The sequence below is a fragment of the Nitratireductor sp. L15S-10 genome, assembly GCF_045011005.1.
Classification (GTDB): Bacteria; Pseudomonadota; Alphaproteobacteria; order Rhizobiales; family Rhizobiaceae; genus Nitratireductor.
The window spans coordinates 732231-789901 of sequence record NZ_CP120674.1 but is presented as its reverse complement, the minus strand read 5'-3'; the positions used below and the strand labels follow the sequence as shown (position 1 = coordinate 789901).

Annotated in this window: 48 protein-coding genes, 1 riboswitch and 1 other annotated feature (1 of these 50 only partly in view); of the genes, 17 read left to right on the top strand and 31 right to left on the bottom strand. The window is 60.5% G+C overall.

Going from position 1 to position 57671, the window contains the following annotated elements:
• Window positions 1–390: the 5' portion of a thiamine diphosphokinase gene (locus tag P2W41_RS03800; RefSeq protein WP_404934352.1), read on the bottom strand. It extends 258 nt beyond the left edge of the window; only the first 390 of its 648 coding nucleotides appear in the window; it begins with the start codon at window positions 388–390; its stop codon lies off the left edge, out of view.
• Between the two features lie 92 nt (window positions 391–482).
• Window positions 483–596, top strand: a riboswitch (TPP riboswitch).
• A gap of 37 nt (window positions 597–633) precedes the next feature.
• Here P2W41_RS03800 and thiB point away from each other — a divergent pair.
• The 4 genes from thiB to P2W41_RS03780 all read left to right on the top strand — a co-directional run bounded on the left by thiB (window position 634) and on the right by P2W41_RS03780 (window position 5659).
• Window positions 634–1638 (top strand): thiamine ABC transporter substrate binding subunit, encoded by a 1005-nt coding sequence (thiB, locus tag P2W41_RS03795; protein ID WP_404934351.1) that lies wholly within the window; start codon window positions 634–636, stop codon window positions 1636–1638.
• A 20-nt stretch (window positions 1639–1658) separates the two neighbouring features.
• Window positions 1659–3257, top strand: coding sequence for a thiamine/thiamine pyrophosphate ABC transporter permease (gene thiP / locus P2W41_RS03790; RefSeq protein ID WP_404934350.1), 1599 nt, complete (start codon window positions 1659–1661; stop codon window positions 3255–3257).
• Window positions 3254–4000, top strand: coding sequence for a thiamine ABC transporter ATP-binding protein (thiQ, locus tag P2W41_RS03785; protein WP_404934349.1), 747 nt, complete (start codon window positions 3254–3256; stop codon window positions 3998–4000). Before thiP ends, thiQ begins: the two co-directional genes overlap by 4 nt.
• A 171-nt stretch (window positions 4001–4171) precedes the next feature.
• Entirely contained in the window at window positions 4172–5659 is a 1488-nt protein-coding gene (locus tag P2W41_RS03780; RefSeq protein WP_404934916.1) for a M48 family metalloprotease, read from the top strand.
• Window positions 5660–5697: 38 nt separating this feature from the next.
• Here P2W41_RS03780 and P2W41_RS03775 read toward each other — a convergent pair whose 3' ends face one another.
• From P2W41_RS03775 to P2W41_RS03745, 7 genes are all read right to left on the bottom strand, one after another.
• Window positions 5698–6555 carry an RNA polymerase factor sigma-32 gene (locus P2W41_RS03775; RefSeq protein ID WP_404934915.1) on the bottom strand — a complete coding sequence of 286 codons (858 nt, stop codon included), beginning with the start codon at window positions 6553–6555 and terminating at the stop codon, window positions 5698–5700.
• A 339-nt stretch (window positions 6556–6894) separates the two neighbouring features.
• Window positions 6895–7467 carry a CarD family transcriptional regulator gene (locus P2W41_RS03770; protein ID WP_229449828.1) on the bottom strand — a complete coding sequence of 191 codons (573 nt, stop codon included), beginning with the start codon at window positions 7465–7467 and terminating at the stop codon, window positions 6895–6897.
• A 380-nt stretch (window positions 7468–7847) separates the two neighbouring features.
• On the bottom strand, window positions 7848–8186 hold the full coding sequence (gene fdxA, locus P2W41_RS03765; protein WP_007007554.1) for a ferredoxin FdxA: 339 nt from the start codon (window positions 8184–8186) through the stop codon (window positions 7848–7850).
• Window positions 8187–8323: 137 nt separating this feature from the next.
• On the bottom strand, window positions 8324–8713 hold the full coding sequence (locus tag P2W41_RS03760) for an RNA-binding S4 domain-containing protein (protein WP_292897740.1): 390 nt from the start codon (window positions 8711–8713) through the stop codon (window positions 8324–8326).
• A 9-nt stretch (window positions 8714–8722) separates the two neighbouring features.
• A complete protein-coding gene (locus P2W41_RS03755; RefSeq protein WP_404934348.1) occupies window positions 8723–11782 on the bottom strand; it encodes a helicase-related protein in 3060 nt (1019 codons plus the stop codon).
• Window positions 11783–12447: 665 nt separating this feature from the next.
• On the bottom strand, window positions 12448–13167 hold the full coding sequence (gene phbB, locus P2W41_RS03750) for an acetoacetyl-CoA reductase (protein ID WP_292897744.1): 720 nt from the start codon (window positions 13165–13167) through the stop codon (window positions 12448–12450).
• A 107-nt stretch (window positions 13168–13274) separates the two neighbouring features.
• Entirely contained in the window at window positions 13275–14459 is a 1185-nt protein-coding gene (locus P2W41_RS03745) for an acetyl-CoA C-acetyltransferase (RefSeq protein ID WP_292897745.1), read from the bottom strand.
• Window positions 14460–14761: 302 nt separating this feature from the next.
• Here P2W41_RS03745 and phaR point away from each other — a divergent pair, with 302 nt between their 5' ends.
• Together phaR and P2W41_RS03735 are read left to right on the top strand one after the other, a co-directional pair.
• Window positions 14762–15373 carry a polyhydroxyalkanoate synthesis repressor PhaR gene (gene phaR / locus P2W41_RS03740; protein WP_404934347.1) on the top strand — a complete coding sequence of 204 codons (612 nt, stop codon included), beginning with the start codon at window positions 14762–14764 and terminating at the stop codon, window positions 15371–15373.
• 45 nt (window positions 15374–15418) lie between these two features.
• On the top strand, window positions 15419–15844 hold the full coding sequence (locus tag P2W41_RS03735; RefSeq protein ID WP_292897749.1) for an ACT domain-containing protein: 426 nt from the start codon (window positions 15419–15421) through the stop codon (window positions 15842–15844).
• A 60-nt stretch (window positions 15845–15904) separates the two neighbouring features.
• Here P2W41_RS03735 and rpmF read toward each other — a convergent pair whose 3' ends face one another.
• Together rpmF and mtgA are read right to left on the bottom strand one after the other, a co-directional pair.
• Entirely contained in the window at window positions 15905–16087 is a 183-nt protein-coding gene (rpmF, locus tag P2W41_RS03730) for a 50S ribosomal protein L32 (RefSeq protein ID WP_007007560.1), read from the bottom strand.
• 151 nt (window positions 16088–16238) lie between these two features.
• Window positions 16239–17015: a monofunctional biosynthetic peptidoglycan transglycosylase gene (gene mtgA, locus P2W41_RS03725; protein ID WP_366931274.1), complete on the bottom strand. Its 777-nt coding sequence runs from the start codon at window positions 17013–17015 to the stop codon at window positions 16239–16241.
• A gap of 123 nt (window positions 17016–17138) precedes the next feature.
• Here mtgA and P2W41_RS03720 point away from each other — a divergent pair, with 123 nt between their 5' ends.
• Together P2W41_RS03720 and P2W41_RS03715 are read left to right on the top strand one after the other, a co-directional pair.
• Complete coding sequence (locus P2W41_RS03720) at window positions 17139–18059, top strand: polyprenyl synthetase family protein (RefSeq protein WP_404934914.1); 921 nt, start codon at window positions 17139–17141, stop codon at window positions 18057–18059.
• A 221-nt stretch (window positions 18060–18280) separates the two neighbouring features.
• Entirely contained in the window at window positions 18281–20713 is a 2433-nt protein-coding gene (locus P2W41_RS03715; RefSeq protein ID WP_404934346.1) for a response regulator, read from the top strand.
• Between the two features lie 47 nt (window positions 20714–20760).
• On the opposite strand, the gene P2W41_RS03710 is transcribed toward P2W41_RS03715, so the two are convergent.
• Complete coding sequence (locus P2W41_RS03710; protein WP_292897755.1) at window positions 20761–21096, bottom strand: cupin domain-containing protein; 336 nt, start codon at window positions 21094–21096, stop codon at window positions 20761–20763.
• Window positions 21097–21234: 138 nt separating this feature from the next.
• On the opposite strand from P2W41_RS03710, the gene P2W41_RS03705 reads away from it, so the two are divergent.
• On the top strand, window positions 21235–21810 hold the full coding sequence (locus P2W41_RS03705) for a MarR family winged helix-turn-helix transcriptional regulator (protein WP_404934345.1): 576 nt from the start codon (window positions 21235–21237) through the stop codon (window positions 21808–21810).
• Here the strand turns inward: P2W41_RS03705 and ispG are convergent.
• Window positions 21768–23045, bottom strand: a complete 1278-nt coding sequence (gene ispG, locus P2W41_RS03700) for a flavodoxin-dependent (E)-4-hydroxy-3-methylbut-2-enyl-diphosphate synthase (RefSeq protein ID WP_404934344.1) — start codon at window positions 23043–23045, stop codon at window positions 21768–21770. The genes P2W41_RS03705 and ispG overlap by 43 nt on opposite strands.
• 174 nt (window positions 23046–23219) lie before the next feature.
• On the opposite strand from ispG, the gene P2W41_RS03695 reads away from it, so the two are divergent.
• On the top strand, window positions 23220–24017 hold the full coding sequence (locus P2W41_RS03695; RefSeq protein WP_404934343.1) for a 3-hydroxybutyrate dehydrogenase: 798 nt from the start codon (window positions 23220–23222) through the stop codon (window positions 24015–24017).
• Window positions 24018–24049: 32 nt separating this feature from the next.
• On the opposite strand, the gene P2W41_RS03690 is transcribed toward P2W41_RS03695, so the two are convergent.
• Complete coding sequence (locus P2W41_RS03690; protein ID WP_292897759.1) at window positions 24050–24664, bottom strand: TetR/AcrR family transcriptional regulator; 615 nt, start codon at window positions 24662–24664, stop codon at window positions 24050–24052.
• Window positions 24665–24995: 331 nt separating this feature from the next.
• Here P2W41_RS03690 and P2W41_RS03685 point away from each other — a divergent pair, with 331 nt between their 5' ends.
• From P2W41_RS03685 to P2W41_RS03675, 3 genes are all read left to right on the top strand, one after another.
• On the top strand, window positions 24996–26135 hold the full coding sequence (locus P2W41_RS03685) for an efflux RND transporter periplasmic adaptor subunit (protein WP_292897760.1): 1140 nt from the start codon (window positions 24996–24998) through the stop codon (window positions 26133–26135).
• Window positions 26136–26255: 120 nt separating this feature from the next.
• Window positions 26256–29417: an efflux RND transporter permease subunit gene (locus P2W41_RS03680; protein WP_404934342.1), complete on the top strand. Its 3162-nt coding sequence runs from the start codon at window positions 26256–26258 to the stop codon at window positions 29415–29417.
• A gap of 130 nt (window positions 29418–29547) precedes the next feature.
• A complete protein-coding gene (locus P2W41_RS03675) occupies window positions 29548–29706 on the top strand; it encodes a DUF3309 domain-containing protein (protein ID WP_292897762.1) in 159 nt (52 codons plus the stop codon).
• A 12-nt stretch (window positions 29707–29718) separates the two neighbouring features.
• Here P2W41_RS03675 and P2W41_RS03670 read toward each other — a convergent pair whose 3' ends face one another.
• The 9 genes from P2W41_RS03670 to P2W41_RS03630 form a co-directional block, all read right to left on the bottom strand.
• Complete coding sequence (locus P2W41_RS03670; RefSeq protein ID WP_404934341.1) at window positions 29719–30897, bottom strand: MFS transporter; 1179 nt, start codon at window positions 30895–30897, stop codon at window positions 29719–29721.
• Between the two features lie 90 nt (window positions 30898–30987).
• Window positions 30988–34455, bottom strand: a complete 3468-nt coding sequence (gene pyc / locus P2W41_RS03665; protein ID WP_404934340.1) for a pyruvate carboxylase — start codon at window positions 34453–34455, stop codon at window positions 30988–30990.
• Between the two features lie 1007 nt (window positions 34456–35462).
• Complete coding sequence (locus P2W41_RS03660; protein ID WP_292897768.1) at window positions 35463–36563, bottom strand: branched-chain amino acid ABC transporter substrate-binding protein; 1101 nt, start codon at window positions 36561–36563, stop codon at window positions 35463–35465.
• 160 nt (window positions 36564–36723) lie between these two features.
• Complete coding sequence (locus tag P2W41_RS03655; protein ID WP_229449808.1) at window positions 36724–37077, bottom strand: DUF6867 family protein; 354 nt, start codon at window positions 37075–37077, stop codon at window positions 36724–36726.
• Window positions 37077–37811, bottom strand: coding sequence for an ABC transporter ATP-binding protein (locus tag P2W41_RS03650; RefSeq protein ID WP_292897771.1), 735 nt, complete (start codon window positions 37809–37811; stop codon window positions 37077–37079). The genes P2W41_RS03655 and P2W41_RS03650 overlap by 1 nt, the downstream gene beginning before the upstream one ends.
• Window positions 37808–39496 carry an ATP-binding cassette domain-containing protein gene (locus tag P2W41_RS03645; protein ID WP_404934339.1) on the bottom strand — a complete coding sequence of 563 codons (1689 nt, stop codon included), beginning with the start codon at window positions 39494–39496 and terminating at the stop codon, window positions 37808–37810. The genes P2W41_RS03650 and P2W41_RS03645 overlap by 4 nt, the downstream gene beginning before the upstream one ends.
• Window positions 39496–40887, bottom strand: a complete 1392-nt coding sequence (livM, locus tag P2W41_RS03640) for a high-affinity branched-chain amino acid ABC transporter permease LivM (protein WP_292897774.1) — start codon at window positions 40885–40887, stop codon at window positions 39496–39498. Before livM ends, P2W41_RS03645 begins: the two co-directional genes overlap by 1 nt.
• On the bottom strand, window positions 40887–41810 hold the full coding sequence (locus P2W41_RS03635) for an ABC transporter permease subunit (RefSeq protein ID WP_292897776.1): 924 nt from the start codon (window positions 41808–41810) through the stop codon (window positions 40887–40889). Before P2W41_RS03635 ends, livM begins: the two co-directional genes overlap by 1 nt.
• A 371-nt stretch (window positions 41811–42181) precedes the next feature.
• Entirely contained in the window at window positions 42182–43678 is a 1497-nt protein-coding gene (locus P2W41_RS03630; protein ID WP_404934338.1) for a CoA-acylating methylmalonate-semialdehyde dehydrogenase, read from the bottom strand.
• A 145-nt stretch (window positions 43679–43823) separates the two neighbouring features.
• Between P2W41_RS03630 and P2W41_RS03625 the strand changes: the two genes are divergently transcribed.
• From P2W41_RS03625 to P2W41_RS03610, 4 genes are all read left to right on the top strand, one after another.
• Window positions 43824–44705: a LysR family transcriptional regulator gene (locus tag P2W41_RS03625; protein ID WP_292897780.1), complete on the top strand. Its 882-nt coding sequence runs from the start codon at window positions 43824–43826 to the stop codon at window positions 44703–44705.
• A gap of 75 nt (window positions 44706–44780) precedes the next feature.
• Window positions 44781–46343 carry a serine hydrolase gene (locus P2W41_RS03620; protein ID WP_404934337.1) on the top strand — a complete coding sequence of 521 codons (1563 nt, stop codon included), beginning with the start codon at window positions 44781–44783 and terminating at the stop codon, window positions 46341–46343.
• A 65-nt stretch (window positions 46344–46408) separates the two neighbouring features.
• On the top strand, window positions 46409–46711 hold the full coding sequence (locus P2W41_RS03615; RefSeq protein WP_404934336.1) for an alkylphosphonate utilization protein: 303 nt from the start codon (window positions 46409–46411) through the stop codon (window positions 46709–46711).
• Between the two features lie 150 nt (window positions 46712–46861).
• A complete protein-coding gene (locus P2W41_RS03610) occupies window positions 46862–47311 on the top strand; it encodes a DUF305 domain-containing protein (protein ID WP_404934335.1) in 450 nt (149 codons plus the stop codon).
• Between the two features lie 18 nt (window positions 47312–47329).
• Here the strand turns inward: P2W41_RS03610 and P2W41_RS03605 are convergent, their stop codons facing one another.
• The 9 genes from P2W41_RS03605 to P2W41_RS03565 all read right to left on the bottom strand — a co-directional run bounded on the left by P2W41_RS03605 (window position 47330) and on the right by P2W41_RS03565 (window position 56902).
• A complete protein-coding gene (locus tag P2W41_RS03605) occupies window positions 47330–48496 on the bottom strand; it encodes a diphosphate--fructose-6-phosphate 1-phosphotransferase (protein WP_292897784.1) in 1167 nt (388 codons plus the stop codon).
• Between the two features lie 89 nt (window positions 48497–48585).
• Window positions 48586–49440 (bottom strand): universal stress protein, encoded by an 855-nt coding sequence (locus P2W41_RS03600; RefSeq protein ID WP_404934334.1) that lies wholly within the window; start codon window positions 49438–49440, stop codon window positions 48586–48588.
• A 10-nt stretch (window positions 49441–49450) separates the two neighbouring features.
• A complete protein-coding gene (locus P2W41_RS03595) occupies window positions 49451–50935 on the bottom strand; it encodes a SulP family inorganic anion transporter (protein WP_404934333.1) in 1485 nt (494 codons plus the stop codon).
• Window positions 50936–51007: 72 nt separating this feature from the next.
• Window positions 51008–51063 (bottom strand) — a sequence feature (sul1 is cis-regulatory element that is thought to sense ions involved in sulfur or methionine metabolism; They are found in Alphaproteobacteria).
• A 69-nt stretch (window positions 51064–51132) separates the two neighbouring features.
• Window positions 51133–52935, bottom strand: coding sequence for a DEAD/DEAH box helicase (locus P2W41_RS03590; RefSeq protein WP_404934332.1), 1803 nt, complete (start codon window positions 52933–52935; stop codon window positions 51133–51135).
• A 159-nt stretch (window positions 52936–53094) separates the two neighbouring features.
• Complete coding sequence (locus P2W41_RS03585) at window positions 53095–54489, bottom strand: DHA2 family efflux MFS transporter permease subunit (RefSeq protein ID WP_404934331.1); 1395 nt, start codon at window positions 54487–54489, stop codon at window positions 53095–53097.
• A 59-nt stretch (window positions 54490–54548) separates the two neighbouring features.
• Complete coding sequence (gene arsC / locus P2W41_RS03580; protein ID WP_292897789.1) at window positions 54549–54947, bottom strand: arsenate reductase (glutaredoxin); 399 nt, start codon at window positions 54945–54947, stop codon at window positions 54549–54551.
• 11 nt (window positions 54948–54958) lie between these two features.
• Window positions 54959–56038 carry an ACR3 family arsenite efflux transporter gene (arsB, locus tag P2W41_RS03575; RefSeq protein ID WP_404934330.1) on the bottom strand — a complete coding sequence of 360 codons (1080 nt, stop codon included), beginning with the start codon at window positions 56036–56038 and terminating at the stop codon, window positions 54959–54961.
• Between the two features lie 9 nt (window positions 56039–56047).
• The gene (locus tag P2W41_RS03570; RefSeq protein WP_292897793.1) at window positions 56048–56557 is read right to left on the bottom strand and encodes an arsenate reductase ArsC; all 510 of its coding nucleotides are present in this window, start codon (window positions 56555–56557) and stop codon (window positions 56048–56050) included.
• Between the two features lie 12 nt (window positions 56558–56569).
• Window positions 56570–56902, bottom strand: coding sequence for an ArsR/SmtB family transcription factor (locus P2W41_RS03565; protein WP_404934329.1), 333 nt, complete (start codon window positions 56900–56902; stop codon window positions 56570–56572).
• Between the last annotated feature and the right edge of the window lie 769 nt (window positions 56903–57671).

Here is a 57671-nt window from a genome sequence, read left to right as displayed (position 1 = left end):
CCCGCTCGTCAGCTTCGCGGCAATGCCGCGCTCGGAGAGCTGCAATGCCTGAGCGAAATGCAGGAACATGTGGTCGGCCCGTTCGCCACCAAAGGCGCCGGCCAGCAGAAGGCTTGTCGCCCCGGCCTCCAGAGCTGCCGCAATCGCGATCTCGCCGTCGGTCTTGTCCTTCTCGGAGGGGAAGGTGCGGCGCGCCACATCGACATAGGAGTCCTCGAACCCATCGGGCACGGAATCGAAATCCCCAACCCAAAGCTCGGGTTTGACGCCGAGAAGTGCTGCGTGGCGTATGCCCGAATCCGCCGCGATAATGCGGCTGTCGGCGATTTCGGCATCGAGGGCCGGTGTCCGGGTGAGGTCTCCACCTAGGAGAAGGGTAAATCGGCTCATGGGCTGGCCCATATCATGCCGGCGAGCCAGCGCCAACGGCGTTTGCACCATTCCTGCCCCTTGCAGAATATCGCTCTGCGCCCTAATTTCCGGTTGCTCTAACGGGGTGCCGGCGCGTTGCCGGCTGAGAGGCCTGGGACAAACCAGGCCAACCCGCGGAACCTGATCCGGTTCATACCGGCGGAGGGATTAGACGCTCTTGGAACAGCGCCTCATTCCCCAACCAGAAACGAGGAGGCGCAGATGCGCACCATCACCCTGATTTCCACGCTGTCGATTGGCACCTTTATCCTGACGGGGCTGGCGGCAGCGCAGGATAAACTCACCATTTACACCTACGAAAGCTTTACCTCGGATTGGGGCCCCGGCCCACAAGTGGAAAAGGCGTTCGAAGCCGAATGCGGCTGCGACGTGGAGTTCATTTCGGTGGCCGATGGGGTGGCGCTTCTGAACAGGGTGAAGCTGGAAGGCCAATCCACAAAGGCCGACATCGTGCTCGGCCTCGACAACAATCTGCTTCATGAGGCGCGGGAAACCGGCCTCTTCGCACCCCATGGAACAGACATGGCCAGGGTGAAGGTGCCGGGCGGTTTCGAGAACGACATTTTCGTACCCTTCGACTATGGCTATTTCGCTTTCGTCTACGACACCGAGGCCATCGAGACACCACCGGCCAGCCTGAAGGAACTGGTGGAAAGCGATGGCGATTTGAAGATCGCAATACAGGACCCGCGCACCTCCACACCGGGGCTTGGTCTGCTGCTCTGGGTCAAGGCCGTTTACGGCGAGGAGGCTGCCGCCGCGTGGAGCAGCCTTCAGAACAAGGTGCTGACGGTGACACCCGGCTGGAGCGAAGCCTACGGGCTGTTTACCAGCGGCGAGGTCCCCATGGTGCTGTCCTACACCACCTCACCCGCCTACCACCGGATAGCCGAGGATACGGAGCGCTACAAGGCTGCCGGATTTGCCGAGGGCCATTACCTGCAGGTGGAAGTGGCAGCGCAAACGGTCAACGGCGCGAAGAATCCGCTGGCGCAGAAGTTCCTCGCTTTCATGACCGGTCCCGGCTTTCAGGATGCCATCCCCGAAACCAACTGGATGTTCCCGGCCGGAGAAACCTCCAGCCCTTTGAATCCGGTATTCGAAGATCTGGTGAAACCTGAAAAGACACTCGAATTCACACCCGAAGAGGTGGCTGAGAACCGGAAGGCGTGGGTTGATGAGTGGCTTTCGGTGATGAGCCACTGACTATCCCCCGGGTCCCCGCCATGGACAGACGCATAACAGCGGGACGCATCGCGCTTGCCGCCGTTGGCCTGCTTGTCGGCGGAGCCTTTGCCGGCCTCGCGGTGGAGGCGGCGCGCCAGGGTTCTGACGTGCTGGATGCGTTCGATGCATGGCTTCTGCGCATTGCCCGTTTCACGCTCTGGCAGGCGCTGCTTTCCACGCTGCTCTCGGTGATCCCGGCGACCCTCTTGGCGCGCGCTCTTGCACGACATCCGGTGTTTCCGGGCCGCGCCTTCATCCTGCGCCTGTTCGCCGTGCCGCTTGCATTACCGGCTATCGTGGCAGCCCTCGGCGTGCTCGCGCTCTATGGCCGCGCTGGGTTCTTTGCTCCCTATCTTTCGCTTGCTCTCAACGAACACTGGCCTGGCATCTATGGCCTTTCAGGAATTCTGGTCGCCCATGTCTTCTTCAACCTGCCGCTTGCGACACGGCTGTTTCTGAACGCGCTTGAAAGTGTGCCAGCAGACCAATGGCGTCTTGCAGCCCAGCTTGGCATGGGCGCGCGCGCCTCGTTCCGGTTTCTCGAATGGCCGGCCATGCGCGCTGCCCTGCCCGGCATTGCCGGGCTCGTCTTCATGCTGTGTGTCACTTCCTTCACCATTGTGTTGCTGCTTGGTGGGGGCCCGCGCGCGACCACGCTGGAAGTTGCGATCTATCAGGCATTGCGCTTCGATTTTGACCCCGCCCGCGCTCTGGTGCTCACCCTCATCCAGGTGACGCTGGCAGGCAGCATCGTGTTGGCGATGAGCCGCCTCGGCGCGTCCTTCAGCGGCGACGCAAACCTGCCCGTCGCACCCCGCCGGATCGTCTGGCACACACCCGCAGAGACCGGTTTCAACGCAGCCCTTATTCTTATCGCCCTCTTCTTTGTTGCAGGGCCGATGGCAGCAACGGTATTTACCGGCCTGAAAGCCGACCTCGGGCGTCTTGCCACCGAAAGCGCGGTCTTTGCAGCCACGGCCACCAGCCTTGTTTTCGCAAGCCTGTCGGCCCTCCTGTGCCTCATCCTGTCGCTGGCACTGGTCGCAGCCCGGCGAGCGCTCGAAATGAAGCGGGGTGCATTACCGGCAGCCCTGCTCGAACGCGCCACCGACAGCGGGGCCGCCATGGTTCTCATCGTCCCGCCGCTGGTCATCGGTGCGGGCTGGTTCATTCTCCTGCGTCATGTGGGCAATGTCTTCGTCTTCGCGCCGGTCATGGTCGTCACGGTCAATGCAGTGATGGCCATGCCCTTTTCCATCCGCGCCATTCGCCCGGCCTATGATGCCGCAAGCGCCCGTCATGAAAAACTGTGCCTGTCGCTCGGCATCACCGGCTGGACCCGGCTGCGTCTTGTCGACTGGCCGGCGCTCAAACGCCCCGCCGCCACCGCGCTCGCCTTTGCCGCAGCGCTTTCGCTGGGAGACCTTGGCGTCATTGCCTTGTTCGGATCAGATCAGGTGCAGACCCTGCCCTATCTGCTTCTGCAGCGCATGGGCAGCTATCGCACGGCAGATGCCGCCGGCCTCGCTCTTTTCCTGGGCCTTCTTTGCCTGGCATTGATGTTCATCGCCGATCGACTCGGCAGGGAGAAGACATGAACAGAACCGCCACCGGACCTGGAGCACGCATCGCTTTGGAAGCGCTACAATTCGCTTACCCTGGCGGGAGCCCAATGACGTTCGACACAACAATCGCGCCAGCCGATATCGTTGCCGTGATGGGCCCGAGCGGTTCGGGAAAATCGACGCTGCTCAGCCTGATCGCCGGCTTCGAAAGACCCACCTCGGGCCGTGTTCTCATAAACGGCGAAGATGTCTCCCGGCTCAATCCTCACCGCAGGCCTGTTTCGATGGTGTTTCAGGAAAACAATCTCTTCGCGCATCTCACCGTCGCCCAGAATGTGGGGCTTGGCCGCTCGGCTTCCCTGAGATTGACCGACGAAGACCGGGCAGCAGTCTCGGATGCTCTTGCCCGAACCGGTCTTGCGGGCAAGGAAGACCGGTTGCCTCAAGCGCTCTCGGGCGGAGAGCGCCAGCGTGTGGCACTTGCCCGCGTGTTGATTCGCAGACGCCCCGTTCTTCTGATGGACGAGCCGTTCGCTTCGCTCGGACCGGCCCTGCGCGACGAAATGCTCGATCTCATTGTCGGCCTGCACAGCGCGCAGGAGATGACAATCCTGATGGCGACGCATGATCCGCGCGATGCTGAGCGGCTTTGCAAAACCATGATCTTCGTGGAAGAAGGACAGATCTCCGCCACCGGCACAACCGATGCGTTCATCTCCGGCAGAGCGTCTGAAGCCTTCAACCGCTATATAGGCGCGCGCCGCGAAATCATTTAAGCTCCAAGAAATGGATTCCCCTGTTGCAGCTTATGCGCTAGACGATGCCCCGGATGGGACATGATGAAATGCTGAGGGAACCAAAAGCGCGACTGGCATGTTAAGGCTGGTCATGCTTTGGACAAGATCAACCGGAAGGACATTCACTTGTCCAATCGAGCGCCCGCTACCATGAACTTCCTGCCGCCCGCACGGTCATCGTCGCGCAAAACTGTCCTGGCCCTGACGCTCACCGCGCTCCTGTCCGGCTGCCAGATGATCCCGACCGACACGGGCAGTTTCATGCCCTCTTCCAACCCGGTCACGGTGGACACGGTGACGCGTGGCGATCGTCTGGCGCGCCTTGCCCGTCAGCAGCATCCGCGCATCCTGCAGACCTACGGCGGCGAATACTCCGACGCGAAGCTCGAACGAATGGTAGCCAAGGTCGTCGGCTCGCTGACGCTGGACGAGCAAAACACCGGCGCGGCCTATCGGATCACGATACTCAACTCACCGAACGTGAACGCGTTTGCCCTGCCCGGCGGCTATCTCTATGTCACGCGCGGGCTCTTGGCGCTTGCCAATGATTCGGCGGAGCTTGCTGCCGTCCTTGCACATGAAATGGCACACGTGACCGCCAATCATGGCATTGAGAGGCAGAAACTAGAGGCGGAAGAAAAATTCGCTTCCCAAGTGGTCAATGAAGTGGTGGGCGGGCGCGATCAGGCGGCTCAGGCCGCACTGGTCCGCGGCAAACTGCGGCTTGCCCAGTTCTCCCGCAACCAGGAGCTTGAAGCCGACCGAATTGGCATTCGCACCACCTCCCACGCTGGCTACGACGCATTCGCCGCAGCTCGTTTCCTTCAGGCGATGGACGCCTATCAGGGCTTTCGCAGTGTCAGTGGTGCGACCGACGCCAGCCTCGACTTTCTCGCCAGTCACCCAAATGCGCCGCGCCGCATCGAGCTCGCGCAACGCCACGCCCGTGAATTGCAACAGCCGAACGCGGCAGGCAAACGTGACCGCGAATCCTTCCTCGCCGGTATTGACGGCATGATCTACGGCGATTCACCGGAAGAGGGTTTTGTGCGCGGACGCGACTTTCTTCATCCGGGGCTTGGCGTCGCCTTCCGCGTCCCCCAGGGGTTCATTATCGACAATTCAGCAAAGGCGGTTACCGCCGTTGGACCTGACGACATCGCTGTCCGTTTCGATGGAGCAACCGTGCCACAGGGTACATCCCTGACGGATTATCTGATGAGTGGCTGGGTTGCCGGGCTTGAGCCCGAAACAATCCGGACCCTGACCATCAATGGCTATCCGGCTGCCAAAGGTCGCGCCAGCGCCGATGGCTGGCAGTTCGATGTGACGGTGATCCGTTCGGGCGGGCAGGTTTATCGCCTGCTGACTGCCGCCCCGGCAACGAGCGGCGATCTTGAGAAGGTTGCCGATTCTGTTGGTCAGAGCTTCCGTGTGCTGAACCAGGCGGAGCGTGCTGCGCTCACACCCCTGCGTATCCGCGTGATCACGGTCCAGCCCGGCGAAACACTTGCTTCGCTTGCCGCACGCATGCGTGGCGTCGATCGGAAAGTGGAGCTCTTCCGGCTGTTGAATGCTCTCGGCCCCGGCGCATCACCTTCAGCGGGAACCAGGGTGAAGATCGTCACCGATCAATAACGGTAATCGTGCACCTTCACCGGAGCGCCCACAAACGCTCAGGCTGCACCCCCTGGGAGCGCAGGATGCTCGCGGAGAAGCACGCCGCGCAACTTCTCGATCGCCCTGCTTTCGATCTGGCGAACACGTTCCTTTGATATTCCGAGCGCGGTGCCGAGCGCCTCGAGTGTCGCCCCGTCGTCTGACAGCCGGCGCTCGCGTATGATCTTCAGTTCGCGCCGATCCAGAACATCGAGCGCCTTGGCAAGCCAGAGCGCACGACGTTCACCGTCGATCATATGTTCTACAGTCTCATCCACCGGCTCATCATCGGAAGGGATAAATTCCATTCGCTCCGCGGAGGCCTCGCCTTCATCGCGCATCGGCGCGTTAAGGGAGAGGTCAGGTCCGGACAGCCTCGCATCCATCATCGCCACATCGGCTGGTGAAACACCGAGGAGCTTGGCTGCCTCTTCATGGATCTCACCAGAGGTTCCCATACTTTTCTGCAGCTTTGCCCGCAGACGACGAAACTTGAAGAAAAGCGCCTTCTGGGCTGAGCTCGTTCCGCCACGCACGATCGACCAGTTGCGAAGGACATAGTCCTGCATCGAGGCGCGTATCCACCATGTCGCATATGTTGAAAAACGCACACCGCGTTCGGGGTCAAACCGGGCTGCCGCCTCCAGAAGCCCGATATGGCCTTCCTGTATGAGATCAGCCATTGGCAGCCCGAAATTTCGAAACCGGGCGGCCATCGCGATGACCAGCCGCATGTGAGCCACGGTCAGTTGATGCAGCGCCTGCTGATCATTAGTTCTTGACCAGCGTTTCGCCAGGTCCTGCTCTTCTTCCAGCGCCAGATACGGCGCCTTCATCGCCTTTTCGATCAGTTTGCGTTCCGCCCGGTCTTGCATCATGCACTCCCGCGTTACCGGCCCGCCACCTTCGACAGAAGGATCGCGAGCCACCAAGCCCACACGCATTGGCCTCGCCCATGCGCTGTTCGATCATTCAGAGCATTCTCGACGCCCCGATCGAACATACGCGGCCGCGCCAAAGGCGGACGTCTCGCGAACTCTGCAAAGCCACTTTAAGGAACGTCGCAAACGGGGCTCCTCAGCCCCAACAACGAGACATCACTTAAAGTAACGAGTCGGAAACAGAAAAAGTTCCAACGGGGAACGGGATGAAGCCGGACAACAAAAAACCCGGCTGAAAAGCCGGGCTCTTTGAAAACAGTCCGAGAGAGGCGTTTATGCCGCCTCGTCCTTCTCGGCTTCCTCATTGTCGGCCTTCGCGCCCCGGCGCGGGCCTTTGTTGAGGTTTGTCTCGATCAGGCGCACAGCCTCTGTCTCCGACATACGGTTGACGGCCGCGATCTCGCGCGCCATGCGGTCGAGCGCGGCTTCATAAAGCTGACGCTCCGAATAGGACTGCTCCGGCTGATTGTCGGCACGATAAAGATCACGCACGACTTCCGAAATAGAGATCAGGTCACCCGAATTGATCTTTGCATCATATTCCTGGGCGCGGCGCGACCACATGGTGCGCTTGACGCGGGCACGGCCCTGAACAACCTTGAGCGCACGATCGACATAATCAGTCTCGGAAAGCTTGCGCATGCCAATTGACGTCGCCTTGGCCACCGGCACCTTGAGGCGCATCTTGTCCTTTTGAAAATCGATGACGAACAATTCCAGCTTGTGACCGGCGACTTCCTGCTCTTCGATCGTAACGATCTGCCCGACGCCGTGCGCCGGATACACGATATACTCGCCAGTCTTGAAGCCCTGACGCTGCGCCGATTTCTTCTGCTGGGTGGTCATCCGCCTAACACTCCTGTTCTAGTGGGGCATGCAGATACCGCCTCGCCTCGACGATACCCCGTGCCCATACGCCTGCCGGCTTCTCGGACGCATGACAGATTTCAAGCTCTGGGAAATGGTGACAGCCCCTGTACCGCAGGCCCGCCACGCAAACCAATACACCCTGACCCAGATAGCCCCGGTCCGGATTTTGAGCCCCACCTTTCAGTGATTAGTCTGTGTGCGCCATCAAAAGACGTGTTGTCACCGGCATGATTTTACGAAGCTACCACAAAAAGCCGAAAGAATCAAGAATTTGACGCATGTGCGAAGATGTCGCGGCAGAATCCTGCGCGACCGCCCCGTCTTTCAGCGTTATGCCCCACGGACGAAAAGTGGGCTCAATCTCCTTCGCCAGGCTCCGGCGAAAAGTACTGCTCCAGCTTGTTTTCGACACCGTCGAATTCCTTGGCGTCTGCCGGAGGTTCTTTCTTGGCAGTGATATTGGGCCATTTTTCGGCATACTCGGAATTGAGCTGAAGCCAGCTATCCAGACCCGGCTCAGTGTCGGGCTTGATCGCCTCTGCCGGGCACTCCGGCTCACAGACGCCGCAATCGATGCACTCATCCGGGTGAATGACGAGCATGTTCTCGCCCTCATAGAAACAGTCCACCGGACAGACTTCTATACAGTCCATGTACTTGCACTTGATGCAATTGTCGGTGACGATATAGGTCATTGGTGCTCTCGGCTGACAGCTTCTTCGAATGTCGAGAGGTGAGGTATCGCCTTTGAAGGGCCGTTGCAAGGCCCGTTATTGCGCGGCAATCGTCGCAGGCGAAATCCCATTCCAGCTTCGCAGAACTCGTTCGGGCCTCATCCGTCGTCACGCCAGCGATCCAGCGCGCGACGCTCCTTCTTCGTCGGGCGACCGGCTCCGGTGTCGCGCTTTGGCGGCAGCGTCGCGGCCACGATCTCTTTCGGCGGAGCGGGCGGTGTCATATCCTCGTAGAGCATACGCGCCTCTTCCGCAGGACCACGGCGCGTACCAGGCGCCAGAACCCGGTAGACAAGGATGCGGCGGTCAAGAGAGATCGTGAGCACATCACCCACCTTGATCTGGTAAGCAGCCTGCTCGATCTTGTTACGATTGACCCGGACGCGTCCCGCCTGTGCGAGCTTGGCGGCGAGTGAGCGTGATTTCACCACCCGCGCAAAGAACAGCCACTTGTCGATGCGCTGCCGTTCTAAAGCCGTCCCGATCATTGCATGGCGCTACTTTTTCAACTGGTCCTTCAGGGCAGCGAGCTTGGCAAAGGGCGAATCCGGATCGATCCGGGCCGGCCGCTCCTCGCGCGGACGGTGAGGCGCGCCCTTGCGCTTGAAGCCTGGCTTGTCACCGTCCTTGCGTGGGGGCTTGCCGCGCTTCTGCGCACCGTCACGTTCCTGACGCCCACGCCCCTGCTGACGCGGATTTCCCTTGCCCGCACCATGACGTTTGCGCCCGTCAAAACGCGCCTGCCGCCAGATGATGACAGGTTTGGGCTCTTCTTCCTCGCCGGCTGCACCGGATGCACCTGCATCCGGGGCTTCTGAAGCAGGTTCTTCATCCTTCCCGGCGTTTTCTGCATCCGGCTCGGCGTTTTCTGCATCCGGCTTGCTGGGATCTGCGGCCGGTGCCGCGTTTTCCACCGGGGCCTCCACCGCGTCTGCTGCGGCTGCGCCATCCACATCCGGTTCGGCAGTCTCTTTGTGCGCAGCTGTGTCGGAGCCTTCGGCGACTGGTTCGACGGCACCATCGCTCTGGGCTTTCTGCGCCGTTTCGGTCTGCGAAGCCGTCTCGTCCAGAGCCTTCAGATGCGCAGCCACCTCATCCGCGGGCTTTGGCTCTCCCCGATAACCCAGCCCCTTGAGGATCGCTTCCATATCATCAGCGGTCGCGCCAAGAATCGACATCATCGCCGGTGTGACCACAAAGGCACCCCCGTCATAGCCGCCTTCAGGGCGCGCGCCTGCTCCCGGCTTCCAGGAAAGCGCGGGACGAATCAGATCCGCGAGGCGTTCGAGAATGTCGACACGCACCGCGCGGCGCCCAAGATTGCGATAGCCCGCGAGCCCGTAGAAGGCTTTCTCAAAAGTCGGATCGGTAACGATGGAGGTGCGTCCCGCGGCGAGCGCATTCACGACATCTCCATAGCCCGGCTTGTCCTTGGCATCGTTTATAAGCGCCCACAGAAGCGTCAGAAGGCCGGCAGGTGCGGGTTTGATCAGCGCAGGAACAAAGATGTGGTAGGCGCCAAAGCGGACACCGAGGCGGCGCAGCGAAGCGCGCGCATCCTGATCAAGAGCACGGACATCTTCGGCCACGTTGCGTCGATTGAGCACGCCGAAGTTCTCTGCAAGCTGGAAGGCGATGCCGCGTGCCATTCCCGAGAGACTTTCAGTGTTTCGAAGGTCCACCAGAGGCTTGAGAAGCGACTCGATCTGATATGACACAAAGCGCTCGGCGCGCGCAGCAACCTTGTCGCGTGCCGGCCCGGTAAGCTGCTCGTCTGCCAGAAGCACAACACGCGGTTTCAAAGCATCGTCGCCAGCCACGAGCGTACCGACAGGCTGCCCGAGCCAGCGCAGCAGGCCATCGGAATCGAGCGCCAGATCTCCATTGCCTGACGAAGCAAAACGCTCGGCCCGGGTTTCAAACTCGGCTGCGAGCGCTTTTTGCGCGGCTGCCTTGACGGCTCGCGCGTCTTCGCCTTCCGCCGAACGGTCGGCAGTAAAGCGGAACCCTAGCATCTCACCAACATGGTGCCCCTCGACAAGGACTTCGCCAACGGGGCTGATTTCTGCTTCCGGCATTGCATTCTCTCTCAGGCGCTTCATGAGCACGGAAGTCCTGCGGTCCACAAAGCGTTTCGTCAATCGCTCATGCAGCGCATCGGACAAACTGTCCTCAATCTCTCGTGTTTTTTCTTGCCAGTGTGTCGCGTTGGCCAACCATCCGGGCCGATGCGAAACAAATGTCCATGTACGGATCTGCGCGATCCGCTGCGATAAAGTATCGATGTCCCCCTCGGTGGACGAGGCGCGTTTGACCTGTTCAGCCATATAGTCTTCATCGACATGGCCCATTCGCGCCAGATCAGAAAAGACTGCACCAACAATTTCTGCGTGCTGGGCCGGTGCAATGCGCCGGTAATCGGGGAGCACGCAGGCTTCCCACAGAAGGCCGACACGTTCGCGCCCGTTCGCCAGCTTGCGAATGTCCTCATCTCGCGACAGGAATTCGAGCACTTTGGCATCCGCGGCAGGCAGCGCGCGGGTGAGCCCCTCGACCGGAGGCGGCATATCAAGTGAGGCTCTGAGCGCGTCGATGCTTGAAAAGTCGAACGCTGCAGTACGCCATTGCAGCACCTTGACCGGATCGAATTCATGCGCCTCGATGCGATGGACGAGTTCATCGGCAAGCGGATCCACCTGGCCTGTCACACCAAACGTGCCGTCGCGCAAATGTCGGCCTGCACGACCGGCGATCTGGCCGAGCTCTGCCGGATTGAGGTCGCGATACTGGAAACCATCGAACTTGCGGTTCTGCGCAAACGCTACGTGGTCGACATCGAGGTTGAGCCCCATGCCGATCGCATCCGTGGCGACAAGGTAATCGACGTCGCCAGACTGGTAGAGTGCCACCTGAGCATTTCGTGTGCGCGGGCTCAACGCGCCAAGCACCACGGCGACACCGCCACGCTGACGACGGATCAACTCGCCGATCGCGTAAACCTCGTCTGAGGAGAACGCGACAATGGCCGAGCGGCGCGGTAGCCGCGTGATCTTGCGCGAACCGGAATAGGTAAGCACCGACATGCGCGGCCGCGTGATGACGGAAAGGCCCGGCAGAAGCTTTTCCAGGATGCCGCGCATCGTGCCGGCACCCAGCAGCAGCGTTTCCTCGCGTCCGCGCAGATGCAGGATACGGTCGGTAAAGATATGCCCACGCTCGAGATCAGCGGCAAGCTGCACTTCGTCGATGGCGACAAAGGCCACATCCGCCTCGCGCGGCATGGCCTCCACCGTGCACACGGAAAAGCGCGCTCCAGGTGGCGATATTTTTTCCTCGCCGGTAATCAGCGCCACATGCTGCTCGCCCACCTTGGCAACAACCCGCGTGTAAACCTCGCGTGCCAAAAGGCGCAGCGGCAGACCGATGATACCGCTCGAGTGCGCCACCATGCGCTCGATGGCGAGATGCGTCTTGCCCGTATTGGTAGGGCCGAGGATGGCTGTGACGTTGCGCCCCGATAGTGACCGGGGACTGGCGTTCTGATTCTGGAAATTCATAGGCCCGAAAAGCCGTCTACCTCAGCGAGAAAAGGCGGAAACACCGGTTAGCACGCTTTACCTCTCCATTCCAAGGCAAGACTGCCACTCCGCCGACAAAGCCTGCCAAAACAACCTGAAGATCAATGTGTCCGTTAAGGTTTGGAACGAGTCTGGAACGAATCAGCGACGAATCACTGACTTTGAACGTTTCCTGTTTTGTTCACCCCCACATGCTGTACATCCCAGAGCGTACGGACCTAGATGCTGAATCAGCGTACCACCGAATGAACATGAATCGGGCAGCGAGCGTTAACTTTTGAACGCACGTCACAAAACCGCTCTTCTCAACTTCGACCAACCATAAGATTTTGTTAGAGAAATTTGCTGATCCGTTAACCGGGGCTCGACGCATTAATGAGCGGCGAGTTAACACTTCGACCAAACCCGGAACGAATCGGCGACGAATCAGTGATATCGGAATGTTCCCGATACGTTCACCACTACATCTGGTGTTTTCCACACCCTGTCGACAGATAACAAACAGCTTATCCACAGGCCGGATCCAACAGGATGAAAGCCTCGTTAACCAAATTGCTTCAAATTGATACAGAATCGATCAAAGCGCGACGCCGCTTTTTCTCCACAGCACCCGGGAAGCCAGGCGCACGTCGCGCTTTTTTTCTTCAGACGAAGTATTGTCCGCCATTGACGGTCAATGTCGATCCGGTCACGAAGCCGGCATCGTCCGAGGCCAGAAACAGCACAGACCGTGCGATCTCTGACGCTTCGCCCAGCCGCCCCACCGGGATCTGGGCGATGATTTTCTCGCGCACCGCTTCCGGCACAGCCATCACCATGTCCGTGGCGATATATCCCGGGCAGATAGCATTTACCGTCACGTTGAAACGCGCCCCCTCCTGGGCGAGCGCCTTGGTGAAGCCGATTTCGCCTGCTTTTGCGGCCGAGTAATTGGCCTGCCCCATCTGGCCCTTCTGACCGTTGATGGAAGATATGTTGATGATCCGGCCGAACCCGCGCGAACGCATGCCAGCAAAAACCTGATGCGTCATGTTGAAGACGCCATTGAGATTGACATCGACAACCGCGCGCCAGTCTTCCACCGTCATCTTGTGAAACATCACGTCGCGGGTGATCCCGGCATTGTTTATCAGAATATCCACCGGCCCGAGATCGGCCTCGATCTTAGCAACACCCTCGGCACAGGCGTCATAGTCGGCAATCGACCACTTATAGGCAGCAATGCCGGTATCCCCGGTGAACCGTGCCGCCGCCTCGTCATTGCCCGCATAATTTGCCGCGACCCGGTAGCCCGCATCCTTCAGGGCTGTTGCTATTGCCGCGCCGATGCCACGGGTTCCACCGGTAACAAGTGCCGTTTTCATGCAGGTCGCCTCCCTGAAAATGAACTGTCCCCGCCGCCTTCGCCCATTGTGCCTGAGCGATAAGCCGGCTGACGCGCGGCGTCTCCCGCCGCGTGCCGGCAAAGAACCTACAGCGCTTCCACACACATGGCGACGCCCATTCCACCGCCGATGCAAAGCGTGGCAAGGCCCTTCCTGGCGCCACGACGCCGCATCTCGAAAGCAAGCGTGTTGAAAATGCGGGTTCCTGAAGCCCCGATCGGATGACCGATGGCAATCGCCCCGCCATTCACGTTCACGATCTCCGGGTTCCATCCCATATCCTTGTTGACGGCACAGGCCTGTGCGGCAAAAGCCTCATTGGCTTCGACCAGGTCGAGGTCTTCCGCCTTCCAGCCGGCCTTTTCCAGCGCGCGACGCGACGCGGGGATCGGCCCTGTGCCCATGATCGCCGGATCGACCCCTGCCGTTGCCCAGGAGGCGATACGCGCCAGCGGTGTCAGGCCACGGCGCTCCGCCTCGCTTTCGCGCATCAGAACGACCGCGGCGGCACCGTCATTGATGCCTGATGCATTGGCCGCCGTCACGGTGCCCTCCTTGTCAAAGGCCGGACGCAGCTTCTGCATACCCTCAAGGGTCGCGCCATGACGGATATATTCATCCTCGGAAACGACCGTCTCGCCCTTGCGGCTCTTCACCGTCACCGGCACGATCTCGTCCTTGAAACGGCCAGCCTTCTGAGCGGCCTCCGCCTTGTTCTGAGATGCCAGCGCGAACGCGTCCTGCTCGTCACGCGTGATCTGAAACTGCCGCGCCACATTCTCCGCCGTGATGCCCATATGATAGCCGTTGAAGGCATCCCAGAGACCGTCGCGGATCATCGTGTCGATCATGGCATAATCGCCCATCTTCACACCGGCGCGCAGATAGGCGCAATGGGGCGAGAGCGTCATGGATTCCTGCCCGCCGGCAACAATGATGTCGGCATCGCCGGTGGCGATCTGCTGCATGCCGATGGCGATGGTGCGCAGGCCCGAACCGCAGACCTGGTTGAGCACCCAGGCGGTCGTCTCCTTCGGTAGGCCAGCGGCGATCGACGCCTGGCGCGCGGGGTTCTGGCCCTGTCCCGCCGTCAACACCTGACCGAGTATCACCTCGTTCACCTCTTCCGGCGCCACTCCGGCGCGCGAAAGCGCTTCACGAATGGCCGTGGCACCCAATTCGTGGGCCGGAACGGTGGCAAACGATCCGTTGAAGGAACCGACCGGTGTCCGAGCGGCGCTGGCGACGACGATGGCTTCAGCTGTCGACATGAAGGTTTCTCCCTTGAAAAGGCGATACGTATAAATGCGCAGTCCCTGCAACGGACTGACCTTATCCGCATTTGTCGCGGCTAATAAGTGCCGAGTCAAACGGTTGTGTGCAGCGCAACAACTCTTGCGCGTCGCCGAAGATAAGCGGCTGCGTCTTCGCCACTGCGAAAACCGCTTTCATTCGACCGGATTTTGCGCATATCCTGCCCCTGGTCCTTGAATCCAGGGCATCGTTATTCCAGGTCGACGGAAGAGACGACCGGACGCGACGCCATAGACACCGTGCTACGGGGAGGTCAGTAATGCCAGCCAAGGACGACCCGATCGTCATCAAGAAATACGCCAATCGCCGTCTCTACAATACCGGCACCAGCACCTATGTGACGCTGGAAGATCTCGCCGAAATGGTGAAGCGCGATGAAAATTTCGTCGTCCAGGACGCCAAGTCCGGCGACGACATCACCCATTCGGTTCTGACGCAGATCATTTTTGAACTGGAAAATGACCGCAACGGACAGAACATGCTGCCCGTATCCTTTTTGCGCCAGCTCATCGCGTTTTATGGCGATCAGATGCAGATGGTTGTTCCAAGCTTCCTGGAACAATCCATGATGGCCTTCTCGAAAGAGCAGGAGCGCATGCGCGAGCAGATGAACAAGGCTTTTGGGACGTCGTCCATGGACATGATGGGCATGTCCGCTCCGATGAAAATGGTGGAAGAGCAGACGCGCCGCAACATCGAGATGTTTCAGAACGCGATGCGCATGTTCACACCGGTGCCCGGAGCTTCCGAGCAGCCCGCGGCAACAGACAGGGAAGCGGGCAATGACACACACCGCTCCGACGACCTGAAAGACTTACGGGAGCAGATCGCGGCGATGCAGCGCAAGATCGATTCAATGGGTGATTCCTGATCCAGAACACCTCCGCAGACCACCCCCCACTCTGGAATGCACGAAATGTCTGATCCCGTTCGCAACCGGCAGGCCATGCTTGAAGGCATGTCGCCGGTGCTGAGTGAGGGCGTCTATGTCTTCTGCAGCGTTAGACCGGATACCGCCGAGAAACTCCTCAAGGACGCCGTCGGAGCTTTCAAAGAGGAGGAGGGAACGACACTCGTCCTGAGCCTGGAACGTGCCGAAGCGCTTGGTTTCGATACAGACATGCCGATGCGCCGGATCGTCCTTAGCGTCTATTCGGCGCTAGACGGTGTGGGGCTAACCGCTTCCGTGGCCACGGCACTGGCAGAGGAAGACATTCCCTGCAATGTGATCGCCGCTTTTCATCACGACCATATCTTCGTGCCCGAGAAGCAGGCGGAAAAGGCCTTCTCGGTCCTTCTCAACGTTCAACAGCGCGCTGAGGCGAATGCGGTGAATGGGTAGCCCAAACAAAAAAGGCCAGTCAAAGACCGGCCTTTTTCGCAATCCACTGGAGAAAGTCGCTTATGCGTCCTTCGGCTCCAGAACCTGGCGACCGCGATACATGCCAGTCTTCAGGTCGATGTGGTGCGGACGACGCAGCTCGCCCGAGTTCTTGTCTTCGACATAGGTCGGTGCCTTGATGGCATCGGCCGAGCGGCGCATGCCGCGCTTCGAAGGCGTCGTTTTCCTTTTTGGTACAGCCATTGTCCTGCTCCGCTAATCGGTCAAAGGCCGTTGCGGCCCCTTGATCCAGGGCCCAGCATCTCGGCCGGGAATTGGAAGTCGGCGTGCCTATACACCTCAAAACGGCCTTTGGCCAGTGGGTCGCAGCGCATTTTTTGGAGAATTGCCGCAATCAGGGTTTCAGACACCCCACATAACCGCCTGCCTTGCGCGCCCGCTGCTCGATATTTGCAGCGAGCCTGTTGAGACCGCCGGACGGCTTTGCCGGATTGCGCTCCAGCGGATTGGGCAACGTCACCGCCAGCAGCGCGGCCTGACGACGAGTAAGCTCGGAAGCCCGCCGCCCGAAGTAATGCTGCGCCGCAGCCTCCGCGCCGTAAATGTTTGGGCCCCATTCGACAATGTTCAGATAAATTTCGAGGATACGTCGCTTGGAAAGGACAAGATCGAGATAAACCGCCAGCGGAAGCTCCAGACCTTTGCGCAGGAAGGAGCGACCCTGCCAGAGATAGAGGTTCTTCACGGTCTGCATCGGTATGGTGGAGGCTCCACGCGCCTTTTCGCCCGACAGCGCATCATTGATGACGAGGTTCAACGCGGCCCAGTCGATCCCGTCATGCGCACAGAACTGCCCGTCCTCCGACATGACAACAGAATACTGGATCAGCGTTCCCATTTTATCGAGTGAGGTCCAGCGGCGGTCATATCCTTCAAGCGTTGCCAGATCGCGCATCATCAAAGTGGAAAGAGGGTGAACAAACGGGACCTTGTAAAGAAGCGTCAGTCCCGCCGGTATCAAGGCCAGAACGACGACGATGGTCACGACATGGCGCAAAAACCATCTTCTCCAGCCACGCGCGGGTCCCGGCCGCGTTTTACCGCTGCGGCCACGACGCCGACTGCCCATGGTCGACGACTTTTTTTCCGGATCGACTGTCGGGCCGCTCAATCCTGTTTCCCCGTATCAGAGACGCCATAAAACTGCTTTTCGCATAACGCTCCAATGCCTGCGGCGCAATGGCACCTACAAACGGACTTGACCCCGGCGCCCATTAACGGCATCGCTCCGGACATGGAAGAGACACCCACCCTCCCCTTCGAGGTTAAACTGGCCGCCGGCGCGAACCTGGTGGAGAAGACCCTGCGCGACCTGCTCGGCACCCGGCCGCTCGAAGGCGAATTACATCGACCCGAACGGCTGCTGATGGCCATGCGCCATGGTGTTTTGAATGGCGGCAAACGCTTGCGGCCTTTCCTCGTACTCGAGACTGCCGCGCTGTTCGATGCGAGCAACCAGAGTGCTGCACTTCGCGTGGCGGCAGCGCTGGAATGCGTGCACTGTTACTCTCTCGTCCATGACGACCTGCCCGCAATGGACGATGACGACCTGCGCCGGGGCCAGCCGACGGTGCATCGCGCTTTCGACGAAGCAGCCGCAATCCTGGCCGGCGACAGTCTTCTGACATTCGCTTTCGACATCATCAGCGCCGCGGAGACGGAACTATCCACCGAGGCAAAGCTCACGCTTGTCAATCGGCTGGCACGCGCCGCTGGCATGGGTGGCATGGCCGGAGGGCAGGCGCTGGATCTGGCTGCCGAAGGCTCGAGCCTCAGCGAAGAAGAAATACTCCTCCTCCAGTCCATGAAGACTGGCGCCCTCATCCGCTTTGCCTGCGAGGCCGGCGGCGTGGTGGGTGGCGCTCAACCCGCGGAGACAGAACGTCTCGGTGAGTTTGGATCCGCCATCGGCCTGGCTTTTCAGTTGGCCGACGATCTTCTCGACCTCACATCGAACAGCGAAACAATGGGCAAGGCGACCGGCAAAGACGCTGCTGCTGGCAAGGCCACTTTGGCAAGTCTGCATGGAGTCGAGTGGACACGTCGTCAACTCAATGGTCTTGTCGCCCAGGCCGAGGATATTCTGGACCCGTTCGGCGAACGTGCCGAGACCCTGCGGCAGGCAGCCCGTTTCGTGGCTGACCGGCAGAAATAACACTGAAGCCGCCCAGTTTTTGCTTAGAGACACGCGGCAGCACAAGCCGTTTTGCTGTTCTGTTCTTCAAACGTGACCGCGCATTCATATTCGCAGGTCACGAGGGCATGTAAAAGCTCATTCTTTTAGCGTTAATCACGCATTAATCAGGATGCTCAATTCTTACGGGAAATGGGGACGTCTTGGGAATAGCAATGCCTACCCTGGGGACACAACAATATATGCGCGGACGCCTGTTCGTGCTCCTGGCCGGTTTTGTCATCGCTGTTGCCATGGGAACCGGATTCTTGCTGTGGCAAACGCAGACCACCAAGAACCAGGTACGTTTCGGCGCATTCATCAGTCACATGGCGGACGCCACCAATGATGTAATTCATAACGCGCTGCGGCTTGAGCAGGCCGAGCTTCTTACCAGCGGCGATGCGGCTGAGACCGAAGCGAGCCACAACGAGCTCGAGATGGCGCTGACGCGATTGAACGCCGCCTATCAGGCGCTCGAATTCGCAATAAGCGGTGAAGTGACCACGCTCGAAAGCCAGCGCCTGACCAATCTTCAGGGTGGCCTGGAATCAGATGCACCCGTCCCGCAGGCGATGCCGGTCGCCACGGACATCACGGGCCATGCCGTCCCGGCTTCTGTGCGGCGTATCTGGCTTGGGCAGAATGAAGAGGCCGCGCTCCGCACGCAGATTCGCGACATCATCTCACTCGCCAACAGGCTTGAGGTGTTTACCGACTATGACAACGCCACGGCACGTCGCGTTTTCAAACAGCTTCAGACACTTGCCAACACCCAGGTGCGCCCGGAACTAAAACGCATTTCCGACCTTCTCAACGCGGGGATGATTGAAAGCCATGGCACGCTCCAATGGGGTCTATTTGGCGTCGCCGTGGCCATGGTGACAGCGAGCCTCATCCTCGCGCTCCGGATTTTTGAGCCTATGATCCGTCGGATATCGAAGGCCCATCAGGATCTGCACAGCGCGAATATCTCGCTTGCAGCCGAAAAGATAAAGGCGCAGTCGGCCGATCGCACGAAATCGGAATTCCTGGCTAACATGAGCCATGAAATCCGCACGCCAATGAACGGTGTCATGGGCATGGCAGAACTGCTGGCGCGCACCAATCTCGACCAGCGACAGGCGATGTTCGTCGACGTGATTGTCAAATCGGGCACCGCTCTTTTGACCATCATCAACGACATTCTCGATTTCTCGAAGATCGATGCCGGCCAGTTGAAGCTGGACGAAGCGCCGTTCAGGCTTGGCGAGGCAATTGAAGATGTGGCGGCTCTTGTTTCCTCGCGCGTGGCCGAAAAAGACCTGGAGCTCATTGTTCGTGTCGATCCGGAGCTCCCTGCCTCATTCATCGGCGATGTGGGCCGGTTCCGTCAGATCGCCACAAACCTGGTCGGCAACGCCGTGAAATTCACCGAGCGCGGTCATGTCCTGATCGATGTTTCGGGAAAATCGGACGGGGAAACCACCCAGGTCACGGTTCGGGTGGAAGATACCGGCATCGGCATTCCTCAAGAAAAGTTGAACGTGGTCTTCGACAAGTTCGCTCAGGTCGATTCATCGTCCACCCGCCGCCATGAAGGGACAGGACTGGGTCTGGCCATCGCCGTAAAGCTGGCCGAACTGATGGGAGGCTCGATCGAAGCGACGAGCGAGGTGGGCAAAGGTTCCACATTTACCTTCACTGTGCCGTTTGCTGTGGACACGGCCAATGCCGTCCAGGCAACCGCGCCGGTGGATGTTTCGGGAGCACGCGTGTTTGTCATCGATGACAATCCGATCAACCGCGAGATTTTGCTGGAGCAACTGAACAGCTGGGGCTTTGAGTGCGCGGCGGCGGAAAGCGGCGCCGTCGGCCTCGCCTTCCTTCAGCGCTCCGCTCAACTTGATGCACGAGTGGATTGTGTCATCCTCGACTACCAGATGCCGGAAATGAATGGCGCTGATGTCGCCAGGAAAATCAAGGCCGACCCGGCGCTCACCGGCATTCCGCTCGTTCTACTCACATCAGTCGACCAGACCGATACGGCGCGCCTCATGAGCGAATGCGGGATCGCCGCTCATCTGAACAAGCCCACACGCGCCTCCATGCTTCTGGAAACGCTGGTTTCTGTGATGCAGGTGAGCCGCGCTCTTCCTGCACGGGACAACGCCGAAACTCCGAACCAGGCCAAACCGATTCAGATCCATGCTTCAACCCCCCTGGAGCGGGGTCTCTCTGGATCGCGCGGCATCAACGGGCCGCTCGATGTTCTGGTAGCCGAGGACAACGAAGTGAACCAGCTTGTTTTCAGTCAGATTCTCGATGGGATGGGTCTGAAATACAGGATTGCGGCCAATGGCAAGACGGCAGTCGAAATGCTGCGCACACTGAAACCCGGACTGGTTCTCATGGACGTCTCGATGCCGGAGATGAACGGCTATGAGGCGACGGCTGCGATCCGGGAACTGGAAGCCGCCAACGGCACGCACACGCCGATCATCGGCATCACCGCACATGCCTTGAGGGGCGACAGGGAGAAGTGTCTGGGTGCCGGCATGGACGATTACCTGCCCAAGCCGATTTCCCCCCAGAAACTCGCCGACAAGATCACTCACTGGCGAAACAGCGCTCAGCGACTTTCGGAGAGCGCCTGACATAGGCCCGCAGAGACCCGCAGAGGCTGACTTCAGGGTTCTGGCCTTCAAAGGTTTTCCTGCTGGATACGCCCTGACGCGTGGATGCAAACGATATCGAGGCGCTCAGACCCCACATTGGCGAAGCTGTGCGGTGTATCGGCCGGAACCACAACGATATCTCCCGCATGCGCCCTCACCGTTTCGCCGTTCACCGTGAACTCGGCTTCGCCCGAATGCAGAACCCAGGTTTCCGAATAGGGATGCTTGTGCAGACCGGTTGCATGGCCGGGCGGGCTGTTCATGACGAACATGGAAACCTGCCCGCCATATGGCTCCCCCTCAAAGGTCACCGTGCCCTTGGGGCTCGGCTTCTGCTCAGAACGGCGAATGATCTCGAACATTGCGGTTGCTCCCTTCTTCCTCAAAATACCCTTCGCGACACCGGGCGCTGAATATCTTTGCGCAAAGATAGTTGCAATATATCTTAACGTCAAGATATATAATGGACCCTTGATACCCGCAGACGATCAGGAGCCTTCATGAGCATAGAAAAAACCGGGGCGGATCATGTCGATCGCCTGCGAGCGCAATGGGCACGCGAGCTTCCCGATCTGGACACGAGCCCCATGAGCATTCTCGGCCGCATCTACCGGCTATCAATACTCGTTCGACCCGGTATCGAGGAAACCTTCGCCGCCTTTGGCCTTGATCGGGGCGAGTTCGACGTTATTGCCACACTGCGCCGCGCCGGAGCGCCCTACCGCCTGACGCCAACCGAACTCTACAGATCCCTAATGATCACTTCGGGTGGCCTGACACACAGGTTGAAACGGCTCGAAAAGGCAGGTTTGGTCAAGCGCGCGCCCTCCCCTGAAGACGGGCGCAGCATGATGGTTGAGCTGACATCCGCAGGCAAAACCCGCGCCGAGGAGGCGTTCAGGGCCGACATGGCCAGCGAGCTTGCACTTTTTGCCGCGATGCCCCAGGCGCGCCGCGAGCTACTTGAGGAGCTGCTGCGAGAACTGACCCATACGGTGATGTCATCCCTGGCTGATCGGCAAAAAGTGACGTGCTATTCCGCTGTCTCGCGAGGACCGAAACGCTTTTCGATGTAGTCTGCGACCATTTTTTCAAACTCTGCCGCGATGTTCTCGCCCCGCAGCGTTGCTGCCTTCTTGCCATCCACAAACACCGGGGCAGCCGGCGTTTCTCCTGTACCGGGCAATGAGATACCGATGTCGGCATGCTTGGATTCACCGGGCCCATTGACGATACACCCCATTACCGCAACCTTGAGGCTCTCCACACCGGGGTATTTCTTGCGCCATACCGGCATGTTCTTGCGCAGATCGCCCTCGATCTTCTGGGCGAGCTCCTGAAAGACGGTCGATGTCGTCCGGCCGCAGCCGGGGCACGCCGCAACAACCGGCAGGAACTGGCGGAATCCCATCGTCTGCAGAAGCTCCTGCGCCACCTGTACTTCACGGGTGCGGTCGCCGCCTGGCTCCGGCGTCAGGGAAATGCGGATCGTATCGCCAATACCCTGCTGCAGCAGGATGCCCATCGCGGCTGATGAGGCGACGATGCCCTTCGTGCCCATCCCGGCTTCGGTCAGCCCCAGATGCAGCGAATGATTGGAGCGTCGTGCAAGCTCGGTATAGACGGCGATCAGGTCCTGCACCTGGCTGACCTTGGCCGAGAGAATGATGCGATCGCGGCCGAGCCCGATTTCCTCCGCAAGCTCGGCCGACAGAAGCGCCGACTGCACAATGGCTTCGCGCGTCACTTCCTGAGCGGTCATGGGCGAGCCGTTGTTCTGGTTCTCGTCCATCAGGCGCGTCAACAACTCCTGATCGAGAGAGCCCCAGTTGACGCCAATACGCACCGGCTTGTCATACTTGATCGCCGTTTCGATGATTGCCGCGAACTGACGGTCCTTCTTGTCCTTGAAACCGACATTGCCCGGGTTGATGCGGTATTTGGCCAAAGCCTCGGCGCATGCGGGATGATCGGCCAGAAGCTTGTGGCCGATGTAATGAAAATCCCCCACGAGTGGCACAAAAATACCCACCCGCTCCAGCCGCTCACGAATACGTGGCACGGCAGCGGCCGCCTCATCGCGGTCAACGGTAACACGCACCAGTTCAGAACCGGCGCGATGAAGAGCGGCAATCTGCGCGACCGTGCGGTCCACATCCGCCGTGTCCGTGTTTGTCATGGACTGGACGACCACGGGTGCGTCCCCACCGACAATCACATTGCCCACGGCAACACCCACGGCCTCGCGCCGCGGAAATGGTGAAGAGAAATAGCCGCTCACAGATTTGCTGGCCGTGAATGTTCCGGTCATGGGGGAACTGTCCCGTTTTCAGCCGTATCGGGCTTGAGGTGGCCGAGACAGGCCGGAATGTCAATGGCGCAGAAGTGCATTTGCGCAGATCGCCTCGCTTGACAGCGTCTCCATCCATCGCTTTGCTGCAATGCAACAACACTCCTTTTTCCAGCTTCAACAAAAGGCCATGCCATGCAGGAAGAACCGGGCAAGCAAAATCGGACGGCTGTTATCACCGGTTCAACCTCGGGCATCGGCCTCGGGGCCGCCAAAGCACTGGCAGCCAACGGCTGCAACGTCGTGCTAAACTCGTTTACAGACAGCCCCGAGGACCATGCTGTTGCGAAAAAGCTTGCCGATGATCACGGCGTGGAAGCAGCCTATGTGAGCGCCGACATGTCCGACCCGAATGCCTGCCGCATGCTGATCGATGAGGCGGCGCAACGCTTCGGACGCCTCGACATACTCGTCAACAATGCCGGCATCCAGCATGTCGCCGCTGTCGAAGATTTTCCAGTCGAGAAATGGGATGCCATCCTGGCGATCAATCTTTCGTCATCCTTTCATACCACCGCAGCTGCGATCCCTCATATGAGGAAGGCAGGCTGCGGCCGCATCATAAACATCGCCTCGGCGCACGGCCTGCGCGCCTCGCCGTTCAAATCTGCCTATGTCGCCGCCAAGCATGGCGTGGTGGGCCTGACCAAGACAGTGGCTCTCGAACTCGCAGAGACCGGCATCACCTGCAACGCCATCTGCCCCGGTTACGTCCTGACACCTTTGGTGGAGGCGCAGATTCCCGACCAGATGAAGGTGCACGATATGGATCGTGAAACGGTGGTGCGCGAAGTGATGCTTGCCAGGCAGCCCACGCGGGAGTTTGTCACTGTCGAGGAACTGGGTGGTCTGGTCGTCTTTCTGTGTTCCGATCACGCATCGCAGATGACTGGCACGGCCCTGCCGATGGATGGCGGCTGGACGGCGCAATAGGACAAACGCAGATTTTAAGATACGACCCCGGCTCAACCGCGCCTGGGTTGCGCTGCGGCCATGGAAATCTCCAGAACCCGCACCAGTCGCCGCGCGCCGTCTATCGCCGGCTTGCCGCACAAACCGCGCATGCGCATGCCTTCAAGACCATCCAGCAGAATTTCCGCCAGCCCCCGGGCCGAAAGCCCCTGCCCCTCAAGGTCGGCATTTGTCCGCGATGCCTCATCCGCCACCGCTGCCTCGACAATGGCTGTCAGCCCATCGCGCCACTCGGCGATGATATCGGCGGCGATCTTGTTTTCCATGTCGAGAATTTCCTGTCCATGAGCCGACTGATCGATGGTCTCGATCAGCCCGAACAGGGCCCGGTCGAGTGCCGTCATCATTCGCTCGCCAAAGGTCCCCTCTTCGGCAAGCCCCTGCCGAGCTCCTTCCAGCGATTGCTCAAGAACGCATGCGCCGATGGCACGAAAAATATCTGCCTTGTTCCGAAACTGCAGGTAGAGCGCCGGCCGCGAAACATCTGCGGATCTGGCAATGTCATCCATTGTCGTTCGAGCGAAGCCATAGGCAAGAAACACCTTCATGGCGCCATCAAGGATGCGCTCCCGTTTGGGGTCATCGGTACATCGGGCAATCAAATTCATGGGTTGCACTTTCTTTCAACGACTATTGACAAAATAACGAATTTTGTCAATATGTCCCAACCTTCGCGCATCCAGCGCGCAAAGGGCGTTTTTATCTGCTCGCACTCTGGCACCGGGCCAACGTCCGTTGATGTCAGGAGTATTGGCCGTTCGGCTTTTGTAAAGCGTGCGTGTGCGATATATGAGCGTTCTTTTGCCGCAAGATACCGCGTCTTGCCCTTGCGGTTTGGCGTCTTGCCCTTGTGCTTGGCGAATTGAACTCTGCGCGGGCAGTCCCCATATCGGGTCGGTCCTTAGTCGACAGGCCGGCTCTATCGCATCGGAAAACGACATGCCGAAGATTAGGTTGCACAAACTTGCCGCGATTGCCGTGCTTGTCGCGACAGCCGCCTGGATCGCCACCGGGGAGTTTTCCTCTGTCGGTAGCGCCAGCGAAGAACCACAGACTGTGGCGCAAAGACCCGAAAACAAGCCGGCTGAAGCGCAGACGGTAACTGTTGCCACGCCACCGCGTATCGATCATTCAAGAACAATCCGCGTTTCGGGCAAGACCGCCGCTGACAAACGTTCGGCTCTGGCCCTGCGCGCTGGCGGCGTAGTCTCGGAGCTGCCGGTCTCCAAGGGCGACAGGGTATCCGCGGGCGACCTGATCCTGAGGCTCGAAACCGAAGGCAAAGAGGCTGCGGTGGAGACCGCGCGTCAGGTTTTGGCCCAGAGAGAGGCCGAGTCCGAAGCTGCTGCCCGCCTTGCCAAGTCCGGCAATCTTGCCCGCCTGCAGTTGGACAGCGCTCGCTCGGCGCTTGCCACCGCCCGTTCCCAGCTCGAGGCTGCTGAAGCCGATCTCGCACGCATTACCGTGCGCGCGCCCTTCGATGGCATTATTGACAAGGTCGACGTGGAGCTCGGCTCCTCTGCCATGCAGGGTCAGGAAGTTGCCACACTGATCAAGCTCGACCCAGTGATTGCCGTGGGCGAGGTCAGCGAACATGATCTTGGGTCTGTAGATGTCGGTGACAAGGCGGATGTTCGGTTGGTCGACGGCACGAAAGTCAGTGGTGAAGTCCGCTTCGTCAGCCGCGAGGCTTCGGAGCAGACCCGTACATTCCGCATCGAGGTAGCGATCCCCAATCAGGACGGCGATATTCCCGCCGGCATGACCGCGGAGATCAACATTCACGCCGAGCCGGTGGAGGCTGTCGCCTTACCGCGTTCTGTGGTCACCTTGAACGAGGATGGCGAGCTTGGCGTTCGCGCCGTCAATGAAGACAGCAAGGTTGTGTTCTATCCCATCGATCTGGTCGACGACACGCCTCGGGCTCTCTTCCTTGCCGGAATCCCGGCCGATGCTCAGGTGATCGTCGCCGGCCAGGATCTCGTGACCGAGGGTGATACGGTGAAGACAGAAATCGCCGATCAGAAGCTGATACGGGAACTGGCAGGCGTCCTCGCCTCCGAAATGACCGCCCGTTAAGACAGCCCACGGCGGCGGAGACCGGTTTTCGCCCAAAGGCTGCACAACAATGAAACAGAGCGCCTTCGGTATCAGGAGAAATACTGAAGCGCGCTGACGGGACAAGACAGGACCTGCCCGATGGACGTCGTCCGTATTGCAATTCAGAATGCCAGACTGACTTTATCCATCCTGCTCTTCTTCGTGGTTGCCGGATCACTGGCCTATATCAGTATCCCCAAGGAAGCCGAGCCGGATGTACCGATCCCGATCATCTATGTGAGTCTGACCTATCAGGGCATCTCACCAGAGGATTCGGAGCGGCTCTTGCTGCGGCCGATCGAGACCCGGCTCAAAAGCCTTGAGGGCGTCAAGGAAATGCGCTCCTCCGCATATCAGGGGGGCGGCTTTGTTCTCGTCGAGTTCCAGGCCGGCTACGACTTCTCCAATGCCATCGAGGACGTGCGCGCCAAGGTCGCCGACGCACGGCGCGAGCTGCCACAGGGGGCTGATGAGCCCTCGGTGCATGAAGTCAACATTTCAGAATTTCCCATTCTCGTCGTAACGCTTGCCGGCAATGTGCCCGAACGTGTTCTTTCCGCCGCAGCACGGGAGCTCCGAGACCGGATCGAAGAAATTCCTGGCGTGCTCGAAGGCACACTGCAGGGCTCGCGCGACGAACTGGTCGAGATTCTCATCGATCCGATGAAACTCTCTTCCTACGGCTTGCAACTCGACCAGATGATCAATGGCGTTAATGCCTCAAACAGTCTTGTCGCAGCCGGGTCGCTGGAAGGCGAGGCCGGACGCTATGCGGTCAAGGTGCCTTCGTTGATCGAGACTGTGGAAGATGTGGCCAATCTACCGATCGTTTCCAGCCCCGATGCCGTGGTGCGCGCGCGGGATCTGGCGGAAATCCGCTCCACTTTCAAGGATGCTGAAACGATCACCCGCCTGAACGGCAGAAACGCTATCGCCATCGAGGTCAAGAAGCGGGTAGGCGCAAATCTGGTTGATACGGTGGATGCTGTGAAGGCCGCCGCAACTGAATTCGAGAAAGTTACGGATGGCAACATCACCGTGTCCTACAGTCAGGACAAGTCGGTGATGATCCGTGACATGCTCAACGACCTGCAGAACCATGTCCTGATCGCGGTGATTCTGGTTTTCATCGTTGTCCTCTACACCCTCTCCGGGCGCGCTTCCCTGCTGATCGGCCTCGCCGTTCCCGCTTCCTTCCTGATGGGCATCTATGCTCTTTCGCTTGGAGGTTTCACCGTCAATATGGTCGTGCTGTTCAGCCTCATCCTGGCTGTCGGCATGCTGGTCGATGACGCCATCATCGTAACGGAGTTCGCCGAACGGCGCATGACCGAGGGCATGGACAAGGCGCAGGCCTTCGAGCTGGCAGCAAAACGCATGGCCGGCCCCGTCATTGCCGCCACCATGACCCGTATCGCTGCCTTCTCGCCCCTGCTTTTCTGGCCGGGCATTGTCGGCGAGTTCATGAAGTACCTGCCGATCACACTGATCGTGACGCTAAGCGCTTCGATGATCTATGCGTTGATATTCACCCCAACACTGGGTGCAATCTTCGCCAAGGCGCATGTACAGGAGGAGCAGAAGCCAGACGGGTGGTATATGGGGCTTGTAAAACAGGCCGTCCGCTTTCCCATAACGGTTCTGCTGCTCACGGTCGGCCTCCTGGGCGGCATCATCTATTCCTACTCGCAATACGGTGCCGGCGTTGAGTTCTTCCCCGATGTCGAGCCGGAATACGGTCTGATGTATGTGCACGCCCGTGGCAATCTTTCGCTTGAGGAGATGGACCGGCTGACAAAACCTGCCGAGGATAAGCTGCTCAACTGGCCAGGCATAGAGTCCGTCTATACACGCGTCGGCAAGACCCGTGGCGGCGGGCAGGACATTGACGAAGATGTCATCGGTGTCATCCAATACGAATTTATTGACTGGCGGGAGCGCGAGCCTGCAAGCAAGATCCTTGATGATCTGCGGCGTGAGCTTGCCGGCACCCCTGGTGTCGAAATCGAGGTCCGCGTACCCGAAGGCGGTCCTCCGACCGGTCAGCCGATCCAGGTTCGCCTTTCAGCTGCGGACCCGACAGACCTGAACAGCCATGCCGCGGAGGTCGCGCGGGCGATCGGAAACGTGCCGGGCGTGATCGACATATCTGACGGCCTCCCGCCACCCGGCATCGACTGGGCGATCAAGGTGGATCGCGCCAAGGCAGCGCAATACGGGATCAGCCCGGTGTCTGTCGGCACGGTGGTCCAGCTTGTGACCAACGGGTTGAAACTGTCAGAATACCGGCCCGCCGGTGTCGACGACGCTGTCGATATTCGCCTGCGCCTGCCCGAGGACCGGCGCACCCTCTCTGCCCTGGATCAGCTGCGGGTCCAGACATCACAGGGTCCGGTCCCAATCTCCAACTTCGTGTCACGCGAACCGGAACGCTCGACCGGCATTTTGAACCGCATCGACGGACAGCGCACCATCGTCGTCACAGCCAATGTCGCCAGCGGCTATCAGGTCTCGGCCGTCCAGGCCGAAGTCACGCAGACGCTTGGCGACATGGACCTTGGCGCCACACGCTGGAAACTCGCTGGGTCGAACGAAGAAAGCGAGGAAGCGAGCGCCTTCCTGTCGAAAGCATTCGGTGCTGCAATCTTTCTGATTTTCGTGGTGCTTCTTGCCCAGTTCAACAAGTTCACCAGTGTGTTTCTGGTGCTGATGACCGTGGTGATGGCCACAATCGGCGTGTTCCTCGGGCTGCTCATAACCGGACAGCCCTTCGGTATTGTCATGTCCGGCATTGGTGTCATCGCACTCGCCGGCGTGGTGGTGAACAACAACATCGTGCTGATCGACACCTATGACCGGCTGCGGCGCGAAGGCTGGAAAAAGCAGGAAGCCATCCTTCAGACCTGTCGCGAACGCGCGCGCCCGGTCATGTTGACCGCCATTTCCGCTGTACTTGGTGTGGCGCCGATCGCGTTCGGTCTTGGCCTCGAACTGTTCCATCAGGAAGTTACCATCGGAGCGCCGTCGACCCAATGGTGGATTTCGCTGTCGGGAGCCATCGTCTACGGCCTGACCTTTGCCACAGCTCTGACGCTGATCGTCACGCCTTCCGCTCTGATGGTGTTCACGCGCGAAACATTGCCGGCCGGCCAGAAACGGCGCGGTCTGCTGGCTCGCCTGTTCCGGCGCGGCCAAAAAGACAAAGCTCCGGTGAAGACTTCCGACGTTCCGGAAGACCCCTTCCCCAATCCAGCGGAGTAATAGGCTGATCAGATCAGCACTGCGGGCCGGCACGTCTCCCGCGACGTGCCGGCTTCTTTGCATTTTGAGGGAACCTGGGCGCGCCTGACACGTTGAAATGCAAAGCTTTCAACAAAGCGAGGAGAACGCGATGTCGCTCGGCACAATCCTCATCATCATTCTGATCCTGATCCTGCTTGGCGCCATACCCGCCTGGCCGCATTCACGCGGATGGGGTTACGGACCATCGGGTATCCTTGGCCTGATTCTTGTTATTGTCCTGATACTGATGCTGATGGGAAGCATCTAGCTCAGGGTAAGATCAGGCACCACCCGCGGGCTCGACGGCGATCGTATCAGCGGATCTGACAAGATTGGCCAGCATCAGAACGCAGGCAAGCAGGATGGAAAATGCCAGGAAAATCGGTGCAAATCCGGTGCGCTCGGCGATGAAGCCCACAAGCGATGGGGCGACGAGCATGCCGGAGTAGCCGATCGTGGTGGCAACGCTCATGCCAGCCCCCGGGGAAATCCCCGGTTGGTTGCCTGCCGCGGAAAAGACAATCGGCACCATGTTGGCTATTCCCATACCACTGAGTGCGAAGGCAATCGTCGCCAGCATAGGTGACGTAGCAAAGCCTGCTCCAAGCATGCCGATCGTGGCCACGATGCCCGAATAGCGCAAGGTACGCACTGCACCGAAACGATTGCGCAACCGGTCGCCGGCAAAGCGCATGATCGCCATGGCGCCGGAAAACGCGGTAAAAGCAAGGCTCGCCTCGGCTATCCCCGCGTCCATTTCCTGCCGCAGATAGAGCGCTGCCCAATCGAGCACCGCTCCTTCCGGCAACATGCAGAAAAGTGCAACAAGGCCTGTCACATAGACCATCGGATTGCGCGGCAGTCCACTGCGCCCATGGCCGTTCTCTCCGGCCACGGGCCGGGCTTCTACAATGAGGAACGGAAGGGTGATCACCACAAGCGCAAAGGCAAATGCCACTACCATTCCGGCATGCGCCATGTAGCCAAAACGCTCCAGCAACAGGCCGCCGGCACCCGCACCAAAAAACCCACCAAGACTCCAGAACCCATGTGATGAGGACATCACCGCTCGCCCGAGCCAACGCTCCACCGCCACGGCATTGGCGTTCATGGAGATATCCATCGCACCCAGAAATGCGCCGAAGAAGATGAGAGCTGCAACCATTTGCCAGATCTGTGCGGCTCCAACGAGCCCACCAAAAGACAAGGCGCAAACAACAGCGGCAACCCGCAGCACAATGCGGGAACCAAACCGGCCAATCAGATAACCGCAAAGCGGCATGACCGCTACGGCACCGCAGCCGAAAACCAGAATGAGCAAACCGAGTGCCGTTTCACTCAGCTCAAATCGTGAGGCGACAACCGGAATCTGCGGCGCCCAACTGCCGACCATGAAACCATTGACAAAAAAGCAGGCCGCTACGGCCCAGCGCCCGATGGACACATTGCGGGAGGACATGACCGGCTCCAGGAACAACGGCGCGAGCTGGATATTCCCAGCTCGCGCCGCATTTAAATCGGTTTAATCGGGCTCGTCAATCCGTTCTCGTCAATCACCGCTCGCGAACACGACAAGGAGGTCCTTGGCATCGATCTGATCGCCCGCGCCCACAAGAACCTCCGCGATCGTGCCATCGCGCTCGGCATGAAGCGCTGTTTCCATCTTCATGGCCTCGATGGACAGGAGCACATCGCCTGACTGCACGTTCTGCCCCGGCTTGACGGCAAGCGTCGACACCACACCCGGCATCGGCGCCCCCACATGCGCTTCGTTGCCCGCCTCCGCCTTGCGACGGGCAGCGGCTGCGGATGCGCCGTGAACCCGATCAGGGACCTTGACACGGCGCGGCTGGCCATTGAGCTCGAAGAAGACCGTGACCATGCCTTTCTCGTCAACATCGCCAACGGCAAGGCAGCGGATCACCAGCGTCTTGCCACGCTCGATCTCGACGAAAATCTCGTCCTCCGGTTCCATGCCGTAGAAATAGACCGGCGTGGGAAGAACGCTGACCGGACCGTAATTTTCCGATGCCGCTACGAAGTCCGTGAACACTTTCGGATACATCAGCCAGGAGGCGAACTCATACTCACTCACCTTGCGGCCGAGCTTCTCTTCCAGCGCCTTGCGATCTGCATCCAGGTCGGCCGGCTCAAGCAGTGAGCCGGGTCGTACCGTGATCGGCTTCTCCCCCTTCAAGACCTTCTTCTGCAGGGCCGCAGGCCAGCCTGCTGGCGGCTGCCCAAGGTCGCCATGCAGCATGGAGACCACCGAATCCGGGAAGGCAATATCCTTCTCCGGATTCTGGACATCCGCGACGGTCAGATCCTGCGAAACCATCATCAGCGCCATATCGCCCACGACCTTGGACGATGGCGTGACCTTGACTATGTCGCCGAACATCATGTTGACGTCGTGATAGGCGCGCGCCACCTCGTGCCAGCGGGTCTCCAGCCCCAGCGAACGCGCCTGTTCCTTCAGATTGGTAAACTGGCCACCCGGCATTTCGTGCAGATAGACCTCGGACGCCGGTCCTTTCAGATCGCTTTCAAAGGCGGCGTACTGGTTGCGCACCGCCTCCCAGTAGAAGGAGATACGGCGCACCCATTCGCGATCAAGACCGGTATCGCGGGCATCCCCCTTGAGCGCCTCGACGATGGAGCCGAGACAGGGCTGCGATGTGTTGCCGGAGAGCGCATCCATGGCTGCGTCGACGGCGTCGACCCCGCTTTCAACGGCGGCAAGCACCGTTGCGGCGGAAATGCCGGACGTGTCGTGCGTGTGGAAGTGCAATGGCAGATCGGTAGCCTCGCGGAGCGCCTTGAAAAGCACCCGCGCAGCTCCCGGTTTCAGGAGGCCGGCCATATCCTTGATGGCGATGATGTTTGCACCGGCAGCCTCAAGTTCTCCGGCAAGCCCGACATAGTATTTCAGATCGTACTTCGCGCGATCCGGATCGAGGAGATCGCCCGTATAGCAGATGGTCGCCTCGCAGAGCTTGCCTTCGGAGCGCACCGCGTCCATCGCCACGCGCATATTCTCCACCCAGTTGAGGCAGTCGAACACACGGAAGAGATCGATGCCGCCTGCGGCGGCCTGTTTGACGAAATGCTGCACCACATTGTCCGGATAGTTGGTGTAGCCGACGCCATTGGCCCCGCGCAGCAACATCTGCAGAAGCAGGTTGGGCGCACCCTCGCGGATGCGCGACAGGCGCTCCCAGGGGTCTTCCGTCAGGAAGCGCATTGCGACATCGAAGGTCGCCCCGCCCCAGCATTCCAGCGACAGAAGCTCCGGCAGCGCCCGGGCATAGACGCCGGCAATGCGCGCCATGTCGAACGTACGCATGCGGGTGGCGAGCAGCGACTGGTGCGCGTCGCGCATGGTCGTGTCGGTGACCAGCACACGCTCCTGCTCGCGCATCCATTTTGAGAAACCCTCGGCTCCAAGCCTGTCGAACGTCTGCTTGCTTCCATCCGGCACCGGCAGGTCCACATACGGCACATGGGGCGGTGCCGCCTCGGCATTGGGCAGTGCCCGGCCCCGCGCCTCGGGATGGCCGTTCACCGTAACGTCGGCCAGATAATTCAGGAGCTTGGTCGCACGGTCCCGCCGCTTGACCTGCGTGAAGAGCTCAGGCGTCTCGTCAATGAACCGGGTCGTATAGGAGGCGTTGCGGAAATTCGGATGGCTGATGATCGCCTCAAGGAAGGTCAGGTTGGTCGCTACGCCGCGAATGCGGAACTCCCGCAGCGCGCGATCCATACGGGCGATGGCTTCTTCGGGCGTTGGCGCCCAGGCCGTGACTTTCTCCAGCAGCGGATCGTAGAAACGCGTGATGACCGCGCCGGAATAGGCCGTGCCGCCGTCCAGACGGATGCCGAAACCGGTCGCGCCGCGATAGGCGGTGATGCGACCGTAATCCGGGATGAAGTTCTGCTCCGGGTCTTCCGTGGTGATGCGGCACTGAAGGGCGTCACCATTCAGACGAATGTCTGCCTGCGCCGGCACGCCTGAAGCCTTGTCGCCGATTTTCGCCCCTTCAAGAATATGGATCTGCGCCTTCACGATATCGACGCCGGTCACCTCCTCGGTGACCGTGTGCTCCACCTGAATGCGCGGATTGACCTCGATGAAATAGAAGGCGCCCGTGTCTGCATCCATGAGGAATTCGACCGTGCCAGCACCGATGTAATTCGTCGCCTCGGCGATCTTTAGAGCATATCCGCAAAGTTCCGCGCGCTTTTCATCGTTGAGATAGGGCGCCGGGGCACGCTCAACGACTTTCTGGTTGCGACGTTGAATGGAGCAGTCACGCTCGAACAGATGCACGGCATTGCCATGGGTATCACCCAGAATCTGCACTTCCACGTGGCGGGCGCGCTCGACCAGCTTTTCGAGATAGACTTCATCCTTGCCGAAAGCGGCCTTGGCCTCGCGCTTTGCCTCGGTGACCTCGTGCTCCAGATCCTCGCGGCTGCGAATGACACGCATGCCGCGTCCGCCACCGCCCCAGGAGGCCTTCAGCATGACGGGAAAGCCCACTTCCTCCGCCATCCGTGCAACCTCTTCCATATCGTCGGGCAATGGCTCGGTGGCGGGAACCACCGGCACGCCCACCTCCACCGCCAGATTGCGCGCGGCCACCTTGTTCCCGAGGCGGCGCATGGTATCGGGCCTCGGACCGATGAAGACAATGCCGTTTTCAGCGCAGGCTTCGGCAAATTCGGGGCTCTCGGACAGAAGGCCATAGCCGGGATGGATAGCGTCGGCTCCCGAAAGTTTGGCGACGCGGATTACCTCATCGATCGAGAGATAGCTCTCGATGGGGCCGAGATCACGCTCGAGATGCGGTCCACGCCCCACCTGGTAGGATTCGTCGGCCTTGAAGCGGTGCAGTGAATATTTGTCCTCCTCGGCCCAGATGGCCACCGTTCGGATGTCGAGTTCATTGGCTGCGCGAAAGACGCGGATGGCGATTTCGGAACGGTTTGCGACGAGGATCTTCTTAATCTGCACTGGCAAAAACTCCGGGAAGAGAAGGTTTGTGCGGGATTGCCCGGCGCGAAACTCCCCTCCGCGCCAAAACGACGCGTATGATTAGCGTGGACGATGCTGCGGTGCAAACTTTCTTGACGTGGAGGAAGCATCGCAGGTTCCGAAGCGGGCTTTTCCCCAACGCGTGTTTTTTGCCAAGCCGGCTTTTTCATTTCACGCGTTTCGGCCAAGGGCTGCTTCCGCCCGATGGCCGCTCCCGCCTTCGTCCCTCCGGCCGGTGATGGCGCTCGCCCCTCATCCTCACCTTCTCCCCGCTCACGGGGAGAAGGGACGTTTGGTGCTGGTGCGCATTCTGCAGAGGGCGCGCGCGGGCATTTCTGGGCAGGCTCCTTCGTTGCCGCGCGGGGTTGCCGCCGGGGTTTGGATCGTTCGGGAAACGGGGCGCGTTTTTCGTGCCTCTCTGTTGTGAAATAAGTGGCGCGAAAAGCGCGCCCCGCCGGCCGCTGTCCCGTCTGCCGGCCGGTCACTCGGGCGATCTGTGCCCTAGCGGCTTTTCCGCAACCGACATGATGCCGGCCGCCGGCCTTTCGCGGGCCCTCACAGGCCTCGGGTCACCGAACCCGAGGGGGAGGCTGCCGTCGCCCCTCCTGATCCCCGGCTCCGGACCCGGTTCCCGACAGGGGCGATGGGGGAAGTGTAGCGGAGGTTTTGAGGGTGGGGAGAAAAGAGCGAATAGGGAGTAGCGAATAGCGAGTAGGGAACGCGCTTCAACTCCCTCGTGATCCCATGGCCTGATCATGGGATCCATGCCGTTGCGGTGGTGACGGGGTAGGAGTGAGAAAAAATGTACGTGCCCGGGACGGGCCGAAGTTTATCCCCGGCGTCCCGGCATGGATCCTCGGATCAGGTCCGAGGATGACGAAAGGACTGGAATGCCAGCCGAATGAAATTGGGCGCCAGCCGCCTCACCAAAAGAAAGCGGCCCGGCATCACTGCCGGGCCGCCAAACCTCACATCAAGCCAGTGGCTTACTGCTCGAGGTAGTCGTATTTGCCGTCTTTCCACTCGTAGAAGACATAGCCGGGCAGCGTGACGTCGCCCTTGTCATCGAAGGAAAGGTCGCCGAGGACTGTCGAGAAGGTGCCTTCATTCAGCGCGGCCACCACCGGATCATAGTCGGTGGAACCGGCTGCCTCGACAGCGTCCTTCCATGCCTGAATGGCGGCATAGGTGTAGAGCGCGTAGCCCTCCGCCGTCTTGCCGGCAGCAAGCAGCTTGTCGACGACCGGCTTTGCGATCTCGTTCTTGCGCGGATCGGGCGAGAAGGTCATCAGCGTGCCTTCACCTGCTTCACCGGTGATGGCCCAGTACTCGTCTGTGACGAGAGCGTCACCGGAGACGAGAACCGTGTCCATGCCCTGCTCGCGCATCTGGCGTGCCATGAGGCCGGCTTCCGTGTGGTAGCCGCCAACATAAAGAACGCCAACGCCTTCCTGCTTCAGCTTGGAAACAAGCGCGGTGTAATCCTTTTCACCGGCGGTGTAAGCTTCGTAGAGGGCCGGTTTACCGCCAGCAGCCTCGTAAGCAGCCTTGGTCGCATCGGCGAGACCCTTGCCGTACGCAGTCTTATCGTGGACGAAGGCCACCTTCTTGTCGGCGAAGTTCTCGACGAGGAACTTGCCTGCCACATCACCCTGCTGGTCGTCACGACCGCAGACGCGGTAGACGCCCGGGCCAGGACGGTTGTCGGTGAAAGCCGGGTTCGTGGAAGCCGGCGAGATCTGGATGATACCTTCCTCGGCATAGACCGAAGATGCCGGGATGGATGAACCCGAGCAGAAATGGCCTGCAACGAAGGAAACACCGGAACCGGCGAACTGGTTGGCGACCGCGACAGCCTGCTTGGGATCGCAGGCATCATCGCCCACTTCCAGCTTCAGCATTTCGCCGTTGACGCCACCGGCCTCATTGATGTCGGCGATGGCCTGTTCTGCGCCTGCCTTCATCTGCTCACCGAAGGAAGCGTATTGACCCGTCATGGGGCCAGCGACCGCAATCGTGATGTCCGCCCATGCGGAACCGGTCATCATCAGGCTGAGTGCTGCGCCAGCCATAAGTGCCTTTTTCATGACTTCTCCCTTAAAAACACCAGAAGTTCCCTTGGCTTTCCGGAAATGGTGTTTGGCTTTCCGGTTTGGCCTGTGCGGGCCGCACCGGCCCGCTTAATCGGCATGAAACCTCAATTCAAACAAGAAATAAAGGCTTCATACCGGTTAATCATGAATCCGTTCAGCCTGAACGCTCCCAACCGAGCGGTCCACTGCGCCGATACTGGAAGCTATACTGTGTCGCCATCTGCCCGGCGCGCGTAATACGCTTGCCGATAAAGGCGATGATGAGCAGCACGATCAGATCGACAATGTAGTAGTGAAGCGAGAGCAGCGTACCGCTGAAAAGCGCGAAATGGATGAAACGCGTGGCAGCCGCCAGAAGCACGATATAGAAGGCGAGATGCGCATCGCCCTGCCAGGTACGCGCCATGGCGCGCCCGGTGAGATAGGCTGCACTGCCTGCCAGAAGCACCGTGACAAAGAAGAACTCCCAGAAAGTAACTTCCCAGATGGGTCCGTTTGCGTGTTCCATCAGTGCCTCCCGCCTTCGAGATATGCAGCCCGCACTTCTTCTTTCTTGAGAAGTTCAGCGCCGGTGCCGCTCATGGTCACATTGCCGTTGACCATCACATAGCCGCGATGAGCAAGCTTCAAGGCATGGAAGGCGTTCTGCTCGACCAGAAAGACCGTCAGTCCTTCCTTCTCGTTCAGCTCGCGAATGGCATCGAAGATCTGCTTCACGATCAGCGGAGCAAGGCCGAGCGACGGCTCATCGAGGAGCAGAAGCTTGGGCCGGCTCATGAGCGCACGCGCGATGGCCAGCATCTGCTGCTCACCGCCCGAAAGCGTGCCGCCGCGCTGGCTGATGCGCTCCTTGAGACGGGGAAACAGCTTGAAGACCTTGGCAAGATCCTCGTCGAAATGCTCGGGATCGACCAGCGCCGCACCCATCTGCAGGTTTTCCATCACCGTCATTCGCGGAAAGATGCGACGCCCTTCCGGCGATTGCGCGATCCCCAGGCTGACGATGTCATGCGTCGGCATGTTGGTGATGTCGACGCCGTCATAGACGATCTGGCCGTTGCGGGCCCGCGGGTCGCCGCAGATGGTCATCATCAGCGTCGACTTGCCGGCGCCATTGGCGCCGATCATGGTGACGATCTCGCCACGATGGACATCCATGTCGACGCCACGCAGTGCAACGATATTGCCGTAATAGGTCTCGACGCCGCGCACCGAGAGCAAGGGTTCGTTCTGAGAGCTCATGCCTTGCCTCCCTTAGCGGTGGTCTTCTTTTTGGGCTGAGCGCCCCGTTTGCCTGGCACGCTTGTGGCCACCTGCCCCTTGTCGACGCGCTTGGAGAACTCGGTCTCACCTCCCTTTGCGAGAACCTTGGCCTGCTTGACCCACTCTTCGCGTTCGATACGGCCGGGGAAGGCGAGATAAGAGCCAACCCATTGCACCTCGGCCTTCTTCCAGGCGGCGATCTGGTCGAAATGCCAGATGCCGAGCGCGTTCAGCTTTTTCTCATTGGCCGGCCCGATGCCCTTGACGCGGGTGAGGTTGTTGGCCCCGCCCGCGCGCGGCTTCTTCGTGCCGTGCGGCTGGCTGCCCGGATAATCGCCGGCATTGGCAATCTTGATCTCGCTGGAGGCGGGTGCGGCCTTGCTCGCAGCGGCGGCTTTCGGTTTCGCAGCGGTTTTGGGTTTTGCCGCCACGGTTTTCGGCGCAGCGGGAGCGGCAGCTTTTTCCGAAGATGCCGTGGTCGCGGCAAGCTTCGAGGTGGCGGGCTTCGAGGCAGACGATTTTGACGTCCGTGGTTTCGTGGCCTTTGCCGCAGAAGCCTTGGCGCCGGCTGCCTTTGCGGCAGACGTCTTTGTTGCGCCTGTCTTTTTCGACGCTGATCCCGACTTCTTCGCCGCCGCGCCTTGCTTCTTCGCAGCCGAAGCGGGTTTGGACCCTGAAGCCTTTTTCGCCGGCTCATCACCGGTGACCTTGGCCAGGTCTTCGCGCACCTCCGGCATGTCGATCTCGGCTTCGTCATCCACGCCCAGATAGGCGGCAATGACCTTCGGATCGTTTTTGACGAACTCGGCCGGCCCGTCGGAGATTTTCACACCGTAGTCGAGCACGATCACATGGTCGGAGATTTCCATCACCACACCCATGTCATGTTCGATGAGCAGCACCGAAACCTTGTGCTCGTCGCGGATATACTTCAGCAGCTCGTTGAGCTCGGCGGATTCACGCGGGTTGAGCCCCGCCGCTGGCTCATCCAGGCACAGAAGCTGCGGCTTGGTGCACATGGCGCGGGCAATCTCCAGACGGCGCTGGGCGCCATAGGGAAGATCGGCCGCAGGATCGTCGGCACGATCCACGAGGTTCGTGTGTTCGAGCCAGTACACCGCCCTGTCGACGGCCTCCTGCTGCGCCTTCTTGTAGCTCGGCAGACCCAGAATGCCACCGATGGAAAAGCCTGAAGCCACCATCAGCGGGTTGTGCTGGGCAACCAGCAGGTTTTCCAGGACAGTCATGCCGCCGAACAGGCGAATGTTCTGGAAGGTGCGCGCCACCTTGGCCTTGTGCGAGATCTCGTGATCGGGCATGCGCTCAAGCAGGTAGACGGCACCGTTTCCGGTGGTCTTCCAGCGCTGTCCGCTGTCGGTCAGCGTTTCCACGTCATCCTGCTGCCGGCCTGGCCCGTGACGCATCACGATGCGCCCTTCGGTCGGCTTATAGAATCCGGTGACACAGTTGAAGACCGTGGTCTTGCCCGCACCATTGGGTCCGATCAGGGCGGTGATATCGCCCCGACCGACATTGAAGGAGAGGTCCCCGACGGCCACAAGGCCGCCGAAGCGCATGGTCAGATGTTCGACGCTGAGGACCGGATCCCGGTCCCAGTTGGGCGTCGACTGATCAGAGTTTTTCATGGTCGTTGCCGCGTCCATCAGTGTCCCTCACCCTGAGCCACCATATCGGCGCCAATGCGTTTCTTTTCCTTCAGAACCACGGAGGGTTCCCGGGTCGAGATCAGACCGCGCGGCTTCCACACCATGATGAGCACCATGGCGAGGCCGAAGATCAGCATGCGGTACTGCACCGGATCGAAACCGGAACCGAAGACCTGCTGAAGGAAGCCGAGATTGCGCAGCATCTCGATGCCACCGATCATCACGACGGATGCGATCACCACGCCGACCTGCGAGCCGAGACCGCCCAGCACCACGATGGCGAGGATGATCGCCGATTCAAGGAAGGTGAAGCTCTCGGGCGAAATGAAGCCCTGCCGCGTGGCGAAGAAGGAGCCCGCGAAACCGCCGAACATGGCGCCAATGGAAAAGGCCGTGAGCTTTGTGTTGCGCGTGTTGATCCCCAGCGACCGGCAGGCGATCTCATCTTCGCGCAGCGCCTCCCAGGCGCGCCCGATGGGCAGGCGGCGCAGGCGCATGGTCACGAAATTGGTGATCAGCGCCAGGATGAAGATGATGTAATAGAGGAAAATGAAGCGCTGGATCGGATCATAGGCAATGCCGAAGAAATCGGCAAAGCCGCCCTCGCCCCGCTTGAGCTCCAGTCCGAAGAATGTCGGCTTCGGAATGCCCGAAATGCCGTCTGGGCCATTCGTGAACTCATACCAGTTCAACAGAACGACGCGGATGATTTCGCCGAAAGCCAACGTGACGATCGCAAGATAATCGCCGCGCAATCTGAGCACCGGAAAGCCGAGCACGATGCCCCAGCAGGCCGCCAAAATGCCGGCGAGCGGCAGGGCGAACCAGAAGCCGATGTCGAGATATTGCGCCAGCAGCGCGAAGGAGTAGGCGCCGACCGCGTAAAAGGCGACATAACCCAGGTCGAGAAGACCGGCGAGCCCCACCACGATGTTCAGTCCCCAGCCGAGCATGATGTAAGTCATGATCAGGATAGCCAGGTCGATGAATTGACGATCCTTGCCCGGGAAGAAGGTGGTGAAGAAGAAGGGCAGCACCAGAGCGAAGGCAAAGAGCGCCCGCATCAGCCATTTGCCCGTTCCGGCAAAGCGCGTGCCGCTAGGCATTGCATCGGCAAACTTCCGCGTCAGCGGGCTGTCAGTCCTCAAAACAAAGAGATTGAGCAGGAGCCGCCCCGCAAAAACGACAAGGATCGAGATGATCCAGGCGCCCCAGCGCATCTTGAGATCAAGACCGCCGGGCGCGATGTCGGTGCGGATGCCGATGAAGAAGAAGCCGAGAACAGCAACCAGGAGGCCGGCAATGGCGGCGTCCTTGACCGAAGCGGCGAAGGAGTTGGGGTCGTTCTGCTGGGCAGCGACCGCCTTGTTCGAACCCGTCATCGCCATCAGACCTTCTCCACTTCAGGCTGGCCGAGAAGGCCGGAGGGCAGGAAGATCAGCACGATGGCCAGGATCGAGAACGCCGCAACATCCTTGTATTCGACCGAGAAATAGCCTGACCAGAACACCTCAATGAGGCCAATCAGAAGGCCACCCAGCATGGCGCCCGGAAGCGAGCCGATGCCGCCGAGCACAGCCGCGGTGAACGCCTTAACGCCGGCCAGGAAGCCAATGTAGAAGTCGATCACGCCGTAGAGCAGCACGAACATCAGACCGGCCACGGCCGCCAGTGCCGCCCCCATGACGAAGGTCAGGGAAATGGTGCGGTCGACATTGATGCCGAGAAGTGCCGCCATCTTGCGGTCCTGCTCACAGGCACGCTGCGCGCGACCGAGAGGCGTGCGGGTGATGAGGAGCGTAAAGCCCGCCATCAGCGCAACTGTCGTCAGGATGATGATGATCTGCATGTAGGAAAGCTGCACGACGATGCCGGTCGCACTTCCCTCCATCAGCGTGATGCCACCCTGGATCTGGGGCGGTAGCGGCTTGACGCGCGCGCCCTGCGTGATCTGCACGAAGTTTTGCAGAACGATCGACATGCCGATTGCGGTGATCAACGGAGCGAGACGGAAGGAGCCGCGGAGGGGCCGATATGCGAGCCGCTCGACGGTCCACCCCCAGGCGGAGGTGAAGAACATGGCCACGATGAGCACGATGAGCAACACCACGGGCAGGAATGCAAAACCGAGCACGGTCGTCAGGATGAGGAACATCGCCAGAGCGATGAACGCGCCGATCATGAAGACATCGCCATGCGCGAAATTGATCATTCCGATGATGCCATAGACCATGGTGTAGCCAATGGCGATCAGCCCATAGATGGAACCCAGCGTCAGCCCGTTGATAAGCTGCTGGACGAAATATTCCATGTATATGCAACTCCCCTGAAATGTCGCCCTTCAGGCGCATTTCTTATTTTTTCCCCTTGATAGTCGTAGAGGAATGACGCCCGATTGCAACGGCAAATTTCCCACGACCGGCTCCAAACCGAAGGCCGGTTTTCCCGGCTCTTGTTGACGCGGGAAGCTAGCACTGGACCAATGCAATGTCATTGCATTGAAGTGGAAAAATTGCCGATATCTCGCGAATTTTATCGAAATTTGCCGCGAACGCGCATCAATATTGCAAGTTTGATACAAAAAAGAACAAAACAGTTCTACACCCATCAGCAAATGAAAAGCCCGCACCGACAACCGGTGCGGGCTTCTCTCCAAACTGGAGAATGGGTGTGAAAACCCGCTTAATTCATTGTCGGAATGACGAATTCTGCACCGTCCTTCACACCTGATGGCCACCGCGAGGTGACTGTTTTGGTTTTGGTGTAGAAGCGGAATGCGTCCGGCCCATGCTGGTTCAGATCGCCAAAGGAAGACGCCTTCCACCCTCCGAAAGTATAATACGCGATCGGCACGGGAATGGGGACATTCACCCCCACCATGCCGACATCGACACGGGCAGCAAAATCACGTGCGGCGTCCCCGTCGCGGGTGAAGATGGCAACGCCATTGCCGTATTCGTGATCATTGGGCAGAGCGAGCGCTTCTTCATAGGTGTTGGCGCGTACGACCGAGAGGACGGGACCAAAAATCTCTTCCTTGTATATGCGCATGTCTTTGGTGACGTTGTCGAAGAGGCAGCCGCCCATATAGTAGCCGTTCTCATAACCCTGCATCTTGAAATCGCGCCCATCGACAAGGAGCTTTGCGCCCTCCTTGACGCCGAGGTCGACATAGCCCTTCACCCGCTCCAGTGCCTGTTGGGTGACGAGCGGACCGAAATCGGCCGAGGCGTCGGTTGACGGGCCGACCTTGAGGCTTTCAACGCGCGGAATAAGCTTCTCGACCAGCCTGTCGGCTGTCTCCTTGCCGACCGGCACCGCGACGGACACCGCCATGCAGCGCTCGCCTGCGGAACCATAGCCCGCTCCGATAAGCGCATCGACCGTCTGATCCATATCGGCATCGGGCATGATGATGAGATGGTTCTTCGCGCCGCCAAAGCACTGGGCGCGCTTTCCGTTGGCGGTCGCGCGGCTGTAGATGTATTGTGCGATCGGGGTGGAGCCCACGAAGCCGACAGCCTTGATGTCCGGATCGTCGAGGATGGCGTCGACTGCTTCCTTGTCGCCATTGACCACGTTGAGAACGCCCTCGGGCAGGCCGGCCTCGAGGAAGAGTTCGGCAATGCGCATCGGCACGCCGGGATCGCGCTCGGAAGGCTTCAGCACATAGGCGTTGCCGCAGGCGATGGCTGGCGCAATCTTCCAGAGCGGGATCATGGCCGGGAAGTTGAACGGCGTGATGCCGGCAACGACGCCGAGGGGCTGGCGCATGGAATAGACATCGATGCCAGGGCCCGCACCCTCGGTGTACTCACCCTTCATCATGTGCGGCGCACCGATGCATACCTCGACCACTTCGAGCCCGCGCTGAATGTCGCCCTTGGCATCCGGAATGGTCTTGCCATGTTCGCGGGCGAGAAGCTCGGCAAGCTCGTCATAATCGCGATGCACGAGTTCAAGGAACTTCATGAGAACACGCACGCGGCGCTGGGGATTGGTCTTTGCCCAGCCGGGCTGTGCTGCCTTGGCGTTCTCGACGGCGGCGCGCACTTCTGCAGCGCTGGCAAGCGCAACCTTGCATCGCACCGTTCCATCCATGGGCTGCATGACATCCTGGCTGCGCCCACTCGTACCGGCGACATGCTTGCCGCCAATGAAATGACCGAAATCCTCCATGAGGCTTCTCCCTGATTATGAAGTCGGCGTCATTGTCACCACTCATGCCCGGATTTGCAACGCGACGCGAACAGCAACCGTTGTGCGAAAATTAAAGTCGAAATAATATGTCGCGTGCGAAAAGTATCGAACGCGGGAGCAGTGAATGAACTGGGACGATGTGCGCGTGTTTCTCGCCGTGGCGCGGGCAGGCCAGATTCTGGGTGCGGCGAAGCGACTTGGACTCAATCATGCGACGGTCTCGCGCCGTGTTGCCGCGCTGGAAGATTCCATTGGTGCGAAGCTCTTTCACAGGCTGACAACGGGTACCGAACTGACGACCGCAGGCGAACAACTGCTTGCGACGGCAGAGCGTATGGAAGCCGACATGATAGCCGCGCGGGCCGAAATCGCAGGCGAGAGCGAGGATGTGACCGGCACTGTACGGATCGGCGCCCCGGACGGATTTGGCGTAGCGTTCCTCGCCTCACGCCTGGGCGCGCTCACAGAACGCCACCCCGGCTTGTCGGTCCAGCTCGTCCCCGTCCCGCGCTCGCTTTCACTGTCGCGCCGCGAGGCCGACATTGCCGTGACGGTGGATCGCCCCACGGAGGGGCGACTGGTGGCCGCCAAGCTGGTGGACTATACGCTTGGGCTGTATGCATCGAGAGCCTATGCGCAAGCACACGACCTGCCCCAGAGTGCGAACGATCTTCGCCACCACCGGCTTGTCGGCTATGTGCCTGATCTCGTCTTCAGTCCCACCCTCGACTACGCCGCAGAGATCTCCGAAAACTGGTCGGCCGACTTCGCCGTCTCATCGGCCATGGGCCAGGTCGAAGCGGTGCGCTCCGGTGCCGGCATTGGCATTTTGCACACGTTCATCGCACGTGCGCATGAAGACCTGATCGCACTCGACTGGGCCGAACCCATCCGGCGCAGCTACTGGACGGTCTACCATGAATCCATGCGTCCTACACGGCGCATTCAGGTAACTTCAGCCTTCATTGGTGAACTGGTTGACAAGGAACGACATCTCTTCTGCTGAGCGAATGTTTTTCTTTCGTTAAAGACTTCGCTCCAAGAACGGTCAGTGCAATCGGTTCATACTGGAGACTTTGCGATGGCACCCCGTATTCTCGCAGCCGCAGTCGCGCTGGCCCTTTTCGCAGCGCCGCCAACCGCCCTGGCCAACGATCCGCCGCCACCCGCCCAGACAGCAGGCATAGCCATTCCCGCAGGGCAGATCGAGAAGGCTGTCGAGGCGCTGGATGGCATTATCGAAAGCGCCATGCGGGAAACCGGTGTTCCAGGTCTTGCTGTCGCCGTGGTGCGCAGGGACGAGGTTCTTTTTGCCAAGGGCTATGGCGTGCGCAAGGCAGGCGAGGAAGGCGCGGTTGACACAGACACGGTCTTCCAGCTCGCATCACTTTCCAAACCGGTAGGCGCAACCGTGGTTGCGAAACAGGTGGGCGAAGGCCTCGTGGACTGGGACACGCGAATGTCCGAAATCCTGCCCTGGTTCAGGCTTTCCAATCCCGAGAGCACGGCCCTCCTGACCGTCGGCGATCTCTATGCGCACCGCTCGGGCCTGCCAGACCATGCCGGTGATGACCTTGAAGATCTTGGTTACCCACAGAAGGTCATTCTCGAACAGCTTCGGCACTTAAAAACCGGCCCTTTTCGACTGCAATACGCCTACACGAATTTCGGCCTGACGGCTGCTGCCGAAGCCGTGGCCGGTGTTGCCGGCAAGGACTGGGCGACGCTGAGCGAAGAAGCAATCTACAAACCGCTGGGAATGGAGCACACCTCCTCGAGGCTGGGCGATTTCCTGGCGCGCGGGAACCGCGTCTACAACCATATGCGCGGGGACGATGGCTGGGAGGTGCTTTTCCAGCGCGACCCGGATCCGCAATCACCGGCCGGCGGTGTCAGCGCCAGCGTGAACGACATGGCGAAATGGATGCGCATGGTGCTCGGCAATGGCGCCTTTGAAGGGCGGCAGATCGTGGAGGCCGCAGCACTCCTTCCGGCACTGAGCCCTCAGTCGGTCTCGGGACACCCTGCCGTCCCGGCCGCCCGCGCCGGCTTCTATGGTTACGGTTTTGGTGTGGGCGTCTCGCCGGCAGGCCGTGTGATGATCAGCCATTCGGGCGCCTTTGCGCTGGGCGCGGCAACCAATTTCATCATGATCCCTTCGGCCGATATCGGCATTGTCGTCTTGTCCAACGCACAGCCCATCGGTCTCGTCGAAGGCATCTCCATGAGTTTCATGGACCTGGTGCAGTATGGCGAGATCCAGCGCGACTGGCTGGCCATGTATCCGGTGCTCTTCGGCCCGATGCTGGACCCCGTGGGCAAGCTTGCCGGCAAGGAGACACCGGAAGATGCAAAGCCCGCTCGTGAGTTCGAAAGCTATACCGGCACTTTCGCCAACGCATATTTCGGCAATCTGACCGTCGAGGAGGCCGATGGCGGCCTGACGATGAAGGTGGAAGGCACGAAAAGCAGCTTCCCGCTGCAACACTGGACGGGCGACGAGTTCATCTTCCGTCCGCTGAACGAGAACGCCATGAAAGGTTCCATTTCTTCGGTCCGGTTCTCGATGGACGGTGAACGCGCCAAGGCGGTGCAGGTGGAATATTTCGACGCGTTCAATGACGGTGCTTTCGTCCGAAAATAGTCGAACCGAAATGACATCCGTTGGACGATGCATGGACGCTGGTCCCGTAGAAAAGAAGGCGCAATATGACAAACAGCGATGACGACTATGTGTATGACGACGTGACCGGCGAATGGATGCCGGCCTCTGAAATGGCAGCCCTTGAGGGGCAGCGCAGTGCGGTTGTCGATGCTGAAGGCAATGCGCTGACCGATGGCGATTCGGTTGCGCTGATCAAGGACCTCGAGGTTAAGGGTGCGGGCCAGACCCTGAAGCGAGGCACCTTGATCAAGACCATTCGCCTGACAGACAACAAGGAAGAGATCGACTGCCGCCACGATGGTATCAAGGGGCTTGTACTGCGCACGGAATTCGTGCGCAAACGTTAGGCGAAAACAGGTAGGTTTGGCTGGCAGGAGACAATCTCTTGCCCGCCTGCAAGCGGTGGACGAGGCAGGGCGTCGCCAACGCAAGCCGGAACCTCCCCCCTGTGGCGTGAGTTGACGGGTCAACGGGATCAAGAAACGGAGCCCAGGCCCATGTCCTACAGCCGGTTTGCCGCGATGATCGGAACCTCGACCATCGTCATGTTCGGGTTGATGTATCTGAATACATATGCGCTCGATCATGTCTTCTGGAGCGAAACGCGGGCCTGGATGGCATTGCTCATGGGGGCGACCATGGCCGTGATCATGCTCGGCTTCATGTGGGCGATGTACAAAAACTCCGCTGTCAATCTTGGCATTGTTGCCAGCGCAGCCATCGTGTTTGCCGCCTCGCTCTGGCTGGTTCGCAGCCAGGCCACGGTGGATGACGTGGACTATATGAAGGCCATGATCCCGCACCACTCGATTGCGATCCTGACCAGCAGACGGGCAAACATTTCAGACCCGCGCGTGCGGGAACTCGCTGATAAAATCATCGAGGCTCAATTGCGTGAGATCGATGAGATGAAGGCGCTGATCAAGGATCTGGAGCGGCAGGACTGATCAAGGTTTGCGTCGGGCTCAAACGAATGGCTTCGCCGGATCGTAGCGGCGCGGCAGGAGGCGGTGCAGATAGGCGAGCCCCTCGTCTGACAGACGGTTTTCATCCGGCCTGAGATAGGTGTCGGGCATGTGGCGGGTCTTGCCGGCTACGGCGTCCAGATCGACCAGGCGACACGCGGTTCTCTCACCGTCGAACTGAAGCGCGACGGACCCGTCACCCTTTTCGACTGAGCGGACAGCGAAAGCGCCGGCCTCGAAAGCCTCGCGCGCATCGGTCTCGCTGATCGTGGCGATGTTGCCGCGCGGCAGATAGCCGAACGTGTCGACGCGGGCGCGCTGGCCGGCAAGATCCTCGGCCAGAATGCGCTCGATGGCCTGACCGAGATCGCTGCCGGAGAGCTTGAGATTGCCGTGGGCATCACGCTCCTGCATCTCGGCTGGCACCAGCGTTTCGATGAGCGAGCGGCCATCGGCATCGGAGACCCCCTCCGACATGGCCACGACACAGCGCCCGTGGCGGGCGACCGTCGCCTTCACATCCTCGATGAAGCGGCGGCGTTCGAAGGCGCGTTCGGGCACATAGACGAGATGCGGGCCGCTTTCTTCATCGAGCGCCCAGGCGGCAGCGGCTGCCGTCAGGAAACCCGCATGGCGGCCCATGACGATGCCCACATAGACACCGGGCAGAGCGCGGAAATCGAGATCGATGCTCAGAAAGGCGCCGGCGACCATTTCACCCGCCGAGATGAAGCCCGGCGTATGATCGTTTTCCATCAGGTCGTTGTCGATGGTCTTTGGCGCGTGCATGAAGGTCATGCCACCGCCCGATGCATCGCGCAGAATGGCCTGTGTACCCGACGTGTCGTTGCCGCCAATGTTGATGAAGGCGTCGGCGCCGACTTCCTTCAGACCTTTCATGATCTCTTCGCAATAGGCCGCGTTCGGCTTGTCGCGGGTGGAGCCAAGCGCGGCACTCGGCGTCGCAGCGATGCGCCGAAGCTCGATCTCGGTGAGATCGGAGAGAGTAACGAAGCGCCCTTCGCGAATGCCCCGCACGCCATGTAGCGCACCGAGCACCCGGCAGCCGGGATAAAGCTTCATGGCTTCAAGCGTCGCACCGGCAACGGTCTGGTTGATGACGGCGGTGGGGCCGCCACCCTGGGCGATGACGAAGGTTTCAGCCATGGTTCGCACTCGTTTCTTGCAATCGGGATTTGCCATTCATGGCATGGCGAGCGCGGGGCTGGAAAGACCCGTCATGCGCGCATGCAGGATTAGCGGAAGAGCATGACCGGAATCTTGCAGGAGCGCAGCATCGCCTCTGTCGTCGAGCCGATGATCAGGCTGCGGATGCGCGAGTGGCCATAGGCGCCCATGACGAGCAGGCCGTAATTCTCGCTCTCGACACGCTCGGAGATGACCGTCTCGGGCTGGCCGGGCAGCACCTCGCTTGCCGCCTCGATGCCACCGCCACGCAAAACGGCTTCTGCATCAGCAAGCCGGTTGCGTGCCTCGGTCGTGTCGCTGCCGACCGTGAGAAGCTTGACGGAAGGGCCGGCAAACAGCGGCGAGCGTGACATGGCGTCCACCGCCTTCATGCTGCTTGCGCCACCATCATAGGCGACGAGCACCTTGTCGATCGGCTTGAAGGCGCGGTTGGCGACGAAGACCGGACGATGGCTCGACCGCACCACGCGCTCAAGATTGGAACCGAGATGCAGTTTGGCAAAATCTGCCGCCTCGCCGCGCTTGCCGATCACCAGAAGGTCGGAACCCTCCTCCACTTCGGCCACCGTCTCGACCACATCACCGTGGCGAATGCGACCCGAGACCTTTTCGATGCCGGCGGCGCGCACAGCAGCCTCTCCATCTTCCAGGATGGCACGGCCGCGCTTCATGGCAAGGCGCGCGCGTTGCTCGTCAAGCTCGGAAAGCTCCTTTAGAAGCGATGACCGCGCGCCAAGCGCGATGTTGCCGGAGAGATCGGACGGTGCGCTGCCCGTCTCACGGCGACCAAGCACATGGAGAAGCTCCACGGAGGCTTCAAGCCTGCCGGCGATCCATGCCGCGTGTTCGCACACGCTCTGCGAATAGATGGAGCCGTCGATGAATGCGGTGATCTTTGACATTTCGCCCCCCTTAGTGGCCCATCAGCTTTTCGAGCGCGCCCGGCTTGTCGTGAATACCAAGCTTGTCGACGATCGTTTCGCTGGCCTCGTTCATGCCGACGATTTCCACCTCGGCACCGTCGCGGCGGAATTTGAGCACGATCATGTCCAGTGCGCCAACACTGGAAATGTCCCAGATATGCGCGCGCGAAACATCAATGGTGACCTTGTCCAGCCCTTCCTTGAAATCGAAGGCGGCGTTGAAGTCTTCAACCGAGGCGAAGAAAAGCTGACCTTCGACGCGGTAGGTGCGCTCGCGCCCATCGTCCGACAGGGTGGAGGTGACGCGGAAGATCTGAGCGATCTTGCCCGCGAAAAAGATGCCGGAGAGAAGCACGCCAACCAGCACGCCGATAGCGAGATTGTGGGTGGCGACCACACAGACGACCGTGGCCAGCATGACCACGGAGGAGGATAGCGGATGCTCGCGCAGGTTCTTGATCGACGACCATGAGAAGGTGCCGATGGACACCATGATCATGATGGCGACAAGTGCAGGCATCGGGATCTGGCGCACCCAGTCGCCCAGAATGACGATCATGAACAGGAGAAAGACACCGGCGACAAAGCAGGAAAGACGCCCGCGTCCGCCCGATTTCACATTGATCATCGACTGGCCGATCATGGCGCAGCCGGCCATGCCGCCGATAAAGCCGGTGGCGGTGTTGGCAAGGCCCTGACCGATGCATTCCTGGTTCTTGTTGCTCTGCGTGTCGGTGAGCTCATCCACCAGCGAGGCGGTCATGAGCGATTCCAGAAGGCCAACCGCTGCCACCGCCGCCGAATAGGGCAGGATGATCTGCAGCGTTTCCAGATTGAGCGGAATGTCCGGAATGAGGAAGACCGGGAAGGTGGAGGGAAGCTCGCCCATGTCGCCCACCGTGCGCACATCGAGGCCGAAGGCGATGGACACCGTGGTGAGCACGATGATGCAGATGAGCGGCGACGGGATCGCCTTGGTCAGACGCGGAAACAGATAGATTATGGCAAGGCCTGCCGCGACCATCACATAGGTGAGGTTCGGCACGCCGATCAGCTCGGGCAGCTGGGCCATGAAAATCAGGATCGCCAGAGCGTTGACGAAGCCGGTCATGACCGAGCGCGAGACGAACCGCATCAGATGGCCGAGCTTCAGGAGGCCTGCCCCGATCTGCAACAGGCCGGCCAGCACCGTGGCGGCGAGCAGATATTGCAGCCCATGCTCCTTGACCAGTGTGACCATGAGCACGGCGGTGGCGGCGGTCGCCGCCGAGATCATGCCCGGCCGGCCACCGGCAATGGCGGTGATGACGGCGATGGAGAAGGAGGCGTAGAGCCCGACCTTCGGATCGACACCGGCAATGATGGAAAAGGCGATGGCTTCGGGGATGAGCGCGAGAGCGACCACGAGGCCGGAAAGGAGATCGGCGCGAATATTGCCGAACCATTCGTCACGGTAATGGGAAAGCGAGAACATGGAACCTTCAGGAGACATGACCTCCCAACCACCGACAGGCTTCTGCGGCCGGGAAAGACAGAAACGATCGAGGTTGTGCCGGCGGATCAGCGGCCGGCAGAGCCACCCGGAGTTTCACCGGGTCCTAAGCGGATGCGCGGTGTTTAACCCGGATGATGCTGCGGCGCAACATTGTTCGTTCCCTGAAGGCGCTCGCGTCAGTCGGGCTTTTTGCGCGCCTTCTTCTTGCCGCCTGCGGGCTTGGCGAATTTCGGCTTGCCGGGTTTGCCATCTTTTTTCGCCCAGGGCTTGGCATCGTCACGCCACTCGCCACCCTTGCGATGCGGCTTGCCGGCTGGCCTCCGCTTTCCGGCAAAGGGTTTTGGCCCACTACCGCGCGCTGCGAAATCAGGCGTTCCGTCCAGTTGCACAACCCGGATGCTGCGCTCCAGAACGGCCTGTGGGCCGATCGCCGCAAGAAACCGGTCAACGCAGGCGGCATCAAGCTGAACGAAGGTTTCGTCCTGCTGCATCTTGATCGCGCCGATCTCACGCTTGGTGATCTCGCCGGCGCGGCACAGAAGCGGGATGAGCCAGCGCGGCTCGGCATTCTGCTTGCGGCCAACCGACAGCGAAAACCAGACGCTCTCGTCGAATTCCTCTCGGCGCGGCGCGCGCTCCTCGCGCATGCCACCGCCATCCTGGATGGTGACTTCCGTCACGTCTTCCGGCGCGGAGAGCTTGGTGCGGTGAAGCCGTATGAATGCAGCCGCGATCTGCTCCGCACCATGCTTCTCAAGAAGCGCCTCAATGAATGCGGTCTCGTTTTCCTGAATGGGGTCTTCGAGATGCGGATCAGCCATCAGCCGTTCGTCATCGCGCAGAAGAACCTCTTCAGCGGAGGGCGGGCTTGTCCACTCAAGCCGCACCTTGGCATCGCGCAGAAGACGCTCGGCGCGACGGCGCCCATTGGGTGCCGCGATAAGCGCGCTGACACCCTTGCGCCCTGCCCGCCCGGTACGACCCGAGCGGTGCAGAAGCGTTTCGGAGTTAGTGGGCAGATCCGCGTGCACCACGAGCTCGAGATTTGGCAGGTCGATGCCGCGGGCGGCAACATCGGTTGCCACGCAGACGCGGGCGCGCCCGTCGCGCATGGCCTGCAGCGCATGGGTGCGTTCACTCTGGCTGAGCTCGCCCGAAAGCGCAACGACCGAGAAACCGCGATTGTTGAACCGCGCGGTCAGGTGATTGACGGTGGCGCGCGTGTTGCAGAACACCAGCGCATTGCGCGCTTCATAATAGCGCAGCACATTGATGATGGCGTTCTCGCGCTCCTGCGGAATGGCGAGGAAGCCGCGATACTCAATATCACCATGCTGTTTCTGTTCGGCGGCGGTGGTGATGCGCACCGCATCGCGCTGATAGTTCTTCGCCAGATTGGCGATGGTGCGCGAGACGGTCGCCGAGAACATCAGCGTGCGGCGCTCTGCGGGAGCGGCATCCAGAATGAATTCCAGGTCCTCACGAAAACCGAGATCGAGCATCTCGTCCGCCTCGTCCAGCACGACAGCGCGCAGATCCGACATGTCGAGCGCATTGCGGCGGATGTGGTCGCACAGGCGGCCGGGTGTGCCGACCACGATATGGGCACCGCGCTCAAGCGCGCGACGCTCGGTGCGGATGTCCATGCCGCCGACGCAGGAGGCGATGACGGCACCGGTTTCGGCATAGAGCCATTCCAGCTCGCGCTTGACCTGAAGCGCCAGTTCGCGCGTCGGCGCAACGGCGAGACCGAGCGGGGCTGCGGCACGATCAAAGCTTTCCGCACCGTCGAGCAGGCTTGGCGCCAGCGCGATGCCGAACGCAACGGTCTTGCCGGAGCCTGTCTGCGCGGAAACAAGCGCATCGGCGCCTTCGGGTTCCAGTTCCAGAACAGCCTTCTGAACCTGGGTCAATTCGGTATAGCCGCGCTTGTCCAACGCCCGGCCAAGCGCTGGCACAATGCCTTCGAACTCGGTCATTCATCTTCTTTCGGAAATGAGCGCGCTTCGAGAGATCGGCGGAGCAGATCGCCTGGCAGGCGCGCAGCGTGGCGATTTCGCCAACGCTTTTGCGCCGTACTACGCGTGTCGGAGGCAAATGTACAGCGGGGAGTGTCAAATTCCCTTTGCTTCGAACGCTCAGCCGGCAGCGGCCTCGCGCTCGTCTCCTGCCGTCAGGCGCATCATGACCAGGGCGAGAAGCATGGTGGCCGCCGAGACGATTGAGAGCGTCACGAACGCATTGAAATAGCCTTCGGCACCATCGGCATGGGCGAGAAGGACGACGATCAGGACAGCACCGATTGCGCCGCCGACACGCTGAACAATGTTCACCAGCGTTGCCGCATCGCCCATTTCCTCTTTATGCGCGGCGGCGTAGGCAGCCGTCATGGCCGGCATCTGGCCAAGCGCCATGCCGATGCCCCTGACGACGAGAAGCGGTGCCAGCCAAAGCGCCGGAAGCGGCGTGGGCAGAAGGAAGGGCAAGGTGCTCAAGAGGAGCGCAAGTGCGCCGGCAAGCGTTACCCGTCCCGCGCCGAAACGGTCTGTCAGCGCGCCGCCGACCGGCAGGGCCAGAGCGCTGCCGAGCCCCATGGCCAAAAGCAGAAATCCGGTCTCCACCGTGTCGCGGGCTGCGATCACCTGGAGGTAAAGCGGCAGGAGCAGGAGCCCGCCATACATGTTGGCACCGGTCAGGCCGGTTGTGAGCGTCGCCGTGGCAAAGACCGGCCTCCGCAGAAGCGCGAGGTCGATAAGGGGTGGTCGCGCACGTGTGGCGTTTGCAACGAAGCCGGCGACGAGGACGAGGCCGGCGACGACACAGACAAGATTGATGCGTGTGAGGCCATCGGCACCGAATTCGGTCGCGCCGTAGAGGAAGAGCGGCAGCCCGGCACCAAGCAGAAGCAGGCCCGCAATATCGAGATGCCGCGTCTCGTCCCGGTCGCCGGCTGGCACAAGCCCCTTTGCGAGAAGAAGTGCTGCAACGCCGACCGGAACGTTGATCCAGAACAGCCAGCGCCATGACGCATGATCGAGCAGGAGCCCGCCAATCGCCGGGCCGATGGCCGGTCCCAGCGCAACGACAAGTCCAAGCGCGCCCATGATGCGGCCAAGCTGCCTGGGGCCTGCAGTCGCACCGATGATCGCCTGTCCCGCCGGCACCATGAGACCACCGGCGAGCCCCTGAAGAAAACGGGCGGCGATCAGTGACCACGGCCCGGGCGCGATGGCGCAGAGCACCGATGCGCCCGTGAACCCCGCAAGGCTGAACGCCCACACGCGGCCATAACCGAAACGGTTTCCGAGCCAGGCGGCGGCAGGAAGGGAGATTGCCAGCGCGACCAGATACCCAGTGGCAATCCACTGGATCAAAGGCAGCGTGGTGGTGAGATCTTCCCGTATCGTTTCGAGGGCGAGATTGACAACCGTGGAATCGAGCATCGCCATGAACGCGCCAGCGCCGGTGACGGCGGCGATCTTCCATATCCGCGCGGGGATGGCCGGCGGCGGTGTCTTGCGATCCGTGCTCACGGGCCGGAACTCTCAACCGGCCCGGAGCTGAAGTCAACGCGCGATCACGTCGCAGCCGCCTACCGCACCACCTCGCCGTCTTCCTTGGTGAACGCTTTCACCGCGCCCTCAGGCAGTAGCTCCAGCACGGTCTCGGACGGGCGGCAAAGCTTTGTGCCGCGCGGGGTTTCCACGATGGGGCGGTTCATCAGGATCGGGTGCGCGACCATGAAGTCGATCAGTTCATCGTCGCTCCATTTGTCTTCGCCAAGGCCCAGCTCGTCATAGGGTGTGCCCTTCTGGCGCAGTATCGCGCGTGGCGACACGCCCATGGCGGCAATCAGCGACACCAGTTTTTCGCGGCCGGGCGGGGTCTTGAGATATTCGATCACCTGTGGCTCCTCACCGGCTTCGCGAAGCATGGCCAGCACGTTGCGCGAGGTGCCGCATTTCGGGTTGTGATAGATGGTGACGGTCATGATTGTCTCGCTCAGCTCGTGGGAAACCAGTCTCGGGTGCGGTTGGCAAAGGCGACCAGCGACAGCATCACCGGCACCTCGACCAGAACGCCCACCACCGTGGCAAGTGCCGCGCCGGAATTCAAGCCGAACAGGCTGATGGCCACAGCCACCGCAAGCTCGAAGAAGTTCGACGTACCGATAAGGGCGCAGGGGGCAGCGACATTGAACGGCACTTTCCAGATGCGGGCCACGAAATAGGTCAGGAAGAAGATGCCGTAGGACTGGATCAGGAGCGGCACCGCGATCAGCACGATCAGGATCGGCCGCTCGACGATGACATGCCCCTGAAAACCAAAGAGCAGCACAACAGTGACCAGAAGGCCGATCACGGAAACGGGTTTCAGCGAAGCGGTGAAATCCGAAACTGCCTTCTGCGCCTCCGCGCCCGAAGCGCGACCGGTCAGCCATTTGCGGGTCAGGAAACCGGCGACGAGCGGGATCACCACATAAAGGCCGGTGGCCAGAAGCAGCGTTTCCCACGGGACGGAAATGTCTGTCACGCCGAGCAGAAGCGCGACGATGGGCGCGAAGGCGAATATCATCACCACATCGTTGAGCGAGACCTGCACGAGCGTGTAGGTGGCATCGCCCCGGGTGAGCTGGCTCCACACGAAAACCATCGCCGTGCAGGGTGCTGCGCCCAGAAGGATGAGGCCGGCAATGTATTGCTGCGCATCGGCGGGCTCGATCCACGGCGCGAAGACATATTCGAAGAACAAAACGCCGAGTGCTGCCATGGTGAAGGGCTTGATGAGCCAGTTGACGGCGAGCGTCAGGACAAGTCCCTTGGGGCGGTCGCCAATATGGCTGAGGCTCGCGAAGTCGACATTGACCATCATCGGGAAGACCATCGCCCAGATGAGAACGGCAACGACCAGGTTGACTGAGGCGTATTCGAGGGATGCGAGAAAGCCGAACAGGCCCGGCATCAGATTTCCGAGGGCTATGCCCGCGATGATACAGAGCGCCACCCACACGGACAGGTATTTCTCGAAGAAGCCGATGCCGCCCGCCGGGGCGTCACTGCGGTTCAGAATATGGTCGGTCATCAGTGAATCCTATTCGGTATGGGCAGGAGCACGGCCGATATCATCAAGGCGGCGCTGCAGGGAAAGCCGGTCAAGCGAGGCGAGCGGCAGCGCCGTGAAGATGGTGACGCGATTGTTGAGCATGCGGTAGGTGTCTGCGAAAGCGAGACGCTTCTCGGCCTCGGTGCCGGTAACCGCCGCCGGGTCGGGAAGCCCCCAATGGGCTGTCATCGGCTGGCCGGGCCAGACAGGACATGCTTCCTGCGCAGCACTGTCGCAAAGCGTGAAGACGAAATCGAGCTTGGGAGCATCCGGTGTTGCGAACTCTGCCCAGTCTTTGGAGCGGGCAAAGGAGATATCGTGGTTCATGCGTTCGAGCAGTTCCAGCGCGAATGGATGCACCGATCCTTTAGGTTGGGAGCCCGCTGAGTAAGCCTTGAAGCGCCCCGCGCCGACCCGGTTCAAGACCGCTTCAGCAAGAATGGACCGAGCGGAATTTCCGGTGCACAGAAAAAGTACATTGAACGTTTTATCACTCATGGCACAAGCCTCCTAGCAGTGACAGGTCGCAGCCTCGATGGCGGGGCGGCACAGATCGGGATTTCCGTTGCAGCAATCTTCCATGAGGAAGGCGAGGAGATCGCGAAAGCCGGTCATGTCGGCGGTGTAGCGAATGATGCGCCCTTCCCGCTCGGCCCGGATCATGCCCGACTGCGAAAGAACCTTGAGGTGCGCGGAAGCGGTGTTCTGCACGACACCGAGCCTGGTCGCCACCTCTCCCGCGGGCAGCCCCCCGGGCCCTGCCTTCACAAGCAGGCGAAACACATCGAGCCGGGTCTCCTGACCAAGCGCGGCAAGTGCGTCGATAGCCTCAAACTTTTGCATTATCCAAATATCCGGATTTATCGATGTATTAAAGCGCTTTTTGCATGGTTGCGGGAGGGCGTCAAGAAGCATTGGGAGCTCACTTGATGAAAACCGGGCCGCGCTCTTGCGCATTCTGCCAATGGGTTCCGGGTCAGGCCCGGGATGCCAGCCTCCTTCTACCCGCTCGCAGGGAGAAGGGGCGTTTGGTGCTGGTGCGCATTCTGCAGAGGGGGCGCGCGGGCATTTCTGGACAGGCTCCTTCGTTGCCGCGCGGGGTTGCCGCCGGGGTTTGGATCGTTCGGGAAACGGGGCGCGTTTTTCGTGCCTCTCTGTTGTGAAATAAGTGGCGCGAAAAGCGCGCCCCGCCGGCCGCTGTCCCGTCTGCCGGCCGGTCACTCGGGCGATCTGTGCCCTAGCGGCTTTTCCGCAACCGGCATGATGCCGGCCGCCGGCCTTTCGCGGGCCCTCACAGGCCCCGGGTTACCGAACCCGAGGGGGAGGCTGCCGTCGCCCCTCCTGATCCCCGGCTCCGGACCCGGTTCCCGACAGGGGCGATGGGGGAAGTGTAGCGGAGGTTTTGAGGGTGGGGAGAAAAGAGCGAATAGGGAGTAGCGAATAGCGAGTAGGGAACGCGCTTCAACTCCCTCGTGATCCTATGGCCTGACCATGGGATCCATGCCGTTGCGGTGGTGACGGGGTGCGGGTGAGAAAAAATGTACGTGCCCAGGACGGGTCGAAGTTTATCCCCGGCGTCCCGGCAAGGGTCCTCGGATCAGGTCCGAGGATG

What these genes read in the sequence shown, in the direction of transcription:
- thiB (WP_404934351.1), top strand. Translation starts at nt 634, where the DNA reads ATGCGCACCATCACCCTGATTTCCACGCTGTCGATTGGCACCTTTATC.
- thiP (WP_404934350.1), top strand. Translation starts at nt 1,659, where the DNA reads ATGGACAGACGCATAACAGCGGGACGCATCGCGCTTGCCGCCGTTGGC.
- thiQ (WP_404934349.1), top strand. Translation starts at nt 3,254, where the DNA reads ATGAACAGAACCGCCACCGGACCTGGAGCACGCATCGCTTTGGAAGCG.
- P2W41_RS03780 (WP_404934916.1), top strand. Translation starts at nt 4,172, where the DNA reads ATGAACTTCCTGCCGCCCGCACGGTCATCGTCGCGCAAAACTGTCCTG.
- P2W41_RS03775 (WP_404934915.1), bottom strand. Translation starts at nt 6,555, where the DNA reads ATGCAAGACCGGGCGGAACGCAAACTGATCGAAAAGGCGATGAAGGCG.
- P2W41_RS03770 (WP_229449828.1), bottom strand. Translation starts at nt 7,467, where the DNA reads ATGACCACCCAGCAGAAGAAATCGGCGCAGCGTCAGGGCTTCAAGACT.
- fdxA (WP_007007554.1), bottom strand. Translation starts at nt 8,186, where the DNA reads ATGACCTATATCGTCACCGACAATTGCATCAAGTGCAAGTACATGGAC.
- P2W41_RS03760 (WP_292897740.1), bottom strand. Translation starts at nt 8,713, where the DNA reads ATGATCGGGACGGCTTTAGAACGGCAGCGCATCGACAAGTGGCTGTTC.
- P2W41_RS03755 (WP_404934348.1), bottom strand. Translation starts at nt 11,782, where the DNA reads ATGAATTTCCAGAATCAGAACGCCAGTCCCCGGTCACTATCGGGGCGC.
- phbB (WP_292897744.1), bottom strand. Translation starts at nt 13,167, where the DNA reads ATGAAAACGGCACTTGTTACCGGTGGAACCCGTGGCATCGGCGCGGCA.
- P2W41_RS03745 (WP_292897745.1), bottom strand. Translation starts at nt 14,459, where the DNA reads ATGTCGACAGCTGAAGCCATCGTCGTCGCCAGCGCCGCTCGGACACCG.
- phaR (WP_404934347.1), top strand. Translation starts at nt 14,762, where the DNA reads ATGCCAGCCAAGGACGACCCGATCGTCATCAAGAAATACGCCAATCGC.
- P2W41_RS03735 (WP_292897749.1), top strand. Translation starts at nt 15,419, where the DNA reads ATGTCTGATCCCGTTCGCAACCGGCAGGCCATGCTTGAAGGCATGTCG.
- rpmF (WP_007007560.1), bottom strand. Translation starts at nt 16,087, where the DNA reads ATGGCTGTACCAAAAAGGAAAACGACGCCTTCGAAGCGCGGCATGCGC.
- P2W41_RS03720 (WP_404934914.1), top strand. Translation starts at nt 17,139, where the DNA reads ATGGAAGAGACACCCACCCTCCCCTTCGAGGTTAAACTGGCCGCCGGC.
- P2W41_RS03715 (WP_404934346.1), top strand. Translation starts at nt 18,281, where the DNA reads ATGCGCGGACGCCTGTTCGTGCTCCTGGCCGGTTTTGTCATCGCTGTT.
- P2W41_RS03710 (WP_292897755.1), bottom strand. Translation starts at nt 21,096, where the DNA reads ATGTTCGAGATCATTCGCCGTTCTGAGCAGAAGCCGAGCCCCAAGGGC.
- P2W41_RS03705 (WP_404934345.1), top strand. Translation starts at nt 21,235, where the DNA reads ATGAGCATAGAAAAAACCGGGGCGGATCATGTCGATCGCCTGCGAGCG.
- ispG (WP_404934344.1), bottom strand. Translation starts at nt 23,045, where the DNA reads ATGACCGGAACATTCACGGCCAGCAAATCTGTGAGCGGCTATTTCTCT.
- P2W41_RS03695 (WP_404934343.1), top strand. Translation starts at nt 23,220, where the DNA reads ATGCAGGAAGAACCGGGCAAGCAAAATCGGACGGCTGTTATCACCGGT.
- P2W41_RS03690 (WP_292897759.1), bottom strand. Translation starts at nt 24,664, where the DNA reads ATGAATTTGATTGCCCGATGTACCGATGACCCCAAACGGGAGCGCATC.
- P2W41_RS03685 (WP_292897760.1), top strand. Translation starts at nt 24,996, where the DNA reads ATGCCGAAGATTAGGTTGCACAAACTTGCCGCGATTGCCGTGCTTGTC.
- P2W41_RS03680 (WP_404934342.1), top strand. Translation starts at nt 26,256, where the DNA reads ATGGACGTCGTCCGTATTGCAATTCAGAATGCCAGACTGACTTTATCC.
- P2W41_RS03675 (WP_292897762.1), top strand. Translation starts at nt 29,548, where the DNA reads ATGTCGCTCGGCACAATCCTCATCATCATTCTGATCCTGATCCTGCTT.
- P2W41_RS03670 (WP_404934341.1), bottom strand. Translation starts at nt 30,897, where the DNA reads ATGTCCTCCCGCAATGTGTCCATCGGGCGCTGGGCCGTAGCGGCCTGC.
- P2W41_RS03660 (WP_292897768.1), bottom strand. Translation starts at nt 36,563, where the DNA reads ATGAAAAAGGCACTTATGGCTGGCGCAGCACTCAGCCTGATGATGACC.
- P2W41_RS03655 (WP_229449808.1), bottom strand. Translation starts at nt 37,077, where the DNA reads ATGGAACACGCAAACGGACCCATCTGGGAAGTTACTTTCTGGGAGTTC.
- P2W41_RS03650 (WP_292897771.1), bottom strand. Translation starts at nt 37,811, where the DNA reads ATGAGCTCTCAGAACGAACCCTTGCTCTCGGTGCGCGGCGTCGAGACC.
- P2W41_RS03645 (WP_404934339.1), bottom strand. Translation starts at nt 39,496, where the DNA reads ATGGACGCGGCAACGACCATGAAAAACTCTGATCAGTCGACGCCCAAC.
- livM (WP_292897774.1), bottom strand. Translation starts at nt 40,887, where the DNA reads ATGGCGATGACGGGTTCGAACAAGGCGGTCGCTGCCCAGCAGAACGAC.
- P2W41_RS03635 (WP_292897776.1), bottom strand. Translation starts at nt 41,810, where the DNA reads ATGGAATATTTCGTCCAGCAGCTTATCAACGGGCTGACGCTGGGTTCC.
- P2W41_RS03630 (WP_404934338.1), bottom strand. Translation starts at nt 43,678, where the DNA reads ATGGAGGATTTCGGTCATTTCATTGGCGGCAAGCATGTCGCCGGTACG.
- P2W41_RS03625 (WP_292897780.1), top strand. Translation starts at nt 43,824, where the DNA reads ATGAACTGGGACGATGTGCGCGTGTTTCTCGCCGTGGCGCGGGCAGGC.
- P2W41_RS03620 (WP_404934337.1), top strand. Translation starts at nt 44,781, where the DNA reads ATGGCACCCCGTATTCTCGCAGCCGCAGTCGCGCTGGCCCTTTTCGCA.
- P2W41_RS03615 (WP_404934336.1), top strand. Translation starts at nt 46,409, where the DNA reads ATGACAAACAGCGATGACGACTATGTGTATGACGACGTGACCGGCGAA.
- P2W41_RS03610 (WP_404934335.1), top strand. Translation starts at nt 46,862, where the DNA reads ATGTCCTACAGCCGGTTTGCCGCGATGATCGGAACCTCGACCATCGTC.
- P2W41_RS03605 (WP_292897784.1), bottom strand. Translation starts at nt 48,496, where the DNA reads ATGGCTGAAACCTTCGTCATCGCCCAGGGTGGCGGCCCCACCGCCGTC.
- P2W41_RS03600 (WP_404934334.1), bottom strand. Translation starts at nt 49,440, where the DNA reads ATGTCAAAGATCACCGCATTCATCGACGGCTCCATCTATTCGCAGAGC.
- P2W41_RS03595 (WP_404934333.1), bottom strand. Translation starts at nt 50,935, where the DNA reads ATGTTCTCGCTTTCCCATTACCGTGACGAATGGTTCGGCAATATTCGC.
- P2W41_RS03590 (WP_404934332.1), bottom strand. Translation starts at nt 52,935, where the DNA reads ATGACCGAGTTCGAAGGCATTGTGCCAGCGCTTGGCCGGGCGTTGGAC.
- arsC (WP_292897789.1), bottom strand. Translation starts at nt 54,947, where the DNA reads ATGACCGTCACCATCTATCACAACCCGAAATGCGGCACCTCGCGCAAC.
- arsB (WP_404934330.1), bottom strand. Translation starts at nt 56,038, where the DNA reads ATGACCGACCATATTCTGAACCGCAGTGACGCCCCGGCGGGCGGCATC.
- P2W41_RS03570 (WP_292897793.1), bottom strand. Translation starts at nt 56,557, where the DNA reads ATGAGTGATAAAACGTTCAATGTACTTTTTCTGTGCACCGGAAATTCC.
- P2W41_RS03565 (WP_404934329.1), bottom strand. Translation starts at nt 56,902, where the DNA reads ATGCAAAAGTTTGAGGCTATCGACGCACTTGCCGCGCTTGGTCAGGAG.